The organism is Streptomyces sp. NPDC005302 (genome assembly GCF_040607345.1).
Taxonomy (GTDB): domain Bacteria; phylum Actinomycetota; class Actinomycetes; order Streptomycetales; family Streptomycetaceae; genus Streptomyces.
In genome coordinates, this window is the sequence record NZ_JBEXGN010000034.1 from 1 (window position 1) to 57,671 (window position 57,671).

General features: G+C 71.7%; 45 protein-coding genes (1 of these 45 running past the window's edge). 17 read left to right on the forward strand and 28 right to left on the reverse strand.

What is annotated here, in order from left to right; translation table 11 throughout:
* Positions 1-403 precede the first annotated feature (403 nt).
* Complete coding sequence (locus tag ABZT74_RS32530) at positions 404-1,411, reverse strand: stage II sporulation protein M (protein WP_356172135.1); 1,008 nt, start codon at positions 1,409-1,411, stop codon at positions 404-406.
* A 130-nt stretch (positions 1,412-1,541) separates the two neighbouring features.
* Between ABZT74_RS32530 and ABZT74_RS32535 the strand changes: the two genes are divergently transcribed.
* Entirely contained in the window at positions 1,542-2,663 is a 1,122-nt protein-coding gene (locus ABZT74_RS32535; RefSeq protein ID WP_356440824.1) for an RDD family protein, read from the forward strand.
* Positions 2,664-2,755: 92 nt separating this feature from the next.
* Here the strand turns inward: ABZT74_RS32535 and ABZT74_RS32540 are convergent, their stop codons facing one another.
* Both ABZT74_RS32540 and ahcY read right to left on the reverse strand, forming a co-directional pair.
* Entirely contained in the window at positions 2,756-3,406 is a 651-nt protein-coding gene (locus ABZT74_RS32540) for a hypothetical protein (RefSeq protein WP_356440827.1), read from the reverse strand.
* A gap of 100 nt (positions 3,407-3,506) precedes the next feature.
* The gene (gene ahcY / locus ABZT74_RS32545; protein WP_356172141.1) at positions 3,507-4,964 is read right to left on the reverse strand and encodes an adenosylhomocysteinase; all 1,458 of its coding nucleotides are present in this window, start codon (positions 4,962-4,964) and stop codon (positions 3,507-3,509) included.
* Between the two features lie 461 nt (positions 4,965-5,425).
* Between ahcY and ABZT74_RS32550 the strand changes: the two genes are divergently transcribed.
* Entirely contained in the window at positions 5,426-7,525 is a 2,100-nt protein-coding gene (locus ABZT74_RS32550) for a fructose-specific PTS transporter subunit EIIC (RefSeq protein WP_356440830.1), read from the forward strand.
* Between the two features lie 101 nt (positions 7,526-7,626).
* Here ABZT74_RS32550 and ABZT74_RS32555 read toward each other — a convergent pair whose 3' ends face one another.
* The 7 genes from ABZT74_RS32555 to ABZT74_RS32585 form a co-directional block, all read right to left on the reverse strand.
* Positions 7,627-8,607 (reverse strand): cation diffusion facilitator family transporter, encoded by a 981-nt coding sequence (locus ABZT74_RS32555; protein WP_356172147.1) that lies wholly within the window; start codon positions 8,605-8,607, stop codon positions 7,627-7,629.
* A gap of 142 nt (positions 8,608-8,749) precedes the next feature.
* On the reverse strand, positions 8,750-9,901 hold the full coding sequence (gene manA, locus ABZT74_RS32560; protein ID WP_356172150.1) for a mannose-6-phosphate isomerase, class I: 1,152 nt from the start codon (positions 9,899-9,901) through the stop codon (positions 8,750-8,752).
* Between the two features lie 204 nt (positions 9,902-10,105).
* Positions 10,106-11,233, reverse strand: coding sequence for an SIS domain-containing protein (locus ABZT74_RS32565; RefSeq protein ID WP_356172152.1), 1,128 nt, complete (start codon positions 11,231-11,233; stop codon positions 10,106-10,108).
* Between the two features lie 294 nt (positions 11,234-11,527).
* On the reverse strand, positions 11,528-11,698 hold the full coding sequence (locus ABZT74_RS32570; RefSeq protein WP_078943765.1) for a Trm112 family protein: 171 nt from the start codon (positions 11,696-11,698) through the stop codon (positions 11,528-11,530).
* Between the two features lie 190 nt (positions 11,699-11,888).
* A complete protein-coding gene (locus ABZT74_RS32575) occupies positions 11,889-13,256 on the reverse strand; it encodes a phosphomannomutase/phosphoglucomutase (protein WP_356172155.1) in 1,368 nt (455 codons plus the stop codon).
* A 159-nt stretch (positions 13,257-13,415) separates the two neighbouring features.
* Positions 13,416-15,032 carry an L-lactate permease gene (locus ABZT74_RS32580; protein WP_356172158.1) on the reverse strand — a complete coding sequence of 539 codons (1,617 nt, stop codon included), beginning with the start codon at positions 15,030-15,032 and terminating at the stop codon, positions 13,416-13,418.
* A 277-nt stretch (positions 15,033-15,309) separates the two neighbouring features.
* Entirely contained in the window at positions 15,310-15,789 is a 480-nt protein-coding gene (locus ABZT74_RS32585) for a DUF3499 domain-containing protein (protein ID WP_356172401.1), read from the reverse strand.
* A 261-nt stretch (positions 15,790-16,050) separates the two neighbouring features.
* Here ABZT74_RS32585 and ABZT74_RS32590 point away from each other — a divergent pair, with 261 nt between their 5' ends.
* Positions 16,051-16,500, forward strand: coding sequence for a metallopeptidase family protein (locus ABZT74_RS32590; protein WP_356440871.1), 450 nt, complete (start codon positions 16,051-16,053; stop codon positions 16,498-16,500).
* 94 nt (positions 16,501-16,594) lie between these two features.
* Here ABZT74_RS32590 and ABZT74_RS32595 read toward each other — a convergent pair whose 3' ends face one another.
* The 3 genes from ABZT74_RS32595 to ABZT74_RS32605 all read right to left on the reverse strand — a co-directional run bounded on the left by ABZT74_RS32595 (position 16,595) and on the right by ABZT74_RS32605 (position 22,310).
* Positions 16,595-18,085 carry a DUF5719 family protein gene (locus ABZT74_RS32595; protein ID WP_356440833.1) on the reverse strand — a complete coding sequence of 497 codons (1,491 nt, stop codon included), beginning with the start codon at positions 18,083-18,085 and terminating at the stop codon, positions 16,595-16,597.
* Positions 18,082-21,771: a glycosyltransferase gene (locus ABZT74_RS32600; RefSeq protein ID WP_356440836.1), complete on the reverse strand. Its 3,690-nt coding sequence runs from the start codon at positions 21,769-21,771 to the stop codon at positions 18,082-18,084. Before ABZT74_RS32600 ends, ABZT74_RS32595 begins: the two co-directional genes overlap by 4 nt.
* Before the next feature lie 275 nt (positions 21,772-22,046).
* Positions 22,047-22,310, reverse strand: coding sequence for a WhiB family transcriptional regulator (locus ABZT74_RS32605; protein WP_010986447.1), 264 nt, complete (start codon positions 22,308-22,310; stop codon positions 22,047-22,049).
* Between the two features lie 732 nt (positions 22,311-23,042).
* Here ABZT74_RS32605 and ABZT74_RS32610 point away from each other — a divergent pair.
* The 4 genes from ABZT74_RS32610 to ABZT74_RS32625 all read left to right on the forward strand — a co-directional run bounded on the left by ABZT74_RS32610 (position 23,043) and on the right by ABZT74_RS32625 (position 27,037).
* Positions 23,043-23,567 carry a cysteine dioxygenase family protein gene (locus tag ABZT74_RS32610; RefSeq protein WP_355872176.1) on the forward strand — a complete coding sequence of 175 codons (525 nt, stop codon included), beginning with the start codon at positions 23,043-23,045 and terminating at the stop codon, positions 23,565-23,567.
* Positions 23,568-23,609: 42 nt separating this feature from the next.
* Positions 23,610-24,593, forward strand: a complete 984-nt coding sequence (gene cofD / locus ABZT74_RS32615; RefSeq protein WP_356172165.1) for a 2-phospho-L-lactate transferase — start codon at positions 23,610-23,612, stop codon at positions 24,591-24,593.
* A gap of 5 nt (positions 24,594-24,598) precedes the next feature.
* Positions 24,599-25,942 (forward strand): coenzyme F420-0:L-glutamate ligase, encoded by a 1,344-nt coding sequence (locus ABZT74_RS32620; protein WP_356172407.1) that lies wholly within the window; start codon positions 24,599-24,601, stop codon positions 25,940-25,942.
* Positions 25,943-26,035: 93 nt separating this feature from the next.
* The gene (locus tag ABZT74_RS32625) at positions 26,036-27,037 is read left to right on the forward strand and encodes a DNA-3-methyladenine glycosylase 2 family protein (RefSeq protein WP_355872181.1); all 1,002 of its coding nucleotides are present in this window, start codon (positions 26,036-26,038) and stop codon (positions 27,035-27,037) included.
* Between the two features lie 98 nt (positions 27,038-27,135).
* Here ABZT74_RS32625 and ABZT74_RS32630 read toward each other — a convergent pair whose 3' ends face one another.
* Both ABZT74_RS32630 and ABZT74_RS32635 read right to left on the reverse strand, forming a co-directional pair.
* Positions 27,136-28,218, reverse strand: coding sequence for an NDP-sugar synthase (locus ABZT74_RS32630; protein WP_356172168.1), 1,083 nt, complete (start codon positions 28,216-28,218; stop codon positions 27,136-27,138).
* A 187-nt stretch (positions 28,219-28,405) separates the two neighbouring features.
* On the reverse strand, positions 28,406-29,815 hold the full coding sequence (locus tag ABZT74_RS32635) for a peptidoglycan recognition protein (RefSeq protein ID WP_356440840.1): 1,410 nt from the start codon (positions 29,813-29,815) through the stop codon (positions 28,406-28,408).
* A gap of 128 nt (positions 29,816-29,943) precedes the next feature.
* On the opposite strand from ABZT74_RS32635, the gene ABZT74_RS32640 reads away from it, so the two are divergent.
* The 4 genes from ABZT74_RS32640 to ABZT74_RS32655 all read left to right on the forward strand — a co-directional run bounded on the left by ABZT74_RS32640 (position 29,944) and on the right by ABZT74_RS32655 (position 35,970).
* A complete protein-coding gene (locus ABZT74_RS32640; protein WP_356440843.1) occupies positions 29,944-30,699 on the forward strand; it encodes a TIGR03089 family protein in 756 nt (251 codons plus the stop codon).
* Positions 30,700-30,838: 139 nt separating this feature from the next.
* Positions 30,839-32,113 carry an LCP family protein gene (locus ABZT74_RS32645; RefSeq protein ID WP_356440846.1) on the forward strand — a complete coding sequence of 425 codons (1,275 nt, stop codon included), beginning with the start codon at positions 30,839-30,841 and terminating at the stop codon, positions 32,111-32,113.
* A 246-nt stretch (positions 32,114-32,359) separates the two neighbouring features.
* A complete protein-coding gene (locus ABZT74_RS32650) occupies positions 32,360-34,111 on the forward strand; it encodes an LCP family protein (protein ID WP_356440849.1) in 1,752 nt (583 codons plus the stop codon).
* A 125-nt stretch (positions 34,112-34,236) separates the two neighbouring features.
* On the forward strand, positions 34,237-35,970 hold the full coding sequence (locus ABZT74_RS32655) for an LCP family protein (protein ID WP_356440852.1): 1,734 nt from the start codon (positions 34,237-34,239) through the stop codon (positions 35,968-35,970).
* 90 nt (positions 35,971-36,060) lie between these two features.
* Here the strand turns inward: ABZT74_RS32655 and ABZT74_RS32660 are convergent, their stop codons facing one another.
* Positions 36,061-37,125, reverse strand: coding sequence for a glycosyltransferase family 2 protein (locus ABZT74_RS32660; protein WP_355872199.1), 1,065 nt, complete (start codon positions 37,123-37,125; stop codon positions 36,061-36,063).
* 315 nt (positions 37,126-37,440) lie between these two features.
* Between ABZT74_RS32660 and ABZT74_RS32665 the strand changes: the two genes are divergently transcribed.
* Entirely contained in the window at positions 37,441-38,808 is a 1,368-nt protein-coding gene (locus tag ABZT74_RS32665; RefSeq protein WP_356440855.1) for an LCP family protein, read from the forward strand.
* 26 nt (positions 38,809-38,834) lie between these two features.
* On the opposite strand, the gene ABZT74_RS32670 is transcribed toward ABZT74_RS32665, so the two are convergent.
* Positions 38,835-39,389, reverse strand: a complete 555-nt coding sequence (locus ABZT74_RS32670) for an acyl-CoA thioesterase (RefSeq protein ID WP_355872204.1) — start codon at positions 39,387-39,389, stop codon at positions 38,835-38,837.
* 119 nt (positions 39,390-39,508) lie between these two features.
* Here ABZT74_RS32670 and ABZT74_RS32675 point away from each other — a divergent pair, with 119 nt between their 5' ends.
* Entirely contained in the window at positions 39,509-40,807 is a 1,299-nt protein-coding gene (locus ABZT74_RS32675) for an LCP family protein (protein ID WP_355872206.1), read from the forward strand.
* A 98-nt stretch (positions 40,808-40,905) separates the two neighbouring features.
* Here the strand turns inward: ABZT74_RS32675 and ABZT74_RS32680 are convergent, their stop codons facing one another.
* Complete coding sequence (locus ABZT74_RS32680) at positions 40,906-42,078, reverse strand: acyl-CoA dehydrogenase family protein (RefSeq protein ID WP_355872209.1); 1,173 nt, start codon at positions 42,076-42,078, stop codon at positions 40,906-40,908.
* Between the two features lie 189 nt (positions 42,079-42,267).
* Between ABZT74_RS32680 and ABZT74_RS32685 the strand changes: the two genes are divergently transcribed.
* Positions 42,268-43,611, forward strand: a complete 1,344-nt coding sequence (locus ABZT74_RS32685) for a UDP-glucose/GDP-mannose dehydrogenase family protein (RefSeq protein ID WP_356172185.1) — start codon at positions 42,268-42,270, stop codon at positions 43,609-43,611.
* A gap of 127 nt (positions 43,612-43,738) precedes the next feature.
* Here the strand turns inward: ABZT74_RS32685 and ABZT74_RS32690 are convergent, their stop codons facing one another.
* Positions 43,739-44,296: a CGNR zinc finger domain-containing protein gene (locus ABZT74_RS32690; RefSeq protein ID WP_356440859.1), complete on the reverse strand. Its 558-nt coding sequence runs from the start codon at positions 44,294-44,296 to the stop codon at positions 43,739-43,741.
* A gap of 119 nt (positions 44,297-44,415) precedes the next feature.
* Between ABZT74_RS32690 and ABZT74_RS32695 the strand changes: the two genes are divergently transcribed.
* Complete coding sequence (locus ABZT74_RS32695) at positions 44,416-44,775, forward strand: VOC family protein (RefSeq protein WP_356440862.1); 360 nt, start codon at positions 44,416-44,418, stop codon at positions 44,773-44,775.
* A gap of 67 nt (positions 44,776-44,842) precedes the next feature.
* Here the strand turns inward: ABZT74_RS32695 and ABZT74_RS32700 are convergent, their stop codons facing one another.
* The 4 genes from ABZT74_RS32700 to ABZT74_RS32715 form a co-directional block, all read right to left on the reverse strand.
* Complete coding sequence (locus ABZT74_RS32700; RefSeq protein ID WP_356172191.1) at positions 44,843-45,997, reverse strand: dipeptidase; 1,155 nt, start codon at positions 45,995-45,997, stop codon at positions 44,843-44,845.
* Positions 45,998-46,786: 789 nt separating this feature from the next.
* Positions 46,787-47,965: a dipeptidase gene (locus ABZT74_RS32705; RefSeq protein WP_356440873.1), complete on the reverse strand. Its 1,179-nt coding sequence runs from the start codon at positions 47,963-47,965 to the stop codon at positions 46,787-46,789.
* Between the two features lie 41 nt (positions 47,966-48,006).
* The gene (purE, locus tag ABZT74_RS32710; protein ID WP_355872220.1) at positions 48,007-48,531 is read right to left on the reverse strand and encodes a 5-(carboxyamino)imidazole ribonucleotide mutase; all 525 of its coding nucleotides are present in this window, start codon (positions 48,529-48,531) and stop codon (positions 48,007-48,009) included.
* The gene (locus ABZT74_RS32715) at positions 48,528-49,667 is read right to left on the reverse strand and encodes a 5-(carboxyamino)imidazole ribonucleotide synthase (protein ID WP_355872508.1); all 1,140 of its coding nucleotides are present in this window, start codon (positions 49,665-49,667) and stop codon (positions 48,528-48,530) included. The genes purE and ABZT74_RS32715 overlap by 4 nt, the downstream gene beginning before the upstream one ends.
* 217 nt (positions 49,668-49,884) lie before the next feature.
* Here ABZT74_RS32715 and ABZT74_RS32720 point away from each other — a divergent pair, with 217 nt between their 5' ends.
* Positions 49,885-50,424, forward strand: coding sequence for a GtrA family protein (locus tag ABZT74_RS32720; RefSeq protein ID WP_355872222.1), 540 nt, complete (start codon positions 49,885-49,887; stop codon positions 50,422-50,424).
* A 45-nt stretch (positions 50,425-50,469) separates the two neighbouring features.
* Here ABZT74_RS32720 and ABZT74_RS32725 read toward each other — a convergent pair whose 3' ends face one another.
* Complete coding sequence (locus ABZT74_RS32725; RefSeq protein ID WP_355872224.1) at positions 50,470-51,753, reverse strand: ATP-binding protein; 1,284 nt, start codon at positions 51,751-51,753, stop codon at positions 50,470-50,472.
* A 200-nt stretch (positions 51,754-51,953) separates the two neighbouring features.
* Positions 51,954-52,631, reverse strand: a complete 678-nt coding sequence (locus ABZT74_RS32730; RefSeq protein ID WP_018566970.1) for a response regulator transcription factor — start codon at positions 52,629-52,631, stop codon at positions 51,954-51,956.
* Positions 52,632-53,153: 522 nt separating this feature from the next.
* On the opposite strand from ABZT74_RS32730, the gene ABZT74_RS32735 reads away from it, so the two are divergent.
* On the forward strand, positions 53,154-54,650 hold the full coding sequence (locus ABZT74_RS32735; protein ID WP_356172194.1) for an oligopeptide:H+ symporter: 1,497 nt from the start codon (positions 53,154-53,156) through the stop codon (positions 54,648-54,650).
* A gap of 145 nt (positions 54,651-54,795) precedes the next feature.
* On the opposite strand, the gene ABZT74_RS32740 is transcribed toward ABZT74_RS32735, so the two are convergent.
* From ABZT74_RS32740 to ABZT74_RS32750, 3 genes are all read right to left on the reverse strand, one after another.
* On the reverse strand, positions 54,796-56,085 hold the full coding sequence (locus tag ABZT74_RS32740; protein ID WP_356440876.1) for a hypothetical protein: 1,290 nt from the start codon (positions 56,083-56,085) through the stop codon (positions 54,796-54,798).
* 62 nt (positions 56,086-56,147) lie between these two features.
* A complete protein-coding gene (locus ABZT74_RS32745) occupies positions 56,148-57,275 on the reverse strand; it encodes a hypothetical protein (protein ID WP_356440879.1) in 1,128 nt (375 codons plus the stop codon).
* A gap of 5 nt (positions 57,276-57,280) precedes the next feature.
* A protein-coding gene (locus ABZT74_RS32750; protein WP_356440865.1) for a hypothetical protein crosses the window boundary here: on the reverse strand, positions 57,281-57,671 show its 3' portion. 596 nt of this gene lie beyond the right edge of the window; the window shows 391 of its 987 coding nt (coding positions 597-987); the start codon falls outside the window, past its right edge; the stop codon is at positions 57,281-57,283.

Consider the following 57,671-nt stretch of genomic DNA (forward strand, 5'->3'; position numbering starts at 1 on the left):
GTTTCCGACTCTATCAGACCGTTTCCGTATCCGATTTCCTCGGCGCTTTCCAGGTTTTCGCTTTCGCGTTTCCCTTTCCGGCGAGTCCGACTCTACCAGATCCTTTCGGACCCGATTTCCTCGGTGCTTTCAAGTTCCGCGCTTTCGCGCTTTCCTTTTCAGCGACTCCGACTTTATCAGAAGGTTTGGGCCTGACTTACCGGCGACCATTTCTGAATCATCAGGAGGGGGGCTTCTTCGAATCGACGTGTCGACTACTTGGAGAAGCTCGCAGACTCTAACCGTTGCCGCCGGACGTGTCCAGTTCTAGGCAACTGTTCTAATCTACCTCCCCGAACAACCCGTGTCAACGGGTCCCTTGGGGCGAAGAGGAGACTAGCAGCTCAGCGGAGGCGTCCGCACATCAGGCGGCCACGGGGAGAGTGGCGCTGCGCTCGGAGGCTTCGACGTCACCGGTGTTGCCCGAGCGGACCGCACGGCCGCCGAGCACGTAGACGTACAGGAGGAAGGCCAGTTCGGCCGCGATCCCGATACCGATGCGCGCCCAGGTGGGGAGGCCGGAGGGCGTGACGAAGCCTTCGATGGCACCCGAGATGAAGAGGACCAGCGCCAGGCCGACGGCCATTCCGAGGGCGGCGCGCCCTTCTTCCGCGAGCGCCGTGCGTCGGGAGCGCGGGCCCGGGTCGATGACCGTCCAGCCCAGTCGCAGGCCGGTGCCCGCGGCGACGAAGACGGCCGTCAGTTCCAGCAGGCCGTGCGGAAGGATCAGGCCCAGAAAGGTGTCCAGGCGGCCGGCCGATGACATCAGGCCGATGCCGACACCCACGTTGAGCATGTTCTGGAAGAGGATCCAGAGCACCGGGAGGCCCAGGAAGATCCCGAGGACCAGGCACATGGCCGCGGCCTGGGCGTTGTTCGTCCAGACCTGGGCCGCGAAGGACGCGGCCGGGTGACTGGAGTAGTAGGTCTCGTACTCGCCGCCGGGGCGGGTGAGGTCGCGGAGCTGGCTGGGCGCGGCGATCGAGGCCTGGACCTCCGGGTGCGCGGCGATCCACCAGCCCAGGAGGGCCGCTATCGCCGTGGACAGGAGGGCCGTGGGCACCCACCAGTGGCGGGAACGGTAGACCGCGGCCGGGAAACCACGGGTCAGGAAGCCGGTGACATCGCGCCAGGAGGCTCGGCGCGTGCCGGTCACGGCGCTGCGCGCGCGTGCCACGAGTTGGCTGAGCCGGCCGGTGAGCTGCGGGTCGGGGGCGCTGGACTGGATCAGCGAGAGATGGGTGGCCGTTCGCTGGTACAGGGTGACGAGTTCGTCGGCCTCGGCTCCGTCGAGGCGGCGCTGACGGCGCAGGAGGGCGTCGAGTCTGTCCCACTCGGCTCGGTGGGCGGAGACGAAGACGTCGAGGTCCATCGGTTTGACTGCTCCTCGGCTGCTCGTCGGCGGCTCTTGGTCGATGTCAGCTTGTCTTACTGCGGCGCGATGTGCGCTCAGCTTGGCAGACTGGCGGTTCTCGGGGCAGGTCAGGGGAAGGGCGGCACGTGTGAGTGAGCTAGTGACGGGCGAGGCGGTGGCGCTGGAGCTGCGCCCCGCGAAACTGCCGAGCCGGGCGCTGGCCGTCGTGCTCGACCTCGCCGCGGCGGTGGTGGTCTACCTCGTCGTGACGATCGGGCTCGTCGCGGCGACCGCCGCGTTGGACGACGCGGCGCAGGTCGCCCTGTCGATCGCGAGTTTCCTTCTGGTCCTGGTCGGCGTGCCCATCGCGGTGGAGACGCTCAGCCATGGCCGGTCGCTGGGGAAGCTGGCGTGCGGGCTGCGGGTGGTGCGGGACGACGGCGGGCCGATCCGGTTCCGGCACGCGCTGGTGCGCGGAGCGGTGGGAGTCGTCGAGATCCTCATGACGTTCGGCATCGTCGCGTGCATCGCCTCTCTGGTGTCGGAGCGCGGCCGGCGGCTCGGTGACGTGTTCGCCGGCACTCTCGTGGTGCGTGAGCGGATTCCCGTGGGGCGTATGCCGCGTGTGCCTCCGCCGCCGCCCTGGCTCGCGGGACGGTTCGCCGAGCTCGATCTGTCCGCGGTGCCGGACGGGCTGTGGCTGGCCATCCGCCAGTATCTGACGCGGATGGGGCAGTTGGATCCGCGGGTGGGCGGTGCGATGGCGGAACGGCTCGCGATGGATCTCGCCACGCGTACGGGAACGCCGCCGCCGCAGGGTGTGCCCGCGGGTGCGTATCTGGCGGCCGTGGTGCAGGAGCGGCAGGCCCGTGAGGCCCGTCGGGTGTTCGGAGGCGGTCCCGCCGTCGGAATGCCTCAGCCCTTTCCTGGCGCACATCCCTTCCCGCAGGGTCCTGGCGGCCACCCCCAGCCGGCGGGGCACGGCGGATACAACCCGCCCCCCACGAACACCGGCTACGCCCCGCCCCCTGCTTCTGCCGGCTATCCCCCACAGGGAGGTCACGGCGGCTACGCCCCTCTGTCGCTGGGGAGTGGTGAAGGTCCCGGTCGGCACGCTTCCGACGGGTATCCCGTTGTGGCGCAGGCTCCTGCCGGTTCACAGCCCGATCCGGCCCGGGCAGGTCAGGATCGTGCGGAGGGCCCGGGGCAGCCGGCGCGTGAGCCCGGGCAGGGCGAGCGGCCGGGGACCGGCTTCGCCCCGCCCGGCTGAGCGTTCTCGCCGGCCGACGGCTCCGGTTCCTCATGGGCGGATCCCGCCGTCCACGCCGGGCATCGTCACCGCCGCCTCGTCGTGAGGTGCGCTCAGCTGAACGCCGACGGCGGTGACTCGAGGTCCTCCAGCTCGATGCCGGGAGCCGCGAGCACGACGTCCCCGGCGATGTGGACGGCGTGCTGCTCCCCCGTGTCCAGGGCAGTGACCTGGTATTCGTCCACGGTCAGGGGACCGTTGTCAGTGCTGTGTGTTTCGCTTGCGATCAAGGCCCAGGACTGGTCGAGGGTGCGCGGGGCGAGTACCAGGCCGGTGAAGGAGACGAGGCGTACGCGGGTTGCCGCGGTGACGGCGGAAGGGGTGAGGCGCAGGAGGCGGGCGGTGGCGACGAGGAACGCGGGAGAGGTGCCGGTGAAGGCGTGGGCGGCCACGTTTCCTTCGGTCGCCTCGATGCCGGCGGGATCGGTGCGGACCCAGGTGACGCCGTCGATGGCGGCGCCGCGCACCTGCCAGTTCGCGGAGTGGAGTTCGAGGCGGATGGGGCGGCCGAGTTCGTCGATGGCGAGGTCGACGGAGCCGGTGACGGTGTTTTCCAGGGGGCGGCCGTCGGGGCCCGTCGTGGAGGGGGCGGTGAGTTGGGCGACGTAGCGCCAGCCGGAGGGGCCGGGCGCGCAGTGGAAGTGCTCTTCACCCAGGGGGGTGTGATCGTGCGGATCATGGAGCGAATAACGGCCGCGGGGCATGGGCGTTCAGGTCCTCATCGGGGACAGGCCCCCGCCGGGAGGGCGAGGGCCTGCTGACATCCGGACGCCGAGCGGTGGTACCGCTGCTCGGCGGGTGTGCTCAGTAGCGGTAGTGGTCCGACTTGTACGGGCCCTCGACCTCGACACCGATGTACGAGGCCTGCTCGGGGCGGAGCGTCGTGAGCTTCACGCCGAGCGCGTCGAGGTGGAGACGGGCGACCTTCTCGTCGAGGTGCTTGGGCAGCACGTAGACGTCGGTCGGGTACTCCTCGGGCTTGGTGAACAGCTCGATCTGGGCCAGGGTCTGGTCCGCGAACGAGTTCGACATCACGAAGGACGGGTGTCCGGTCGCGTTGCCCAGGTTCAGCAGGCGGCCCTCGGACAGCAGGATGATGACCTTGCCGTCGGGGAACTTCCAGGTGTGGACCTGCGGCTTGACCTCGTCCTTGACGATGCCGGGGATCTTGGCGAGGCCGGCCATGTCGATCTCGTTGTCGAAGTGGCCGATGTTGCCGACGATCGCCTGGTGCTTCATCTTGGCCATGTCCGCGGCCATGATGATGTCCTTGTTGCCCGTCGTGGTGACGAAGATGTCCGCCTTGTCGACGACCTCGTCGAGGGTCGTGACCTGGTAGCCGTCCATCGCCGCCTGCAGGGCGCAGATCGGGTCGATCTCGGTGATGATCACGCGGGCACCCTGACCGCGCAGGGACTCCGCGCAGCCCTTGCCCACGTCGCCGTAGCCGCAGATGACGGCGGTCTTGCCGCCGATGAGGGTGTCGGTGGCGCGGTTGATGCCGTCGATCAGGGAGTGGCGGCAGCCGTACTTGTTGTCGAACTTCGACTTGGTGACGGCGTCGTTCACGTTGATCGCCGGGAACAGCAGGGTGCCGTCACGGTGCATCTCGTACAGGCGGTGGACGCCGGTGGTGGTCTCCTCGGTCACGCCGCGGATCTCCGAGGCGAGCTGGGTCCACTTCTGCGAACCCTCGCTGATGGTGCGGTTGAGGAGTTCGAGGACGACGCGGTGCTCCTCGTTCTCGGCGGTGTCGGCCGAGGGGACCTTGCCGTCCTTCTCGTACTTCACGCCGTTGTGGACGAGGAGGGTGGCGTCACCGCCGTCGTCCAGGATCATGTTCGGGCCGCCGGTTGGGGTGTTCGGCCAGGTCAGCGCCTGCTCCGTGCACCACCAGTACTCCTCCAGGGTCTCGCCCTTCCAGGCGAAGACCGGGACACCCTGGGGGTTGTCCGGCGTGCCGTTCGGGCCGACCGCGATGGCGGCGGCCGCGTGGTCCTGGGTGGAGAAGATGTTGCAGGAGGCCCAGCGGACCTCGGCGCCCAGGGCGACGAGGGTCTCGATGAGGACGGCGGTCTGCACCGTCATGTGCAGGGATCCGGTGACGCGGGCGCCGGCCAGGGGCTGCGCCGCGGCGTACTCACTGCGGATCGACATCAGGCCGGGCATCTCGTGCTCGGCGAGGGTGATCTCCTTGCGGCCGAAGTCGGCCAGTGAGAGATCGGCGACCTTGAAGTCCTGTCGGCTGTCGACAGTCGTCATGACGAGCTGCTCCTCGGATTCGGGGCGAGTTGGGCTGTTCTGCGCGGCGGTGGACACATACGCATGCCCGGGAGGGGCACGGACGTGCCCCGGCAGGACACAGGAGTGCCCGGTGCGCGCAGCGCAGTCCGTCGGAGGCCCTCTCTCCCTCGGCCGGTCCGCGGTGGGACCGCCCGACCGCCATCAGCAGCGACGTCTGGCTCAGTCACCCAAGCTACACCGGTGAGCCCGCCCGCCCCCAGTCCGCCTCCGGAAGGGACGCTGTCGAGGGGCGGCGGCCGAGGTGTCCTGCCGGTGCCCCGGGAAGGGCTACAGCGGCCCGATTCGCGGGCGCCAGCCTGCGGATTCGGTGATGTTCGGCGTCTTCGATCGTGGGCAGGGGTGTCGCCAGTGCTCGGCGGGCGTCCGAAAGGCCCGCGTGACCTAGGCGTCCAGGACGCCGTAGGCGTTAGGAGATCGACGTGACCAGTCCGGCCGGCCCTCCCCCCACGGGCGACGACGGTGACGAGCGGCAGCGGTTGAAGCTGCTGGCGGTGACCGCGTGCCCGACCGGCATCGCCCACACGTACATGGCGGCGGAGAAGCTCTCGCAGGCCGCGGAGCGCCTCGGGATCGACATGAAAGTGGAGACACAAGGATCCATCGGTGCCGAGAACGTCCTCGATGACAACGATGTCAGAACCGCTGACGGGATCATCGTCGCGGCGGACAAGGACGTGGACCTCAGCAGGTTCGCGGGCAAACGGGTGATCACCGTCGGGGTGGCGGAAGGGGTCCACCACCCCGAGCGGCTGATCGAGCAGGTTCAGTCGGCGCCCGTGCACACCTCGGACGGTCCTTCGCCGACGTCCGGGACGGGCAGCGGCGGCGGCAAGGAGCGGAGCCTGCCGTACAAGGCGCTGATGAACGGGGTCAGCTACATGATCCCGTTCGTCGTGGTCGGCGGGCTGCTCATCGCGATATCCCTCTCGCTCGGCGGACACACCGACCCCTCCGGCGGTCTGGTCATCCCGAAGGACTCCTTCTGGATGGACGTCAACAACATCGGTGTCATCGGCTTCACGCTGATGGTGCCGATCCTGTCCGGCTACATCGCCTACGCGATCGGCGACCGGCCCGCGCTCGTGCCCGGCATGATCGGCGGGTGGATCGCCAACACCGGCGCGCTGTACGACTCCAAGTCGGGCGCCGGGTTCATCGGAGCGATCGTGACCGGGTTCCTCGCCGGCTATCTGGTCCTGTGGATCAAGAAGGTCAAGGTCCCGAAGTTCGCCCAGCCGATCATGCCGATCATCGTGATCCCCATCGTCGCGACGACGGCACTCGGCCTCTTCTTCGTCTACGTCATCGGGAAGCCGATCTCGTGGGTCTTCGAGCACCTGACCAGCTGGCTCAGCGGGATGACCGGGACCAGCGCGGTGCTGCTCGGCGCGATCCTGGGCCTGATGATCGCGTTCGACATGGGCGGCCCGGTCAACAAGACGGCCTTCCTCTTCGGCTCCGGTCTCATCGCGACCGGCAACCAGACCGTCATGGGCATGTGCGCCGCCGCGATTCCCGTGATGCCGCTCGGCCAGGGCGTGGCCACCCTGATCCGCAAGCGCCTCTACACCGAGCAGGAGCGGGAGACGGGACTGGCCTCGCTCTTCATGGGCTGCTTCGGCATCTCCGAGGGCGCCATCCCGTTCGCCGCGGCGCGGCCCGCGCAGGTCATTCCGGCGAACATGCTCGGCGGTGCCGTGGCCGGTGCGGTCGCCGGACTCGCCGGTGTCGGTGACGCGGTCCCGCACGGCGGGCCGATCGTGGCGGTGCTGGGCGCCGTGGGCGGCGTACCGATGTTCTTCGTGGCCGTCGTCGTCGGTACGGCGGTGACCGCGCTGACGACCGTCACGCTGATCGACATCAGTGAGCGCCGGCGGCGCGGCGAGGTGCTGATTCCCTCGGCGCGGACGCCCGAGCCCGCGCTCGCCGGTGCGGTCGCCGCCGGCGGGACCGGCGCGGGTCCGGGACCGGGGCTCGCCGGATCGTCGAAGGGCGGCGACTCGGCTGCCGTGTCCGCCCCTCACGGCTCTGGGACGGCGGCCACCGCTGTCGCCGACGAGCCCGAAGTCCTCTCCGGGTATCTCACCGAGGAGACCGTCCGCGTCCGGCTCGCGGCCGAGGACAAGGAGTCCGCGATCCGTGAGATGGCCGGACTGCTCGCCGCCACCGGCAAGGTCCGTGACGTGGATGAGCTGGTGCGCACGGCACTTCGCCGGGAGGAGCAGGGCACCACGGGCCTCGGCGAGGAGATAGCGATCCCGCACGCCAAGACGGACGCGGTGAGCGCCCCGGTCGTCGGGTTCGCGCGCTCCGACGCGGGCATCGAGTGGGGTGCGCCGGACGGGACCAGGGCCCGGCTGGTGTTCATGATCTCCGTACCGGAGGCCGCCGCGGGCGACGAGCACCTGCGGATTCTGGCGTTGTTGTCGCGCAAGCTGATGGACCCCGCGTTCCGGGATCGGCTGACGGACGCGGCGGACGAGCGGGCGGTTGTCGGGGTGCTGGCGGAGATCGAGTAGCGCGCACCGAGCGGTCGGCGGCACGCGCTGCGGTCGGCCGCTGTACGGCGTCGGGGCCCGCCCGGGATCTCAGGCGGGCCCCGGCGTCGTAGGACGGGAGGTCAGTGGTCGGACGGCGCCTGGGCCGGTCCGCCGGGGGTGGCGTCGCGGTCGGCGCCCTTGGTGGCCTCCGCCTCGCTGTAGATGTCCGGCTCCAGGTAGATCACCCGGGCGATCGGGACGGCGTCGCGGATGCGGGCCTCGGCGGCGTTGATCGCGGAGGCGACCTCGGTGGCCGTGTCGTCGTGCCGGACGGCGATCTTCGCGGCGACGAGGAGTTCCTCGGGGCCGAGGTGGAGCGTGCGCATGTGGATGATGCGGGTGACCGTGTCGCCGTCGACCATCGCGGCCTCGATCTTCGCGGTGTTCTCCGGGCCCGCCGACTCACCGAGCAGCAGTGACTTGGTCTCGGCGGCGAGGACCAGGGCGATCAGGATGAGCAGGACACCGATGCAGACCGTGCCGACGCCGTCCCAGGTGCCGTCGTCGGTGAGCAGGGCGAGGCCGACGCCGCACAGGGCGAGGACCAGACCGATGAGCGCGCCGAAGTCCTCCAGGAGGACGACCGGCAGCTCGGGGGCCTTGGAGCGGCGGATGAACTGCGACCAGGAGTGCGTGCCGCGGATCTGGTTGGACTCCTTGATGGCCGTCCGGAAGGAGAAGCCCTCGGCGATGATCGCGAAGACGAGGACACCCACCGGCCAGTACCAGTGCTCGATCGCGTGCGGGTGCTTGATCTTCTCGTAGCCCTCGTAGACGGCGAACATGCCGCCGACCGAGAACAGGACGATGGAGACGAGGAAGGCGTAGATGTAGCGCTCGCGGCCGTAGCCGAACGGGTGCTCCGGGGTCGCCTCGCGCTGGGCCTTCTTGCCGCCGATCAGGAGCAGCGCCTGGTTCCCCGAGTCGGCGAGCGAGTGGACGCCCTCGGCGAGCATCGAGGAGGAGCCGCTGAACGCGAACGCCACGAACTTCGCTGCCGCGATCGCGAGGTTGGCACCGAGTGCCGCCACGATCGCCTTGGTGCCGCCTGAAGCGCTCATCTGCTCCTGCTGTCCCTTCGTACGCCGTCCGGACCCCGTTCGTACCCTCGTACCCCGGTCCGGGCTTTACCCGCCCTTTGCGGTGGGTCATTCTTGCAGCCCGGACCGGCCACGGGCGTCCCAGGTCCGGGCTGTCGTCCCGTCAGGCCACCACTGTCGCACGGAAGATCGTGCCGGACCCGGACACTTCGGCCTTTTCGTCGGCCGGTACGAACACCGAGCGGCCGGGCGTGAGATCGATGCCGTCGGCGCGGACGGAGCCCGCCGTGCACAGCAGGATCTGCGGGGTGTCGCGGGTGAGGTCGCGGGGGGCGGCGCCCTCGGCGAGGGCGTAGCGGGAGAGGCGGAACTCGTCGATGGGGGTGGCGTAGAGCTCCTCTCCGTCGGAGGACGCCTCGGGGCGCAGGATGCCGGGATCGCTCGCCTCGAAGCGGACCACGCGCAGGAGTTCGGGGACGTCGACGTGCTTGGGGGTCAGACCGCAGCGCAGGACGTTGTCGCTGTTGGCCATGATCTCGACGCCCAGGCCGTTCAGGTACGCGTGCGGGATGCCGGCGCCGAGGAACAGGGCCTCGCCGGGCTGGAGCCGGACGTGGTTGAGGAGCATCGCGGCGATGACCCCGGGGTCGCCCGGGTAGTGGTGGGCGAGGTCGGCGTACGGGGCGTGGTCGCCGCCGAGGCGGGCGCAGGCGGCCGTGGTCTCGGTGACCGTGTGGGCCATGTCGTCGGGGTCGGCGCTGAGGACGGCCGTGAGGACCTCGCGCAGGGCGGCCTCCTCGGGGTGCGCGCGCAGCAGGTCGACGTACGGCTTGAGGGCGTCGACGTCGAGGGCGGCGAGGAAGTCGGCTGCCGCCTCGGGGGCGCGGAAGCCGCACAGTCCGTCGAACTCGGTGAGAGCGCAGATCAGTTCGGGCTTGTGGTTGGCGTCCTTGTAGTTGCGGTGCGGGGCGTCGATCGGGACACCGCGGCTCTCCTCGTCCTCGTAGCCCTCGCGGGCCTGTTCGAGGTCGGGGTGGACCTGGAGGGAGAGGGGGGCGCCGGCGGCGAGGAGCTTGAGGAGGAACGGCAGGCGGGGGCCGAACTTGGCGACGGCGGCGCGGCCGAGTTCCCTCTCGGGGTCCTCGTCGACGACCTCGTCGAGCGGACCGCGCTCGGTGCGCGAGGGCGCGCCCGGGTGCGCGCCCATCCACATCTCCGCCTGCGGCTCACCGGTCGGCTCCACGCCGAGCAGGTGCGGGATGGCGGTGGTGGAGCCCCAGGCGTAGGGGCGGACGGTGTTGTCGAGGCGGTCCATCGGTGTCTTCTTCTCCATACGTGCGCTGCGCGGCCCGCTCCGTGCGGTGGGCCGGTGGGGAGGCGTGGCGTCGGGTTCCGGTCGTGGGCCCCGGCGTCCGGGGGCACCGGTCGCGGGTCCCGCCCCGGGTCCTGTCGTCACTCCGCGTCGTTCGCCCGGAGAACGCGCGGGCGCCGCCGGGGGAAGGTGACGGCAGGTTCCAGGTCAGGCCCCCGAGGCGAGCGCCAGGTAAACGGCGGCGAAATCCGTGGTGGCGATCAGCTCGGCGAGGGTCTCCAGTTCGCCGCCCTCCTCGGGTTCGAGCTCGCTGATCGCGGTGTCGTGGGTGAGGGCGAGTTCGCGGGCGGCGGGGGCGGCGCTGATCCCGCCGATGGGGCGGTCGCGGAGCAGCACCACGCGCGCGTGCAGCGCCTGTGCCTCCTCGACACGGTCGCGGAAGAAGTCGTCGGGGTCCGCGCCCGCGGCGAGGGCTCCCGCGAGGAGCACGCTGTGCGCGGTGAGGGCCTCGGGGAGTTCGGCGGTCAGCGCGGGGCGGCCCGCGAGTTCGGCGAGCGCGGCGGTGAAGCGGCGGCCCGCCGGTCCGGCGGAGGTGCCTTCCGTCCAGATCACCGGGAGGGCCTCGGCCAGTTCGACGGCGAGGGTCTTGGCCGGGTTGCTGTAGGCGGCGATCGTGGGGCCGCAGCGTTCGGCGACGTGGTCGAGGCGGTCGGCGACCTTCTGCAGGGCTTCCGGCGGGGCGGAGACGAGCCCGGTGCGGTCGAGGAGCACGAGCAGCGGGGTGAGCAGCGCCCACAGGACGCCGGGCGCGGAGGCCGCGAACGGCTCCTCCGGTTCGTACGGGGCGGTGGCCATCGGGATGAAGAGGCCGTGGATGCCCGCCACCCAGCCGGAGAGGGGGGAGCCGGCGGGGGCCACGGCGGCGACGGTGCTGCCGCGCCGGTAGGCCTGCTCGATGAGGAGGTCCAGGCCGGGTTCGCTGCCGTCGGGTGTGGCGATCAGCAGGAGGTCGACGGGGCCGGCCCAGCCGGGCAGTTCCCAGCGCAGGGCGCCCGCGGCGGGTGCGACGCCCTGGGGGGTGAGCCGCGTGACGGGGCAGCTCGCTCCGACGAGGGTGCCGAGGAACTCGGCGACGCCGGTGGCGGCCATGCCGGGTCCGGCGATCATGACGGCGCGCGGCCGGCCGTCCGGCTTCAGCTCGGAGATCCCGGCCTCGGCGGCGTGCCGGACCGCGGTGCGCACCCGGGCTCCCGCCTCGGCCGCGCCGCGGAGCAGGGCCCGCCGGTCGGCCCGGGCGAGTGCGTCGGGGTCGTCGAGCAGCGATTCGTCGAGCATGGGGTCGGGAGCCTCCGATCGCCGGGGCGGCGTCTGCGCCGGCCGCCGGTGTCGCGTGCACGGGGTCGCTCGCGCGAGGTGCCGAGCGGCGCTGGGTCGGACCGGGGACCGGCCGGGTGCTGCGGCGTCGGTCGCCGTGCGGGACGGGGGCGTCGCCGGTGTCCCGCGCGGACGACGACGGCGCTGTCGCTTGTCGTCGCTTGTTGTCGGGCTGGTGTCGTTGCCGCGCCGTCGGCCCGCCCGTGCGGACGGGGACGGCGCCGCGGGGGCCTCCCGTGCGGGCGGCCGTGCCGGTCAGGCGGGGCGGCGGGCCTCGTCGACCAGGAGGACGGGGATGCCGTCGCGGACCGGATAGGCGAGGCCGCAGTCCGCTCCCGTGCAGATCAGCTCGGTCTCCTGCTCCTTGAGCGGGGCGTGGCAGGCCGGGCAGGCGAGGATCTCCAGGAGGCCGGCTTCGAGCGGCATGGGGTGTCCTTCCGAAACAGTGGATGCGGCCTGGTCAGGGTACCGCTGCGGGGAGCCCGGCGCGGGGGCGCGGGGGCCTGTTCGTCGGGCGCGCGGCCCGCACCGGCCAGGGCCTGTCCGGCACTTCCCGCATGTACGCGCCTGGTGTGCGCGAGGCCCGGCGCGCCCGCGGCGCGCCGGGCGGGACGCCTCAGCCCCGGATGATGGCCAGCACCTCGTCGCGGACCTTCGTCATCGTCGTCTCGTCGCGGGCCTCGGCGTTGAGGCGGAGGAGGGGTTCGGTGTTGGAGGGGCGGACGTTGAACCAGGCGTCCTCGGTGGTGACGGTCAGGCCGTCGAGTTCGTCGATGGTGACGCCCTCGCGGCCCTCGTAGGCGGCGCGGACGGCGGCGAGGCGGGCGGCCTGGTCGTCGACGGTGGAGTTGATCTCGCCGGAGCCGGAGTAGCGGTCGTACTCCGCGACGAGGCCGGAGAGCGGACCGTCCTGTCCGCCGAGCGCGGCGAGGACGTGGAGGGCGGCCAGCATGCCCGTGTCGGCGTTCCAGAAGTCGCGGAAGTAGTAGTGGGCGGAGTGTTCGCCGCCGAAGATCGCGCCGGACGTGGCCATCTCGGCCTTGATGAAGGAGTGGCCGACGCGGGTGCGGACCGGGGTGCCGCCGTGCTCGCGGACGACCTCGGGGACCGACCAGGAGGTGATGAGGTTGTGGATGACGGTGCCGCCGCCGTGCTTGGCGAGTTCGCGGGCGGCCACCAGCGCGGTGATCGCGGACGGGGAGACCGGCTCGCCCCGCTCGTCCACGACGAAGCAGCGGTCGGCGTCGCCGTCGAAGGCGATGCCGAGGTCGGCGCCCTCCTCGCGGACACGCTTCTGGAGGTCCACGATGTTCGCCGGGTCGAGCGGGTTGGCCTCGTGGTTGGGGAAGGTGCCGTCCAGCTCGAAGTACATCGGGACGAGGTCCAGCGGCAGCCCGGCGAAGACGGTCGGGACGGTGTGTCCGCCCATGCCGTTGCCCGCGTCGACGACGACCTTCAGGGGGCGGATGGAGGTCAGGTCGACGAGCGAGCGGAGGTAGGCCGCGTAGTCCTCCAACGTGTCGCGGCTCGTGATCGTGCCGGGCGTCGCGTCCGAGGCCGGGGCGCCGGAGCCGGAGTCGAGCCAGGACTCGGCGAGCCGGCGGATCTCGGACAGACCGGTGTCCTGGCCGACGGGGGCCGCGCCCGCCCGGCACATCTTGATGCCGTTGTAGCGGGCGGGGTTGTGCGAGGCGGTGAACATGGCGCCGGGGAGGGTGAACGCGCCCGACGCGTAGTAGAGCTGGTCCGTCGAGCAGAGGCCGATCTCGGTGACGTCGACACCGCGGGCGGCGGCTCCACGAGCGAAGGCCCGGGACAGTCCGGGCGAGGAGGGCCGCATGTCGTGCCCGATCACGATGGCGTCGGCTCCCGTCACCTGGACGAAGGCGGCACCGAACAGTTCGGCCAGCGGCTCGTCCCACTGGTCCGGGACCACCCCGCGCACGTCGTACGCCTTCACGAGCTGCGACAGATCAGCAGTCACGGGCCAACCCTCCAGAAGTCCACTTCGGTCGGCCCAAACTACCCTTCCGCGCCGGCGAGGTGCCGTACCGAGCCCCGGTGGAGCACCACCGCGACCTGCGGAACCGTCCCTTCTCGGCCGGGAGGGGCGCTTCCGCCCCGGGACGGGTCCGCGAGCGGCTCACGGAAGCATCCAGGACAGCACCGGCGAACTCTGTCCGACCACGATCAGACACATCACCAGCAGGAGTCCGAGGCTCCAGGGCAGGACCTTGCGGAGCAGGTCGCCCTCCCGGCCCGCGAGTCCGACCGCCGCGCAGGCGATCGTGAGGTTCTGCGGCGAGATCATCTTGCCGAGGACACCGCCCGAACTGTTGGCGGCCGCCAGGAGTTCGGGCGACAGACCCGACTCCTTCGCGGCGCTCACCTGGAGCGCGCCGAAGAGGGCGTTCGCCGAGGTGTCGGAGCCGGAGACGGCCACGCCGAACCAGCCCAGGACGGGGGACAGGAAGGCGAGCCCGGCCCCGGCGGCCGCCACGAACTGGCCGATGGTGGCGGCCTGCCCGGAGAGGTTCATGACGTAGGCGAGCGCCAGCACGGACGTCACCGTGAGGATCGCGAACCTCAACTCGTGGACGGTCGCGAGCCATTCCCGTACCGCCACGCGTGCGTGCACCCCGAGCACGACGGCGGTGCACACCCCCGCGATCAGGACGAGCGTGCCGCCGGTCGCCACGATCGGCCAGGTGAAGACGTTCCCGCCCACCGGCTTGCCGCCCGGGCCGACTACGTCCAGGAAGGGCCAGTCGAACGTCCGGGTCGCCCCCGCCAGCCAGTCCTTCACGACCGGGATCTGCGCGACCGAGAAGATCACGACGATCAGGGCGTACGGGGCGTAGGCGCGCAGGACTTCGCGGCGCGGGTCCCGTTCGTCGAGGTCCTCGCTGCGGGTGCCGGTCAGGACCGAGGCCCGTACGGACTCGGTGGCGGGCACGCGCGCGCGGGGCACGGCGACCAGGGCGGCGGCACCGGCCAAGGCGGCGGCGATGTCGGCGAGTTGCGCGGAGAGGTAGTTCGAGACGGCGAACTGGGCGGCGGCGAAGGCGACTCCGCACACCAGGGCGGGCACCCAGGTCTCCCGGAGTCCGCGCCTGCCGTCGACCAGCCCGACCAGCACCAGGGGCACGACCAGCGCGAGCAGCGGGGTCTGGCGGCCCACCACGGAGGCGACCGAGTCCAGTGGCAGGCCGGTGACTTGGGCGAGGGTCACGACCGGTGTGCCCATCGCGCCGAAGGCGACCGGGGCGGTGTTGGCGACGAGGGCGACGACCGCCGCGCGGACGGGGTCGAAGCCGAGGGCGACCAGCATCACCGAGCAGATCGCGACGGGTGCGCCGAAGCCGGCGAGGGCTTCGAGGAGCGCGCCGAAGCAGAACGCGACGACGAGCGCCTGGATGCGCGGATCGTCCGAGAGCCGTCCGAAGGAGCGGCGCAGGATGTCGAAGTGCCGGGTGCGGACGGTCATCCGGTACACCCACAGGGCGTTGACGACGATCCACAGGATGGGGAAGAGGCCGAACACGGCTCCCTGGGCGGCGCTGGAGAGCGTCTGGCCGACCGGCATGCCGTAGGCGAGCCAGGCGACGAGTGCGGCCGCCAGGAGGCCGGTCAGGCCCGCCAGGTGGGCCTTCACGCGGACGCCGCCGAGCAGGACCAGCACGACGACGAGGGGCAGGGCGGCCACGAGGGCGGACAGGCCGAGCGAGTCGGCGACGGGTTCCAGCTCCTGGACGTACACGGGTGCCTCCCCGGGATTCCGTGATGCGAAAGCGGTTTCTCACGGCAGACGGAATCGTCGTGTCCGCGACAACTTCACGTCAATGGGTGTGCGTCGCTCGGTGGAATCGGGGAGAGGCGGGCAGGGCACCCGGAACGGTGCCCGCCGCCCTGCCGGGTCGGTGGGCGGGGTGGGGACGGGGACGGGGGCGGGAAAACGTCAGCACTCTGAGCGCGGGGGCCGTGCAGGGCTTCCGGGGCGGCCGCGAGAGGCGGACCGGTGAGCCCCGGAGGGACGCTCAGTTGTCCGGCGAACGGAGGACCCGCAGGTGGCCGCGGCGTGCGACCTCCATCGGGTCGGCCGAGCGGGCGCTGCCGCCTCCGGCTTCGGCCGTACGCCGCTGCGGGCGGGCCGCCTCGCGCACCGCGTTCGCCAGCGCCTCCAGGTCGTCACCGCTCGGACGGGCGGGACCCGAGGAGTCGGCGAGCCGCACGACCTCCCAGCCACGCGGCGCGGTCAGGCGCTCGGAGTGCTCGGCACACAGGTCGTAGCAGTGGGGTTCGGCGTAGGTGGCGAGCGGGCCGAGGACCGCGGTCGAGTCGGCGTAGACGTACGTCAGCGTCGCGACGGCGGGCCGGCCGCAAGCGGTGCGCGAACAGCGACGTACAGGGCTCACGACGTTGGACGGTACCGCACTCTTGAGCGGGCCGCGACGACTCTCCCCCAGGTCACCCCACCGTGTCGTCCTGTGAGACCGCTTACACCACTTTTCGATCATCACCCCCTGACCTGGGGGGACATCACCGCCGACGGCACCGAACAGGCCTGTGTCCGGTCACCACTTGGCACAAATCATGTCAATTGCCATGTCAGAGACGGTCCTGGAGAGATACGGAATCGAGCCCGACCTTGGCCGGAATGGTCATCGGGCGACATCCGGAACAGAAGCCGGACCACCGGGCGTCGGCCGGGCGGGCGGTGATCCGGCGCAGCGTGGGGCCGGGCGGCCGGGCCGGGCGGGGACTACTCTTCGTCAGTGATGGACAACCCCGTACCGCCCCGCGCCGCACCAGCCGGTCCCCGCCGACGTGACCGCCATGGCCGAGGCATGCGCGGCCCCGTGGCACCGCCCCAGGTGCCGCTCGCGGCGAGCCGCGCCGAAGTGTTCGCGGACCTGGTGCAGGACTCCGTGGAGCGGCTGGAGCGACACTGGCCGCAGCTCGCCGACATCGACTTCATGGTCCTCGAAGTGCCCCGCCTGGAGGGCCCGGGCGACGAGTGGAGCGACGAGGCGGTGCCCCTGGGCGGCACGGTCGCCGCGCGCGAGGGCCGTCCGGCGCGCGTGGTGGTCTACCGCCGGCCGGTCGAGATCCGCACGAAGGGGCGCGACGAGCGCGCGGCCCTGGTGCACGAGATCGTCGTCGAACAGGTCGCGGAGCTGCTGGGGCTGACGCCGGAGACGGTCGATCCGCGGTACGGCGAGGACTGAGCGCGGGGCGGGACCGTCCCTGACCGCGTCACCCGACCGCGTCACCGCCCGGGATAACCCGCACGGATCACCCGCACGGGGTCACCCGCACGCCTCACTTGCCTAGCAGCACCGAGAGATCCTGGTCCGCCTCCGGCACCGAGACCGTGCCCCGGTCGTCCGGGAGGTTCTGGACGGTGAACGCGGGGACGCCGTCCTGCGTCGCGGCCAGCATCCGGGAGGCGTAGACCGGGCCTCCGGAGACCGGCTCGACGGTCAGGGCGTACGTGCCCTTGAGGCCGCTCGGGACCGGTGCCGCGACGTTCTGCGTGGTGCCGCCCTTGATGGTGAACGTCTTCGACACCGCCGTGCCGCCGCCGCTGCCCGCGGACGCGGTGACCTTGACCGTGGCCCCCTTGCCCGGCGCGGTGACCGCGAGGGTGGAGCCCTTGGCGCTGTTGTCGGCCGCCGTCGCGCGCGTGCCGACGGGGGCGGTGGCCGGGATGAACCCGGTCTCCTGACTGTCGCCCTTGCCGCGCACCACCCGCAGGGCGGCGACGACCGGGACGGAGGCATCGCTCGGTGTGAGCACCAGCGAGCCGGCCTCGCCGCGGGTGACGTCCCCGAGGTCGACGGCGGAGGTCATGCCGGCCTTCACGTGCAGCGTCTCGTGGCCCGCCGGGGTGATCAGGCCCGAGGGCGAGGCGAGGCGGACCTTCAGGTCGGCGTCCGTGTCACCGGGCGCGAAGGCGACCAGGCGCACGGAGGTGGCGTCCTTGGGGATGCCCGGCAGGACGAGACTGCCGGCGGGGTCGGCGGAGGCGGCCAGCCAGTCGCCGCCGATCTTGTCGTCCAGCGCCTGCACGGCGGCACCGACACGGCCGCTGCGGACCGTCACGTGCACCGTGAGGTTGGTCTCCGGGTCGCCGGTCAGCGTGTTCAGCAGGATCGGCTCGCTCGCGTGCGGCTGGACCGTGATCCCGTCGGCCACCGTGGACTTGAGGGTGCCGTCCTTGCCGTACAGGTCGATGTCGACGACGGCCGCCGAGTCGTCCGGGTTGGTCAGGTGCACGTAGTCGGTGCGGTCCTCGGCCGTGCTGGCGCCCGGGAACCAGAACTCGGTGTCCGGAGCGGTGCAGTTGGTGCCGAGCAGGCCGCGTCCGGTGCCCACGGCGACGTCGGTGGTCTCCTGGACGGTCCAGCCGGGCGCGAACTTGCCCTCCGCGGTGCCGACGAGTGCGGGTGCCTGGGAGCCCGAGGCGTCACCGGTCGCGGGCTTGCCCGGCTCCTTGACCTGCACCACGGGCTTGGACGCCTTGCCGCCGCTCTTCTTGCCGCCGTCCGACTCCTCGGTGGCCGCCGTCAGTTCGGCCTTGCCGCTGCCGCCCGCGCCTTCCGCGACGGGGGTGAACGACGTGTACGCGGTGTCGGCGATGTCGGAGGTGCTCGGCTGCGGGCAGAGCAGGCTGGTGCGCTCCACGGGCAGCCGCGCGGCCGCCCGTGCCGTGCCGTCCCCGGAGGCGTCCGGCGCCTGCAGGGTGGCGAATCCGGTGACGGCGGCGAGCGCGGTCGCGCCGGCGATCAGGGAAAGGGTGGTGCGGTTCACTGCTGGCTCCCGTCGGGGCGCTCACTGTCGGTGCCGTGCGGCGGGGGCTGCGTGGGGTCGTACGCCGGGTCGTAGCCCTGCTCGCCGTAGCCCTGACCGTGGGTGTCGTACGGGCGGCCGTTCGCGTCGTAGCCCTGGCCGTACGCCGGGTCGTAGGGCGTCGTGCCGCCGTAGGCGTACGGGTCGTACTGGCCGCCCTGGTAGGGGTCCGCCTGGTACGGCTGCTGGTAGCCGCCGGTCGTGTACTCCCCGGTGCCGTCGTACTGCTCGGCGCCGTAGGTGCCGTACTCGGCGCCCGCGTAGCTCGGGGTGTCCCACTCGCCGTACGTCTGCTGGTGCGGGACGGCACCGGCCGGGACCTGCTCGTCCACGGCGGACACGCCGTCGAGGTCCTCGTCGGAACCCTCGGCCTCCGCCTCCGCCTGGGCGCGCAGACGGCGGGCGCGGCGGCCGTCTCCCGTCGCGTCCTGGTCGGGCACGGCCCGCTCCTCGGGCAGGTCGTCGTCGACGTCCCGGCGGCGGCCCGGCAGGGCGAGCACGACGAGGACGAGGGCGAGCGCGCCCTGGGCCCACAGCCAGGCGGTGTGGGTCAGCGGGGCGTCGAAGGTGACGTCCAGCCGGCCTCCGCCCGAGGGCAGTTCGAAGCCCTGCGCCCAGCCGTCGACCGTGGTGCGGGTGAGGGGCTTGCCGTCCAGGGTCGCCGTCCAGCCCGGGTCGGCGCTGTCGGCGAGCCGCAGGACGCGGCCGTCGGCGCCGGTCGGAACGGTGGTGTGCACCTCGACCGCTCCGGCGGCGATGGACTGCGGTTCACCGGAGGCGGGGACGATCGCGGCGCGCGAGACCTGACGGTTGACGCGCCACAGGGCGCTGCCGTCCTGCTGGCTGAGCCGGGTCAGGCCGGGGGTGGCGTCCAGGACGCGGCTCACCTCGCGGGGCGCGCCCTTGCGGACCAGGACGTACCGCACGGCGAAGCCGCCGAGTTCGTCGGCCTGGTCGGCGCCGGAGCCCGCGACGAGGTTGGCGACGACCTTGTCGAGCTTCTTGTTCTCGCCGCCCGCCGAGGCGAGTTCGGCGTCGCCGAGGCGGGCGCCGGAGCCGCGGACGAGCGTGTAGCCGACCTGGGCGGCGGAGCGGCTGTCGAGGACGAGGGTGCGGGCCTGGTCGCGGGTGCCGCTCTCCTCCGCGACGAACGCGGGCACCTGCACCGGGTCGCGGCGCTCCACGGGTCCGTCGGCGCCGCCGATGATCCATCCGGCGGCGATGAGCAGCGGGCCCGCGGCGCAGGCGAAGGCGATGAGCGCGGCGACCGGCTGACGCCAGCCGAAGCTCTGCTCGGCCACCCGCGCGCGGGCTCCGTCGGCTCCGACGGCCGCGGCGGAGAGCAGCGCGAGGCCGTAGACGAGAGTGGCGGGGCCGGCCCAGGTGGAGTTGTTGGACAGGACCGCGAGGACGAGCGCCACCAGGGCGACGATCCAGGCCGTTCTGATCCCCGCCTGGCGTTCGGTGCGCAGCAGGGCCGCGAGGGCGGCGAGCACGACACCGAAGAGCATCAGGCCGCTGACCGTGCCCGGGCCGCCGGGGCTCGCGCCGAGCAGGTCGAGCGCGGTGGCCGCGCTCGCTCCGTACTCCAGGCCGGCTTCCTTGAAGAAGCCGAACGGCAGCAGCGTGAGCGACCAGGGGGCGAGGACCAGCAGCGGGGTGCCGAGCTGGGCGAGGAATCGCGTCCCGTAGGCGGGCAGTTCCCTGCGGCGCACGGCGAGGAGCGCGAGGCCGAGCAGCAGCGCGATGGGCCAGACGATCGGCGTGAACGCCGTGGTGAAGGTCAGCAGCAGGGCGTAGGCCCAGGTGGCGCGCCAGCTGCCGCGCGCTCCCGAGGAGTGCGCGAGACCGCTTGCCGCGACGCCCGCGCGCGCGAGGAGCGGCAGCAGGATCGCGAGGACGGCCGTGCCGATGCGGCCGCCGGCCAGCGCGCCGGTGGCGGCGGGCAGGAAGGCGTAGGCGACGGAGGCCCAGGCGCGCAGCAGGCGCGACTCGACCAGCGGGCGCGAGGCGAAGTAGGCGGCGAAGCCGGCCAGCGGCACGGAGGCCACCAGGAGCACGGTGACCGCGAGTCCGGTGGAACCGAGCAGGACGGTGGCCAGCATCGCGACGAGCGCCAGGTAGGGCGGGGCGGCCTGGGTGTCGCCCGCGCCGACCGGATGCCAGCCGTCGAGATAGCGCGACCAGAGCTCGGAGGCGTCGGACGGTACGGGCAGCAGTGCGCCGCCCGCGAGTGCTCCGCCGCCGAGCAGGGCGCGGCAGGCGAGGAGCGAGACGAACAGGAGGACGAGGAAGACCATCGGGCCGGGGTTGCGCGCGATGCGCTTGAGCCGGGCGAACTGCTCGATCTCCAGGAAGTCGCCGTCGTCGCCGCCGGGTCCGGACTCGACGGCGCCGCCGTGCCGGCCGGCGCCCGTGGTCAGCTCGGCGTCGGAGCGGCCCACCAGATTGCCGGCGACCTGCTCGACGGTGGCCCGCACGGTCGCGCCGGGCGGCGGGAACAGCGCGCGCAGTTCGCCCTTGTCCACCTGGGGGCGGCCGCGCCTGCGCCGGCCCGCGATGATCCGCTCTGGGCGCAGCAGGGTGCCGAGCAGGCCGCGGATCTCGTCGACGGCCTGGCCGGGGACCTTGCCCACGAGATAGGCGACGGTGCGCAGCAGCGTGCCGAGGACGAGGCGGACCAGGATCCAGGGGAGCTGTGCGGTGCGGGCGTTGACGAGGAGGGTGTAGGCGGCGCCCGCCTTGTCGACCTTGTGCGGGGACGCGGAGGTGCGGCCCACGCAGTCGACGGTGCGGCGCTCGCGGGAGGATGCCTCGGCGTGCCGTACGACCGCCTCCGGGGCGACGAGGACGCGGTGGCCGGCGGCCTGCGCGCGCCAGCACAGGTCGACGTCGTCGCGCATCAGGGGCAGGCGGCGGTCGAAGCCGCCGAGCTCCTCGAAGACGTCGCGCCGGACGAGCATGCCGGCGGTGGAGACGGAGAGCACCGGGTGGACGTGGTCGTGCTGTCCCTGGTCCTGCTCGCGGCGGTCGAGACCGGTCCAGCGGCGGCCGGAGTTGGCGATGGTGACGCCGACCTCGAGGAGCTGGCGGCGGTCGTACCAGCCGCGGAGCTTGGGGCCGACGACGGCGACCTCATGGCCCAGTTCGCGTTCGTTCTCCACGACGCGCAGCAGGTGGGCGAGGGCGTCGGGCTCCGGGGCGCTGTCGTCGTGCAGCAGCCAGAGCCACTGCTCGGGCTCGCCGTGCGGAAGGTCCGGCAGGTCGTAGGCGTCGTCGCGCCAGCTGCGCGTGACGGGGTCCCAGCCGCTCGGCCGCTTCAGGTAGGGCAGGTCGTCCGGGGTCAGCAGACCGGCGGTGCGGGTCGCCTCCTCGACGGCCTGGCCGAATCCCGTGCGGCGGGCGAGGTGCAGGACGTGGTCGGCTCCGAGGGCGTCGGTGAGCAGCTGGGCGGAGTCGTCCGCGCTGCCGGTGTCGGCCGCCACCGCGTTCTGCACGGGGCGTTCCTGGCCGAGCAGCCCGGCGAGCGCCTCGGGGAGCCAGCGGGCGCCGTCGTGGGAGACGAGCACCGCGGTCACCACGTGGCGCGGGAACTCAGGGGCGGCAGCTGCGTCGTGACGGGCTGCCGAATGGCTGTGCACGGACATCGAGGTACGGGCCCCGGTTCGATGGACTGCGGTGGACGTCTGTGTCCGGCGGGGACAGCGGGACGTCTCGGACGAGGGCCCACACTAACGGCTGGGCAGGACGACGGCCCGCCGCCTGTGGATAACCCACGTGCGACGGGCCGTTCGTTACGTGAGCGTGTGTGCCGATTGGTCGGCGGCTCCCACGCGTGCGTACGGCTGTTTTCCGTACGCTTTTCCGTGCGACTGCTTTCGGACAGCGTCCTTCTTCGTGCGAGCGCCCCTCGGGCGGTCGTTCAGATGGCGGCCTTCTTGAGACGACGCCGCTCCCGCTCCGACAGACCGCCCCAGATGCCGAACCGCTCGTCGTTGGCGAGCGCGTATTCGAGGCACTCGGAGCGGACTTCACAGGCGAGGCAGACCTTCTTGGCCTCGCGGGTGGAGCCGCCCTTCTCGGGGAAGAAGGACTCGGGGTCGGTCTGGGCGCACAGCGCGCGCTCCTGCCAGCCGAGTTCCTCGTCCGCGTCGTCGACCAGCAGTTGCTGCACCAGCTCGGTCATGTGCGCCCCTCGTCTGTCTTTCGCGTCCCCGTGATGCTGCCGTCACCGATTTCGGCTGAACGACACGAGTGAAATTACAAGTGTGCCGATCCGGGCCAGTCAAGCCGAGATCTGCTATTGGGCCCCTTATTCACTCTGCGGAACCAAGGCTATGCGGAAAGTGTTCAAATCGGCATAAACCCTGACAGCCCAAGGGGTCCGGCCGGACGTCCACTCCCGTTACGGGGGAAGACGGCCAGGAGTTCGATCTCGTTCCGACGCGGACCTCGAAGCGAACCTGATCACATAGGGATCACGGGCTCGCGCTGAGGTTTGTGCGCCCGGTTGTGCGCCATGTGTCCGGAGACCCTGGTGAACAAACCTTTCGCCTGCCAGATGAACCGGATGAGGTGAAACATCCCCCACATATCGGACATGAAGTTGACAGTAAGGGTGTGAAGCGGTGACCTTATGGGCATGCTCGCGAACTTGGCATCCACCTCGACCCGCACCGCCGGGTCCCACGGTGCTGCCCACGTCCGCTGTAGCTGTTGTTGCTGTTCCAGCTGTTGAGCCCTACCGCGCTCCGGCTGCCTCGCCGCCACTGAGGCGAACCCCCGCCCCCTCCGGGCGACCGCCCGCACCAGGGCACTCCCCTCCCGCCCCTCATCCGGGCGTGAACCCCCGCTCGCGACCCGGGCGGAAACGGCCAGCGACACCCCAGCACTCTCCTGCCGAGGAACCACCGCACCCATGAACAGCGACAGCGACCTCCAGATCGCCGGCGACATCCTCGAAGTACCGCACCTGCTCCAGCCGCCGCGCGAACACCCCGTCACCGTGGCCGACTTCGTCGGCATGGCACGCTCCATCGCCGCCGACCGCTCCCAGTGGGAGCACCTCGTCGAGTACGACGCCGCCTCACGCTGGTACCACCGGCTGCGCACCGGACCCGGCTACGAGGTCTGGCTGCTGTCCTGGGTGCCCGGCCAGGGCAGCGGGCTGCACGACCACGGCGGCTCCTCCGGCGTACTGACCGTCCTCGACGGCGCGCTGACCGAGCGCACGGAGCGCGGCACACGCGCCCTGGGCTCCGGCGCGCAGCGGGTGTTCGCGCCCGGCTACGCCCACGAGGTCGTCAACGACTCGCTCGAAGGGGCCGTCAGCCTGCACGTCTACTACCCGGGCCTCACCGAGATGCCGATGCACGCGGCGCGCTGCGCGGTCGCCGCGAGCGTGGCGCCGGACGACGCCCCCGCCGGGGCCGAGGTCGCGTGACCGGCTGACACGTTGTCGGCGCCGCCTGCAAGACTGAACCCCATGCGCATTGTGGTTCTGGCAGGCGGTATCGGTGGTGCACGGTTCCTGCGTGGTCTCCAGCGGGCCGTCCCGGACGCGGACATCACGGTCATCGGCAACACCGGCGACGACATCCACCTCTTCGGGCTGAAGGTCTGCCCGGACCTCGACACGGTGATGTACACGCTCGGCGGCGGCATCAACGAGGAGCAGGGCTGGGGCCGTGCCGACGAGACCTTCCATCTGAAGGAGGAGCTCGCGGCGTACGGGGTCGGACCGGAGTGGTTCGGGCTCGGCGACCGCGACTTCGCGACGCACATCGTGCGGACGCAGATGCTCGGCGCGGGTTATCCGCTCAGCGCCGTCACCGAGGCGCTCTGCGACCGGTGGAAGCCCGGCGTGCGGCTCATCCCCATGTCGGACGACCGCGTCGAGACGCACGTCGCCGTCACGCTGCCCGACGGCGACCCGGCCGGCGGCGCCGGCGAGCGCAAGGTGATCCACTTCCAGGAGTACTGGGTGCGGCTGCGGGCCTCCGTGCCGGCCGAGGCGATCGTGCCGGTGGGTGCCGAGCAGGCCAAGCCGGCCCCCGGGGTCCTCGAAGCCATCGCCGAGGCCGACGTCATCCTCTTCCCGCCGTCCAACCCGGTCGTCTCCGTCGGCACCATCCTCGCCGTACCCGGCATCCGCGAGGCGATCGCCGAGGCGGGCGTGCCCGTCGTCGGCCTCTCCCCCATCGTCGGCGACGCCCCCGTGCGCGGCATGGCCGACAAGGTGCTCGCCGCTGTCGGCGTCGAGTCCACGGCCGCCGCGGTCGCCGAGCACTACGGCTCGGGACTCCTCGACGGCTGGCTCGTCGACACCGTGGACGCCTCCGTGGTGGAGCGCGTCGAGAGCGCCGGCATCCGCTGCCGGGCCATCCCGCTGATGATGACCGACCTCGACGCGACCGCGCGGATGGCCCGCGAGGCACTCGCCCTGGCGGAGGAGGTACGGACTCCGTGAACACCGTGGACACGCCGGGACCCTCAGGACCGGGAGAGCCGGCGGAGCACACCGCGCCGGGCTACCGGGTCTGGGCGCCGGCCGGACTGCCCGAGGTACGCCCGGGCGACGACCTCGCGAAGCTCATCGCGGCCACCGGGCCCGGCCTGGCCGACGGGGACGTGCTCCTCGTCACCTCCAAGATCGTCTCCAAGGCGGAGGGCCGGATCGTCGAGGCCGCCGACCGCGAGGCCGCCATCGACGCCGAGACCGTCCGGGTCGTGGCCCGCCGCGGCGCGCTGCGCATCGTCGAGAACCGTCAGGGACTCGTGATGGCCGCCGCCGGGGTCGACGCCTCCAACACCCCCGCCGGGACCGTGCTGTTGCTGCCCGAGGACCCCGACGCGTCCGCGCGGACGATCCGCGACGGGCTGCGGGACACCCTCGGGGTCGACGTCGGCGTCGTCGTCACCGACACCTTCGGGCGTCCCTGGCGCACCGGGCTCACCGATGTCGCCATCGGCGCGGCCGGCGTCCAGGTGCTGGACGACCTGCGCGGCGGCACCGACGCGCACGGCAATCCGCTCAGCGCGACCGTCGTCGCCACGGCCGACGAACTCGCCGCCGCCGGTGACCTCGTCAAGGGCAAGGCCTCCGGGCTGCCCGTCGCCGTCGTGCGCGGGCTCGCCCACCTGGTCACCGACGACGACGGCGAGGGGGCGCGGGCCGTCGTCCGGGGCGCCCACGACGACATGTTCCGGCTCGGCACCTCGGAGGCCGTACGCGAAGCGGTCACCCAGCGGCGTACGGTCCGGGCCTTCACGGACGAGCCCGTCGACCCCGGTGCCGTGCGCCGGGCGGTCGCCGCCGCCGTGACCGCCCCCGCGCCGCACCACACCACCCCCTGGCGGTTCGTGCTGCTGGAGTCGCGGGAGTCGCGGACCCGGCTGCTCGACGCCATGCGGGACGCGTGGACCGCCGACCTGCGGGCCGACGGCAGGAGCGAGGAGTCCGTCGCCAAGCGGGTCCGCCGCGGCGACGTGCTGCGCAAGGCGCCGTTCCTCGTGGTGCCCTGCCTGGTCATGGACGGCTCCCACACGTACGGGGACGCCCGGCGGGACGGCGCCGAGCGCGAGATGTTCGTGGTCGCCACCGGCGCGGGCGTGCAGAACTTCCTGGTCGCCCTGGCCGGCGAACGGCTCGGCTCCGCCTGGGTGTCGTCGACGATGTTCTGCCGAGACGTCGTCCGCGAGGCGCTGGACCTCCCGGCGAACTGGGACCCGATGGGCGCGGTGGCCGTGGGCCACGCGGCCGAGGCGCCCCGGGACCGCCCGGCGCGCGACGCGGAGGCGTTCATCGCGGTGCGGTGAGCCGTCCCGAGCGTGGTCCGGCGAACAGTGCGGTTCCGGCCACGCGAGCGCCTACCCTCGTAGGGCACCCCGAGTACCCCGAGGACCTCATTCGTGGCTGGACGTTTCGCTCCCCGGCCGACGCGTACGACCGTGCGCGGCGGGCATGTCGTGGTGCCCGGCGGGGTGCCACGGCAGGCCGCCGAGCCCGCCCGCGTCCGCGACTGGACCCCTGAGGGGCCGCTCGACCTCGGGCTGGTGCTCGGGCCGCTGCGCCGCGGCCCCGGCGATCCGACGTTCCGTACGACGCCCGACGGCTCGGTGTGGCGGGTCTGCCGCACTCCCGCCGGGCCCGGCACCCTGCGCGTCACGCCGGGCGGCGGGACGGCCCGGGGCGAGGCCTGGGGACCGGGCGCCGACTGGCTGCTCGACCGGCTCCCCGAGCTGCTCGGCGCGGCCGACGACCCCGACGCCTTCGAACCCCGGCACCGCCTCCTCGCGGTCACCCGGCACCGGCGCCCGGGGCTGCGGCTGGTGCGCACCGGGCTCGTGATGGAGTCGCTGATCCCGTCCGTCCTGGAACAGAAGGTCACCACCGACGAGGCGTACCGGGCGTGGCGCCTGCTCGTCCGGAAGTTCGGCGAGCCCGCGCCGGGTCCCGCGCCCGAGCACATGTACGTCATGCCGGCGCCCCGGACCTGGGCGCTGATCCCGTCGTGGGAGTGGCACCGCGCCGGTGTCGACGACAAACGCGCGTCCACCGTCCTGCGGGCCGTACGGGTCGCTCCCCGGCTGGAGGAGGCCGTGCGGCTCGATCCCGAGCGGGCGCGGGAGCGGCTGGAGCTGGTGTCCGGGATCGGGCCCTGGACCTCCGCGGAGGTCGTGCAGCGCAGCCACGGCGCGGCCGACTGCGTGACCGTGGGGGATCTTCATCTGCCGGGGATCGTGGGGTACGCGCTCGCCGGGGACCGGGACGCGGACGACGCGGTGATGCTGGAGCTGCTGGAGCCGTATGCCGGGCAGCGGCATCGGGCCGCGCGGCTGATCCTGCTGTCGGGCCGGGCGCCGGCGCGGCGCGTACCGAAGATGCCCCGGGGTGACATCGGGAAGCTCTAGGCGGGGCACCGGAGGGCTGAAAGACAGCGAGCGCCGGAGGGGTGGAGTCGCCCCTCCGGCTGCGCGCGCTTCCTTCTTGCCGGTCCTACCGGCTGGTCCTACTGGTCCGACGAGAAGCGCAGTGCTCCCGCGGGGATGTGGGCGTCGCACCAGATGCGGACCCCGTCGCGGAGTTCGTTGTCGGCGCCGACGGTCGCGCCGTCGCCGATGACCGCCCCCGTGAGGATCGTGCGCTCGCCGATGCGGGCACCGAGACCGACGAGGGAGTCGGTGACGACCGCGCCGGGTTCGACGACGGCTCCGGCGAGGATCGTGCTGCCGGAGATCCGCGCGCCCTCGCCGATCCGGGCGCCCTCGCAGACGACCGTGCCGCCGGTGAGCTTGGCGTCGGGGGCGACCGTCGCCGTCGGCAGGATCAGGCGGTCGCCGCAGCGGCCGGGGACCGCCGGGGAGGGAGCACGGCCGAGGACGAGGTCGGCGGAGCCGCGGACGAAGGCCTGCGGGGTGCCCAGGTCCAGCCAGTACGTGGAGTCCACCATGCCCTGGAGGTGGGCGCCGGTGGCCAGCAGCTCCGGGAACGTCTCGCGCTCGACGGAGACCGGCCGGCCCTCGGGGATGGTGTCGATGACCGAGCGGCGGAAGACGTACGCCCCCGCGTTGATCTGGTCGGTGACGATCTCCTCGGGGGTCTGCGGCTTCTCGAGGAACGCGGTGACGCGGCCGGTGGAGTCCGTGGGGACGAGCCCGAACGCGCGCGGGTCCTGGACGCGGGTGAGGTGCAGCGAGACGTCCGCGCCCGTCGTCTCGTGGGTCGACACGAGGGCCGGGATGTCCAGTCCGGTGAGGATGTCGCCGTTGAAGATCAGGACGGGTTCGTCGGGGCCCGAGCGGAGCCGGGACGCCACGTTGCGGATGGCACCGCCGGTGCCGAGCGGCTCCTCCTCGGTGACGTACTCGAGATGGAGGCCCAGCGAGGAGCCGTCGCCGAAGTACGGCTCGAAGACCTCGGCGAGGTAGGACGTCGCCAGCACGATGTGCTCGACGCCCGCCGCGCGGGCCCGCGCGAGCTGGTGCGTGAGGAAGGGGACTCCGGCCGCCGGCACCATCGGCTTGGGCGTGTGCACCGTGAGAGGGCGCAGCCGGGTGCCTCTGCCGCCGACCAGGAGGATCGCTTCTGTCACCTGTCGTCTCTGCTTCCTGCCGGGACCGGCCGAACTGTGTTCCGGCCGGCCAGTGTATGCAGACTGTTCGATCGCGCCTTCGATGGATGTGCGGTCTCCGTCGAGGGACCCGTCTCGTGACGTCAGGTGATCCCCGCCCGGCCCCGGCCGGCCGGGCGGTGCCGGCGCTGCCGGTTCCGGGCCCTGCCTACCGGCCCTGGTAGCGGGCCGCCGTCTTGCGTGCCGAGCCGAGCTTGCCGTAGAGCAGCCGTCCCGGGCACTCCGTGGCGAACCCGTCCCGATGGCCGGAGATCACATTCAGTCGTACGTTCTTTCCCTTTCGGTAGAGATTGCCACCGCCCGACTTCAGGTATGTCTTGCCACGCGGATTGCCACCGTAGAGGCCCAGTTTCCAGGCCGTCAGACGGGCGATGGCCTTGAGCGAGGCGTCGGTCGGCTTCGTGTTCTGGAAGGTGCCGAGAACGGCGATCCCCATGCTGTTCGTGTTGAAGCCGAGGGTGTGGGCGCCCAGGACCGCCTTCGCGACGCCCCCGGCCCGGCCTTCGTAGATGTTTCCGCACTTGTCGACGAGGAAGTTGTAGCCGATGTCACGCCAGCCGCTGCTCACCACGTGGTAGCGGTAGATACTGCGGATGACCGAAGGCACCTGGGAGCAGCTGTAGTTGTTGCCCGACGCCGTGTGGTGCACGAAGGCCGCCTTGACCTTCTTCGTGTAGACGAAGCCGCGCTCCCGCAGGTTCTCGTTGGCACCCCAGCCCTTGCGGGTGATGATGCGCGGGCGGGCGCCGATGTACGGCTTCACCCGCTGTGCGCGGGAGTCCGCGGACAGGTACTGGCGCTCCGTCTCCTCCTGGCTGAGCGGGCCGATCTCGGTGTCGTCGGCAGCCGGGGCCTCGTTCGAATCGGCCGAGTCGTACGAGTCATCCGAGTCGTCCGAGTCGTCCGAGTCGTCCGCGCGTACGCTCCCGGCGCGCGCGGCGCCCGGCGCGCCCGCTGCCCGGTCGCCCGTGCGGCCGGCCGCGCGCCCCGGGGGTCCGCCGGGGTCGATCAGTTCGAGGTGCAGGCCCTTGGGGAGCGGCGTGCCCGGGGCCGTGCCCGCGCGTTCCTCGCCCTCGGGACTCTCCCGGGGTGCCTTGTCCGCGTCGACGCGGACCTCGACGCCGTCCGAGGCGCCGACCCACAGCGGGGCGGTGGCGCCCCGCACGCGCCGTGACGCGCCCTCGGCGGTGTCGGGGTCGGCGCCGTGCTCGTGGTTGTGGGTGTCGACCTCCTGCCAGCCCGACCAGTGGCCGGTGCCGGCCCCCCGGGTGCGGACCTGGACACGACCGCGCAGCTCACTGCCCGGATCGTCCCAGATGACGCCGACCAGGGAGAAGGGCCGGGCGTCGCGGCGGCCGAGGCCCTGTTCGGGCGCGGCGGCACCGAGGGCGCGGTCGCCGGAGAGGGGGACGAGGGGCAGGGACTGGGTGCTGCCGGGGACGGAGGTCTCGGACGTCACCGCCGACGGCCCGGCCTGTGCCGGCGCGGGCAGGGCGAGCGGAAGGGCGAGAGCGGCCGCGCAGGTGACGCCGACCGAGGAAGCAAGGAATCCACGCATGCCCCTGATCTTGGACATAGTCATACATATCTGTCCATCGCGGAATTGACGGTCCGTCGGACGCGTTCCGCCGAACCGGTGGCTCGCGCCGTCCGTGCCGCGTGGCGTCCCCGCGTACGCTTGCGCGCGTGAACGCCACCGACCGCACCCCCGCCGACCTGCTGCGATCCGCGCTCTCCACGGATCCGGCGCGCCCCCTGGTGACCTTCTACGACGACGCGACGGGTGAACGCGTCGAATTGTCCGTGGCCACCTTCGCCAATTGGGTGGCCAAGACGGCCAACCTGCTGCAGGGCGAGCTGTCCGCCGAACCCGGTGAGCGCGTCGCCCTGCTGCTGCCCGCCCACTGGCAGACCGCCGTGTGGCTGCTCGCCTGTTCGTCGGTCGGTGTCGTCGCGGACATCGGGGGCGACCCGGCCACCGCGGACCACGTCGTCGCCGGACCGGGCCGGTTCGAGGACGGGCTCGCCTGCTCCGGCGAGCGGATCGCCCTGTCCCTCGCTCCGCTCGGCCGCCGCTTCCCGACCCCGCCCGCCGGGTACGCCGACTACGCGGTGGAGGTGCCGAGCCAGGGCGACCGGTTCGCGCCGTACCCGCCGGTCGATCCCGAGGAGCCGGCGCTGATCGTCGCCGGGGCCACCTTCACCGGCGCGGAGGTCGTCGAGCAGGCCCGCTCCGAGGCTCCCGGGCTGGATCTGACGGGACCCGGCTCGCGGATCCTGTCGGCGCTCCCGTACGAGACCTGGGAGGGCCTGTCCGCGGGCCTCTACGCACCGCTCGCCACCGGCGGATCGGTGGTGCTGTGCCGCCACCTGGACCAGCTCGGGGACGACCGCCTCGCGCAGCGGATCGAGAGCGAGCGGGTGACCGCGACGGCCCGCTAGCGGGCGCCCCTACGGCCCCGTACCCCCGGGGGTCGTAGCCCGTTCGGCCCATCACCGGCCCCCCTCGCCGGCCACCTCGGGACATGGTCGTAGGAGCAGCAGACACGCTCGTACACCAGGAGGGGTGGTGGATTCCGACGTGACCGACTCCGAAGGCACTCCCTCCGGACGTCCGGAGGGGCCGGTGCAGGGCGCGTCGCCCACCGGGGCCGGGGTGGTCCGCCGGCGCAGGCGCTGGCTGCGCTACACCGCGATCGGCGTGGCGGTGGTGGTGCTCAGCGCGGCGGCGGCCGGCTGGGTCGCCTACGAGAAGCTGAACGGGAACATCACGGCGGACGACGACGCCGCGGCCGAACTCGCCCGGTACGAGAAGGAACGGCCCACCGCGCTGGTGCACGACGCGCAGAACATCCTCATGATCGGGTCGGACTCGCGCTCGGGCGCCGGGAACAAGAAGTACGGCCGCGACTCCGGGACCGAGCGGTCCGACACCACGATCCTGCTGCACCTCGCGGCGGACCGGCGCACCGCCACCGCCATGTCCCTGCCCCGCGACCTGATGGTGGACGTGCCGGGCTGCCGGCGTCCTGACGGCACCCGCACCGAGCCCATGTTCGCGATGTTCAACTACGCGTTCCAGGTGGGTGGTTCGGCCTGCACGATCCGGACCGTCGAGAAGCTCACGAACATCCGCGTCGACCATCACATGGTGGTGGACTTCCACGGCTTCAAGGACATGGTCGACGCGGTGGACGGTGTCGAGGTGTGCCTGAAGAAGCCCATCGACGACAAGGCGGCGAAGCTGAGGCTGCCCGCGGGCAAGGTCGTCCTCGACGGCGAGCAGGCGCTGGGCTACGTGCGCGCCCGCAAGACCATCGGCGACGGCAGCGACACCGACCGCATGGACCGCCAGCAGCGGTTCCTCGGCGCGCTCGTCAACAAGGTGCGCAGCAACGACGTCCTGCTGAACCCGGCGAAGCTGTATCCGGTCCTGGACGCGGCCACCTCCTCGCTCACCACCGACCCGGGCCTCGCGAGCCTGCGCGGTCTGTACGACCTGGTGCGCGGCATGCGGAACATCCCGACGGGGGACGTGCAGTTCCTGACGGTGCCGCGGACGGCGTACGCGCTGAACGCCAACCGGGACCAGCTCGTGGAGCCCGAGGCGACCCAGCTCTTCGAGCGGCTGCGCGCGGACGAGCCCGTGACGGTCACGAAGGAGTCCGCCGAGAAGGCCGCCGAGGGCCCGTCCGCGCATTCCGCAACTCCGTACGAGAACTCCCCCCTTCGTCACCAGGCGCGGTCGAACAGCGACGGTGGGTCGATGCTGTTGCGGCCGGTCGCCTCTACAGGAACGCCTGATCCGGCGCCGACTTTCCGGGGTAACACCGCGGCCGAGGACGCCTGCGGGTAAAGGGGGCGCCAAGGTGGGGAACAGCTGAGCTAAGAAGTCTCTGAGAAATAGGGCGGATTGCCCGGTTGTAGGGACGCTGAATTTGTCACGGTCGTGGCTCGCCGCCGAACTGGGCGGATAGTGTGAGCGACCCGGTGCACCCGGCCACGAGGTTTGTCCTTGCGGTTCGCGCACCGCTGACCGAGACCCGAGCGCCTTTTGAGGGGGAAAGGCGCCGCGTGGCCCCGACGGAGGATTCAGACAACCGTGGACGCGCAAGGCCGTGGGCGGGCGGACAATATCGATCCCGCAGACCAGTGGGTGCTCAACCCGAACACCGGCGAATACGAACTGCGACTGACCCCTTCCGGAGCGCAGTCGGGAGTGCCGCGTCCGCGCAGGGGCAACCCCCCTCCGCAGGCGCGCACCCGGACCGAACCGGGCAGGGACCGCGCGGCGCCGGGGCGGGAACGTGAGGCGCCGGGCACCGACGTGCCCGGGCCGCGACGACGCCGTGCCGAACCGCCCGAGCCCCAGCCGGGGCGGCGACGGGGGCGCACCAAGCCGAAGAAGAAGTCGAAGGCGAAGAAGATCGTGCTGTGGACCGGCGGCACGATGGCCTTCGTGCTGATCGCCGCGTCGGGCGCCGCGTACGCCTACCTCAAGCACCTCGAGGGCAACGTCCAGGCGACGGACATCGGCGACTCCGGCAAGGACGGCTTCAGCAAGGACGAGGCCTTCAACATCCTCATCATCGGCACCGACAAGCGGACCGGTAAGGGCAACGAGGGCTACGGCGACAAGAACAGCGTCGGGCACGCGGACACGAACATCCTGTTGCACGTCTCCAAGGACCGGACGAACGCGACCGCGATGAGCATCCCGCGCGACCTCATCGTCGACGTCCCCCAGTGCAAGACGAAGCTGGACGACGGCACCGAGAAGGTCATCAACCCGTCGCGGAACGTCCGCTTCAACACGAGCCTCGGGCAGGAGGACCGCAACCCCGGCTGCACGATGGACACGGTCAAGGCCGTCACCGGCATCTCGGTCGACCACTTCGCGATGGTCGACTTCAACGCCGTGAAGACCCTCACCAGCGCGGTGGGCGGGGTGGAGGTCTGCCTCGCCAAGAACGTCGACGACCCCGACTCGCACCTCAAGCTCTCGGCCGGCAAGCACACCATCGAGGGTGAGCAGGCCCTCGCGTTCGTGCGCACCCGGCACAGCTTCGGCAACCAGGGCGACCTCGACCGCATCAAGGTGCAGCAGCAGTTCATGGCCTCCCTGATGCGCAAGATGAGCTCCGGCGACACCCTCTCCAATCCCAAGAAGCTGATCGACCTGGCCGAGGCTGCCACCAAGGCTCTCACCGTGGACACCGGCATCGCCAAGGTCAGCACGCTCAAGGACATGGCACTGGAGCTGAAGAAGGTGCCGCCGAAGAACATCACGTTCACGACGGTGCCGGTGATCGACAATCCGGCCGACGGCGTGATCCACAAGACCGTGATCGTCAACCCGACGACGTCCCAGCCGGTCTTCGACGCCATCAAGAACGACGTCTCCTTCACCGCCGTGAAGCAGAAGGAGAAGAAGGAGAAGGCCGAGGTCGCCGCCCGTCTCAAGGGCTCCCGCTCGTCCGCCTCCGACGTCCGCGTCGACATCTACAACGGCGGCGCCGAGGCCGGCTCCGCACAGGAAACTCTTAACTGGCTGCAGAACACTGAGGGCGTGCTCAAGTCCAGCCAGCTCGGAAACGCCGACGAAACACTCGACAAGACGAGCCTGGAGTACTCTCCCGACCAGGCCGACCAGGCACGCAAGCTGGCGGACCTCATGGGGCTGCCCGCTTCGGCGATGAAGCCGGGCAAGAGCGAGAAGAACGCTCAGGGGCTGCCGGCGATCGTGCTGACCCTGGGCAAGGACTTCAAGGGCGCCGGGGTGCCGCTGACGGCCTCCACGAAGGCGCCTGACGTGGACAAGTCCACGGCGGACAAGACGGTGTGCGCCAAGTGATGACCTAACGGGTCCGAGAAGCGTCCTACAGGGCGTGAGAGACCGGCCGGCCGGACGTCTTACGCGTCCGGCCGGACGCACGACGGATCCGTTTGTCAGGCGCAGGGGTGGGAGGGGCTGGGGAGATGGCGCAGAGCAGTGTGCGTGGGGAGGGTGCACGACCACGTGTCCGGCGGGCCGGCGAACCGGGCTGGGACGAGAACCTGTACGAGGAGGGCGGCGAGCCCGTTCGTACGGCCGGCACCGAGCACGGGCCGGCCGCGGGTGACACGTCCGGGCGGGGCGCCGACGACACGTCGGCCGCACCGCGGAAGCAGGACCGCGACGGCGGGGGCCGGGGCGGACGGCGGCACGGAGGCGGCGGACGCCCCCGGCGCAGACGCCGAATACTCCGCTGGTCGGCGATGGTCCTGGCGCTGCTGATACTCGGCACCGCCGGCGCGGGCTATCTCTACTACCGGCATCTGAACGGGAACATCAAGAAGGACGACCTGAACATCGGCAACGACAAGAACCGGGCACCCGCGCCCAAGCCGAACGCCGCGGGCCAGACTCCGCTGAACATCCTTCTGATCGGTTCCGACGGCCGTAACTCCAAAGAGGACCAGAAGCTCGGCGGCGCGAAGGACACGTTCAACTCGGCGCCGCGCGCCGACGTCCAGATGCTGCTGCACCTGTCGGCGGACCGCACCAACATGTCGGTCGTGAGCATGCCGCGCGACACGCTGCTGCAGATCCCCGAGTGCACCGACCCCCACACCAAGAAGACGTACGCCGCGAGCACTTCACTCACCATGACGAACGACTCGCTGGGCCGCGGGGGCCCCGGGTGCACGGTCGCCACGTGGGAGAAGCTGACCGACATCCACATCGACCACTTCATCATGGTCGACTTCGCGGGTGTGGTGTCGATGGCCGACGCCATCGGCGGCGTCCCCGTGTGCGTGGACGCCAACATCTACTCGCACACCTCCAACGGCCACGGCTCCGGCCTGAAGCTGGAGAAGGGCACGACGTCCGTCCAGGGCAAGCAGGCACTGGAGTGGCTGCGCACGCGCTACGGCTTCGAGGACGGCAGCGACATAGGCCGCACCAAGGCGCAGCACCAGTACATGAACTCGATGGTGCGCCAGCTGCGGGAGAACGCCACGCTGAGCAACCCGGGCAAGCTGAAGGACCTCGCCGAGACCGCCACCGACGCGCTGACCGTCGACGACGGCCTGGGCACGGTGACCAAGCTCTACGACCTCAGCAAAGAGCTGAAGAAGGTCCCGACGGACCGCATCAACATGACCACGATGCCGTGGGTGTACTCCTCCGACGGCAACCGGGTGCTTCCCAAGCCGACCGACGCCGACAAGGTCTGGCGGCTGCTGCGCGAGGACATCGCGCTCGACGGCGACGGGAAGAAGAAGGCCAAGGAGCGGACGTCGAAGGACCCGGCCGCGGCGGACGACCAGATCGCCGTCCAGGTCCGGAACGGCACCCGTACCGACACGCTGGCGCCGGTCGCCGGACGGGCGAGCACGGTGACCGCGGTGCTCACGGGCAAGGGCTTCACGCGGGCCACCGCGGACCAGACGACGGCGACCGCCGAGGACACCACGCTGATCCGCTACCCGAGTGCCGACCTGGAAGGTGACGCCCTGCGCGTCGCCAAGGCCCTCGGCGTCCCGTCGACGGCGGTGGAGAAGTCCGCGGACGTCTCCGGGGTCACGCTCGTCGTCGGAGCGGACTGGCGGGACGGTACGAAGTACAAGGCACCGGAGGACGACGACGCGACGCCGTCCTCGGCCAAGCTCGACAAGGGCTCGGACACCGGCGCCTGTATGCACGTCGACCCGAACTACAGCTGGTAGCGGGAGCGCGGCGGGCTCCGGTCCTGGGCCCGCGCGACGCAGTCGGGCCCCTCTCGTCTCGAGAGGGGCCCGACGCGCGTGCGGGACGGTTCAGCTGGAGCTGGTGGACGGCTCCGCCGAGGGCTCGGCCGGACCGCTGAGCACCGCCGGACGCCGGGACGCGATGACCTTGCGGGCCAGCGCCTTCGGGCTGGTGAGGAAGCCCCAGCCCCACGACATGTGCATCGTCGCCAGGGCGACGGGGATCTGGAGGCGGGCCTTCACCGGCAGTCCCTTGCCCGCGGGCAGCGAACCGAGCGCGATGGCCGCGAGGTAGCCGGCCGGGACGACGAAGCCCCACGGGGTCAGCACCGCTCCGACGACCACGCCCGCGGCGATCGCGCACACCGCGGTCGGCGGGGCGAGGTAGCGCAGGTTGATGGAGCCCTCGTGGTACCGGGCGACGACGTGCCGCCAGCGGCCGTAGTCCTTGTACTGCTTGGCCAGCGCCTTCACGCTCGGCCGCGGCCGGTACGACACCCGCAGCTCGGGCGAGAACCAGATGAGGCCGCCCGCCTCCCGGATCCGGAAGTTCAGCTCCCAGTCCTGGGCGCGGATGAACTCCTCGTTGTACCCGCCCTGTTGTTCCAGCGCCTCGCGCCGGAACACCCCGAGGTACACGGTCTCGGCCGGAGCGGCGTCGCCGCCCGTGTGGAAGGCGGCGTTACCGACACCGATCTTCGACGTCATGGCCGCGGCGACGGCGTGCTCCCAGTCGTTCTCACCCTCGGCGTGCATGACGCCGCCGACGTTCTGCGCGCCGGTCTCCTCCAGGAGCCGTACGGCGGTGGCGATGTAGTTCGGGGAGAGGATGCCGTGGCCGTCGACACGGACGACGACGGGATGCCGGGACGCCTTGATCGCGGCGTTGAGCGCCGCGGGCGTGCGCCCGGTCGGGTTCGGCACGGTGTGGACCCGCGGGTCCTCGCGGACGAGTTCGGCCGCGATCTCGTCCGTCCGGTCCGTTGAGGGACCGATGGCGATCACGACCTCCATCTCGCCGTCGTACCGCTGCGCCAGGATCGCTTGGACGGCCCCGCGCAGATGCCGCTCCTCGTTGAGGACGGGCATGATCACAGAAACGGCGGGAGACCGCACGTCAGACTTCTCGCTCATCGGACGTCACGTTACCGCGAACGGGGGACACGGTCGCGCGCCGCCCGGTCTAAGGACCGGGCCGCAGATCGTATGGACCTACCGTTCACACGGATCCCCACGCCCAGCGGTACGCGGCGTCGCGCAGCCTCGCGGAACGCGTCCCTCCCCTGTCCAGCCTCGCGGAGGTGTCCCCCCTTGCCCACGCCGCCCCGCTCCCCCGCACGCCCTCAGCGCCCCTCGCAGCCGTCTCCCGCACGCCGACCGGCCGTCCGGTCCGACGGCCGCCCCGCGCGCCCCCTGCGCCCCGTACGGCGCAAGAAGCCACGCTGGGCCATGCGGGCGGTGACGACCGTCTCCGTGGTGGTCCTCGCCTCGGCGGGCATCGGGCACGCGGTGGTGACCAGCCTGGACGCGGACATCGCCCGGGTCGACCCGTTCAAGGACATGAAGAACCGGCCCGAGGCCGGGAACGGCATGAACGTGCTCCTCGTCGGCACCGACGGCCGGGACAGGATCACCGAGGCGGAGCGGCGGAAGTACCGGCTCGGCGGGGCGCCCTGCCACTGCACCGACACGATCATGATGGTGCACATCTCGGAGGACCGGGAGCGCGCCAGCGTCGTCAGCCTGCCGCGCGACTCGTACGCCGAGACGCCCGCGCACACCGACGCCGTCACCGGCAAGCGGCACGAACCGCACCCCATCAAGCTGAACGCGGCGTACGCGGAGGGCGGCCCCACCCTGACCGTGCGGACCGTCGAGAACATGACCCACGTGAAGATCGACCACTATCTGGAGGTCGACTTCACCAGCTTCATGAAGACGGTGGACGTCCTCGGCGGGGTGAAGGTCTGCACCGTGCAGCCCCTGAAGGACAGCTACACCGGTCTCGACCTGGCGCCCGGCTCGCACGTGCTGGGCGGCGGCCAGGCCCTGCAGTTCGTCCGGTCCCGGCACGCGGACGGCTCCTCCGACCTCGGCCGGATGCAGCGCCAGCAGCGCTTCCTCGCGGCGCTCGTCGACCGGGCCACCTCCTCCGGGGTGCTGCTGAACCCGATGAAGTTCCGCGACGTGACGCGGGCCGTGCTGGGCTCGGTGCGCGCCGACAAGGGCTTCGGGACCGACGAGCTGCTGGACCTCGGGCGGGCGATGCGGAACTTCTCGCCGTCCTCGTCGGAGTTCACGACCGTGCCGATCGGACAGATGGGGTACGTCGTCAAGGGCATCGGTTCGACCCTGAAGTGGGACCCGGCGAAGTCGGCCAAGCTCTTCCAGGCGCTGCGCGAGGACAAGCCGCTCACGGAGCACAAGGCCGCGCCCCGGCAGCAGGCCGTCCGGGTCGACGTGGCCCCGCAGCAGATCCGCGTCCAGGTGGAGAACGGGACCGCCGCCTCGGGGCTCGGCAACCAGGTCGACAGCGCGCTGGCCGCCACCGGATTCCGTACGACGCACCAGCCCGTCAGCGCCCAGGACCGGACCGTGCGGCGCACCGTCGTCGCGTACGACCCGCGCTGGGACCGCTCCGCGAAGTCGCTCGCGACGGCGCTGTCCGGCTCGGAACTGCGCGCGGTCCCGGGACAGGGCCCGTTGCTGAAGGTGATCGCCGGCTCGGACTTCGAGAAGGTCACGCGGGTCCGCGCGGACGACCCGGGCCAGGGCGAGTTCGGCGCGGTGACGGGCGACGAGGTGGTCTGCCCGTAGCGCCGGGCGCCCACGGGCCCATGGGCCTACGGGGTCTCGTCGAGGCCCTCCGCCGCGCGCTTCTCGCGCAGTTCCATGATCGCGCGGCGGCGGGCCAGGCGGTGGGTGCGGCGGATCTGGGCCTCCTGGCAGCGGCGCTCGTCGCGCTCGGTCTCGGGGAGGACCTGAGGGACCCGGCGGGGCTTGCCGTCGGCGTCGACGGCGGCGAAGACCAGATAGGCCGAGCCGACCTGCTGGGCGGGCGTCGACTCGTTCCAGCGCTCGGCGAGGACCCGGACACCGACCTCCATCGAGGTCCTTCCGGTCCAGTTGACCTGCGCCTTCACATGCACGAGGTCGCCCACGCGGACCGGTTCGAGGAAGGCCATCTCGTCCATCGAGGCGGTGACGGCGGGACCGCCGGAGTGCCGCCCGGCCACCGCGCCCGCCGCGTCGTCGACGAGCTTCATGATCACGCCACCGTGCACCGTGCCCAGCAGGTTGGTGTCGTTGTGGGTCATGATGTGGCTCAGGGTGGTCCGGGACGCGGAGGTCGGCTTGCCCGGAATATCGGATTCCGGACTGGTGGCCAGGTCTGTCATGACGCCCACCTTATGCCGGGGGCACAGACGGTCGTTTTGCATCAGCTCTGCAACAGGCGTGACCCAGATCTCCCGGCTCTCTTGTAAGACACATGGTGCAGCCCTGCACACTGGTCGGCATGAACGATTGGCCCGACGACAGCCGCGGCAACGGCGGCAACCGCTACGGACGCGGCAGCGCAGGCTCGCAGCCTGAGGGTGCCCGCGTCATGCGCCAGGTCCGCCGTGGACCGTCGGCACCCGCTCCGGGCCCGGACGCCCCGCCGTACGGCGGCGGAGTGCCCCGGCAGCCGTCGTACGTCGACGGGCAGGGCTACGACGACGGCTACGACAACGGGTACGACTCCGGCTACAACACGGGGCACGTGTACGGCGCCCCGGGCGGCCCCGGTGGTCCGCAGGGTCCCGGCGGTGGCGGCCCCGGCCGTCCGCGTCAGGCACCGAACTGGCGGCGCCGGATCAAGTGGACCGCGATCACGCTGGTGACCCTGCTGGTCGTGGTCTCCGTCGGCACGTACTTCTGGGCGGACTCCAAGCTGCACCGTGACGTGGATCTCTCCAAGGTCATCGACCGGCCGGAGTCCGGCGAGGGCACGAACTACCTGATCGTCGGTTCCGACAGCCGCGCCGGGATGTCCGCGGAGGACAAGAAGAAGCTGCACACGGGCTCGGCCGAGGGCAAGCGCACCGACTCGATGATGATCCTGCACACCGGGAGCAACGGGTCGACGCTGGTCTCGCTGCCGCGTGACTCCGACGTCGAGATCCCCACGTTCAAGGGCTCCGACTCCGGCAAGACGTACCAGGGCACCGGCCGGCACGTGAAGCTGAACGCCGCCTACGCCGAGGACGGTCCCGAACTCCTCGTGCGCACGGTCGAGTTCAACACCGGCCTGCGCATCGACCACTACGTGGAGATCGGCTTCGGCGGCTTCGCGAGCATCGTCGACGCGGTCGGCGGTGTCGAGATGAACCTCGACAAGGGCTTCAAGGACAAGTACTCGGGCGCCGACTTCAAGGCGGGCAAGCAGACGCTGAACGGCGAGCAGGCCCTGGCGTTCGTCCGGACCCGGCACGCCTTCGCCGCCTCCGACCTGGAGCGCACGAAGAACCAGCAGAAGTTCCTGGCCGCCCTGGCCCACCAGGTGGCGACCCCGTCGACGGTGCTCAACCCGTTCAAGCTCTACCCGACCATGGGCGCCGGCCTGGACAGCCTCGTCGTCGACAAGGACATGAGCCTGTGGGACCTGGCCGACATGTTCTGGGCCATGAAGGGCGTCACCGGCGGCGACGGCAAGTCGATGAACATGCCGATCTCCGGCTCCACGGGCGGCAACCTCGTCTGGGACAGGACGAAGATGAAGGAGCTGGTGAGCCAGCTGAAGAACGACGAGAAGGTGACGGTCACGGGCAACTGAGCCCAGGCCGGACCGGCTGACGACGAAAGGTGGGAGGCACACACCCCTCGGGGGTGTGTGCCTCCCACCTTTCGTCGTGCCGGCCGGCAGGCCGCGTACTACGGCAGGTTGCGCGCCATCACGATGCGCTGGACCTGGTTCGTGCCTTCGTAGATCTGCGTGATCTTCGCGTCGCGCATCATGCGCTCGACCGGGTAGTCACGGGTGTAGCCGTAGCCGCCGAGGAGCTGCACGGCGTCCGTGGTGACCTCCATGGCGACGTCCGAGGCGAAGCACTTGGCGGCGGCGCCCTGGAAGGTGAGGCCCTTCTCTCCGCTGCCGCCGGTGACGCGCTCCGACGTGGCGGCGGCCGCGTACGTCAGCTGCCGGGCGGCCTCGATCTTCATGGCCATGTCGGCGAGCATGAACTGGATGCCCTGGAAGTCGGCGATCGGCTTGCCGAACTGCTTGCGCTCCTTGACGTAGCCCTTGGCGTAGTCGAGGGCGCCCTGGGCGATGCCGAGGGCCTGGGCCGCGATGGTGATGCGGGTGTGGTCCAGCGTCTTCATGGCGGTCGCGAAGCCGGTGCCCTCCTCGCCGATCATGCGGTCGGCCGGGATGCGCACGTTGTCGAGGTAGACCTCGCGGGTCGGGCTGCCCTTGATGCCGAGCTTGCGCTCCGGGGCGCCGAAGGAGACGCCCTCGTCGGACTTCTCGACCACGAAGGCGGAGATGCCCTTGGAACGCTTCGTCGGGTCGGTGACGGCCATCACCGTGTAGTACTCGGAGACGCCCGCGTTGGTGATCCAGCGCTTGACGCCGTTGAGGACCCAGAAGTCGCCGTCGCGCACGGCCTTGGTCTTCATGCCGGCCGCGTCCGAACCGGCGTCCGGCTCGGAGAGGGCGTAGGAGAACATTCCGTCGCCCTTGGCGAGCGGGCCCAGGTACTTCTTCTTCAGGTCCTCGGAGCCGGAGAGGATCACCGGCAGCGAGCCCAGCTTGTTCACGGCCGGGATCAGCGAGGAGGACGCGCAGACGCGGGCCACCTCCTCGATCACGATGACCGTCGCGAGGGCGTCGGCGCCCGCGCCGCCGTACTCCTCGGGGACGTGCACCGCGTGCAGGTCGTTGGAGACGAGGGCGTCCAGCGCCTCCTGCGGGAAGCGGGCCTCCTCGTCCACGGCCGCGGCGAACGGCGCGATCTTCGCCTCGGCCAGCGAACGGATCGCGTCCCGGAGCATGTCGTGCTCCTCGGACGGGCGGTACAGGTCGAAATCAGCCGATCCGGCCAAGGTCTCTCACGCTCCAAGGAATGCTGTGACTGCGACGCTAACTACTGTTAAGTAACCCAAATTTTAGAGGTCCGCCCACGCGACGGATACGTGAGCTTGGCGACAAGGGGGAAACTGCCCGTGAAAGCCCTCCCCCAAGCCCCGACTATGCTCGGGCGCGCACCGACGCCGCACACCCCAGGAGCACCCATGGCCCTCAAGATCACCGTGATCGGCACCGGCTACCTCGGCGCCACGCACGCCGCGGCCATGGCCGAACTCGGCTTCGAGGTGCTGGGGCTCGACGTGGTGCCGGAGAAGATCGAGATGCTCCAGCGGGGCGAGGTCCCGATGTACGAGCCCGGTCTGGAGGAACTGCTGCGCAAGCACGTGGCCGGGATCGAGGGTTCCACGGGCCGCCTCCGCTTCACCATGGACTTCGCCGAGGCCGGAGCGTTCGGTGACATCCACTTCGTCTGCGTGAACACCCCGCAGAAGCACGGCGAGTACGCCTGCGACATGTCGTACGTCGACTCCGCCTTCGAGTCGCTCGCGCCGCACCTGCACGGCCCCGCGCTCGTCGTCGGCAAGTCCACCGTGCCGGTGGGCTCGGCGGCGCGGCTGGCGGAGCGGCTCGTGGAGCTGGCGCCGGCCGGGGAGGACGCGGAGCTGGCCTGGAACCCCGAGTTCCTGCGCGAGGGCTTCGCGGTGAACGACACCCTGCACCCCGACCGGATCGTGGTGGGTGTGCGCAGCGAGCGGGCCGAGAAGCTGCTGCGCGAGGTCTATGTCACGCCGGTCACCGAGGGGTCGCCGTTCGTCGTGACCGACTTCCCGACCGCCGAGCTGGTGAAGACGTCCGCGAACTCCTTCCTCGCCACGAAGATCTCCTTCATCAACGCGATGGCCGAGGTGTGCGAGGCCGCCGACGGTGACGTGGCCAAGCTGGCCGAGGCCATAGGGCACGACGAGCGGATCGGGAAGAAGTTCCTGCGGGCCGGGATCGGCTTCGGCGGCGGCTGTCTGCCCAAGGACATCCGCGCGTTCATGGCGCGCGCCGGTGAGCTGGGCGCAGACCAGGCGCTGACGTTCCTGCGCGAGGTCGACACCATCAACATGCGGCGCCGCGGCCAGATGGTGGAGATGGCGCGTGAGGCGCTCGGCGGCGGCTCGTTCCTCGGCAAGCGGGTCGCCGTGCTCGGCGCGACCTTCAAGCCGGACTCGGACGACGTGCGCGACTCCCCGGCGCTGAACGTGGCCGGGCAGATCCATCTCCAGGGCGGCCAGGTCACCGTCTACGACCCGAAGGGCATGGCCAACGCGCTCCGTCTCTTCCCGACGCTCGGTTACGCCGACACCGCGGTGCAGGCCGTGCGGGGCGCCGATGTGGTCCTGCATCTGACGGAGTGGCGCGAGTTCCGCGAGCTGGACCCGGCGGTGCTGGGTGAGGCGGTCACGTCCCGGGTGCTGTTGGACGGGCGGAACGCGCTGGACCCCGAGGTGTGGCGCCGGGCCGGCTGGACGTACCGGGCGATGGGGCGGCCCACCGCCTGACGGATGCCGGGACGACGCCGGTCCGGCCGAGGCTCAGTCGGCCGGACCGGCGTCCGTTGCATTCTGCACCACTTCGCCGTGCGGTGGACGGTGGTCGTCCGACTCCCCTCCGGGCCCTGCCCGGGGGCTACTTGGCGCGGTAGCGGCGCATCTTGGCGCGCGCCCCGCACACCGACATCGAGCACCAGCGGCCGCGCCCGGCCGGCGAGCGGTCGTAGTAGGCCCAGTGGCAGTCCGGCGCCTCGCAGGCCTTCAGCCGCGGCCAGGTGCCCTCGACGAGCGACTCGGCGACCGCCACGGCGATCCGGGAGGGCAGCGGCACCCGGGCGGCCGGAGCATCAAAGGAGCCCGGGGAATCCGGGCCGACGAGGGGGCCGGGGCTCCCGGCGGGGACCAGACGCGCGCCGCCGTCGTCCTCGTCCACGCTCACCCGCAGCGGGGCCCGGGCGAGGAGTTCTCCGAGCGGGGAGACCACGGCGTGCGCCGGGTGTCCCGCGTGGGCCAGGCACACCGCCCGCAGCGACTCGCGCAGTTCGCGTGCGCCGGGGACCTCGTCCGGCGTGAGACCGAGGCGGGCCAGGCCCTCGGCCGTGTCCAGGGAGTCGGCACCCGATGCGAGGTCCAGGGTGTTCACCAGGGACTGGACCAGGGCGAGGCCCCCGGGTGCGGGCGCTCGGTCGTTCATGCTTGCGACGTTACCTCCTGTGCGGGAGTATGAGGTAACCGTTACCTCTTGAGGTGATGTACCAGTAACCGGCATGCCAGTATCCGACAGCAACCGACAGCACTCCCCCGGAGGAAGTCATGGCTCTCGCCACGCTCGACGTCGTCGTCCTGGACTGTCCCGACCCGCGCGCGCTCGCCGATTTCTACGCCGAGGTGCTCGGCGGCACGGTCCGCAACGAGGGCGCCTGGGTCGACCTCGACCTGCCCGGTGGCCGCAAGCTGGCGTTCCAGGCCGCGCCCGCGTACGTGCCGCCGCGGTGGCCCGGACCCGACGGCGCGCAGCAGTTCCATCTGGATCTGGCCGTCGCGGACCTGGACGTCGCGGAGAAGGGCGTCCTGGCGCTCGGCGCGCGGCCGCTCGACGCCGAGGACCGGTCCCGCTCGTTCCGTGTGTACGCGGACCCCGCCGGCCACCCGTTCTGCCTCTGCGCCTGCTGAGCACGGCGCCCACGCCCCGGGACCCGCGGCGCGGCCCTACGGGCTTCCGCTCGTTCGCAGGCCCCGGTCAGCCGTCCAGGTCGCCGATCCTCGCGCAGGACGGCGCGCGCCGCTGCTGCGCGGCCCGGGCCGTGAACTCCGCGCTGCGCAGCACGCGTTGGACGTTGCCCCAGGTGAGCAGGGCGAGGTCGGACGAGGACCAGCCGCGGGAGATCAGCTCCGCGACGAGATGCGGGTAGCAGGACGCGTCGGCGAGATCCTGGGGGTGGGCCGCGCCCGAGTCGTAGGTGCCCGAGAGGCCGACGCAGTCCGCGCCCGCGAGCGCGCGGACGTGGTCGAGGTGGTCGGCGACGTCCCGTACGGAGGGCCCGGTCTGCTCGGCGGTGAGCGGGACGAGGCACAGGCCCTTGGCGGCACCCAGTTCGGTGAGGACCTCGTCGGGGAGGTTCGACGGGTGGGGGCGCAGGGCGCGGGCGGCGGAGCGGGTGAACAGGACCGGGGCCTTGGAGACGGCGAGGACGCGGCCGACGGTGGCGTCCGAGGTGCCGGAGAGGTCGGCGAGCACGCCGAGCCGGTTCATCTCGCGCAGCACCTCCTCACCGAAGCGGGTGAGGCCCGCCTCGCTGGCCCAGGAGACGCCCGTGAGCGTGAGGATGCGCAGGCCGAGGGTGTGCAGGGCGCGCAGGATGCCCAGGGAGTCGCCGAGCGCCGCGGCTCCGGCAGGGCCGAGGACGACGGCGATGCGGCCGCAGTTGCGGGCGTCGGCGATCTCGGCGGCGCCGCGTGCCGTCCGCAGTCCCTCGGGGTGTGCGTGGACCACCGTCTTGACCAGGTCGAGCTGCTCCATGGTGGCGCCGACGGCGCGGTCCCCGGCGAGGCCCTCCGGCAGGTGCAGCGACCAGAACAGGGCGCCGACGTGCCCCTCGCGCAGCCGGGGCAGGTCGGTGTCCACGGCGCTCTCGCCCAGTTCCAGATCGAACCAGGGCAGGTGGCGCAGCGCCCAGGGCAGGCCGCTGTAGCCGTCGGCGACGGGGTTGCCGGCCAGGAACGCGCGGGCACGCGCGACGGGGTCCGCGCCGGGTTCGTTCTCCGGGCCGGCGGGGCCGGCCTCGGCGAGGGAACGGGCCGCGCCGGTCAGCGGCTCGGACGGGGGCCAGGCAGCGGGCGGGTCGAGCTCTCCCACCTCGACGGCGGTGGCCAGTTCGTCCTGCAGGTCTGCCATGACAGGCTCCGGTGGGGTGGACGGCGGTGATCGCACTACCGCCACCGTGGCACGGAGCCCGGAGGGCTTCCTGGTGGGTGGGGCGTTCGGGGGTACGTGTACGCCCCACGAGTGCGGCGTCGCCGGCCTCGACGGCCGGTGGGTGCCCGGGGAACGGGGAACGAGGAACGGGGCCCGGGGAACGGGGAACGGGGAACGGGCACCGGGCACCGGGCACCGGGACACCGGGACACCGGGTAACGAGGCCCGCGCTCTGCTCTCCGCCCTCGTGCGCCCGGCGAACGGTGAGCCTCCTGCCCGGCCGGTAGCCGGCTGCGGCGGCCCGGGGGCGGCCCACATCTGCCCGGCCGGTAGCCGACAGCGGCGGCCCGGGCGGCGGCCCGCATCCGGCCCCGGTAGGCACCGCACGTGCCGGCCGCTCCGCACCGCCTCACCGGCGAGTCGCGACCTCGCCCCCCCGGCAGCCCGTGCCCGGTCCCCCGCACGCCGAAGGCGCCCGGCCGGAGAGCACGGGCGCCTTCGGAGGGGGGCACCGGGGCACCGGGCAACGAGGCCCGCGCTCTGCTCTCCGCCCTCGTGCGCCCGGCGAACGGTGAGCCTCCTGCCCGGCCGGTAGCCGGCTGCGGCGGCCCGCATCTTGCCCCGGTCGGCACGGCACGTGCCGGCCGCTCCACACAGCCGCACCCACGCAGGTTCGTGACCTCGCCCCCCGGCAGCCCGTGCCCGGTCCCCCGCATGCCGAAGGCGCCCGGCCGGAGGGCACGGGCGCCTTCGGAGGGGCTGGAGGCGTCAGCCGTCCAGTTGCTCCAGGGTCGCGTTCGACGGAGCGCGCGTGGCCTGCAGGTCGCGGGCCACGTCCTCCGCCGCGCCCAGCACGCGTACGGAGTTCTGCCAGGTCAGCTTGGCGACGTCGGGGGCCGACCAGCCACGGTCGAGCAGCTCGGCGATCAGGTTCGGGTAGCCGGAGACGTCGTCCAGGCCGTCCGGGGTGAACGCCGTGCCGTCGTAGTCGCCGCCGATGCCGAGGTGGTCGATGCCGGCGACCTCGCGCATGTGGTCGAGGTGGTCGGCGACCGTGGACACCGTGGCGACGGGGCGCGGGTTGGCCTCCTCGAAGACGCGGTGGACCTTCATGCCCTCGGCGGTGGTGTCGAGGTGGTGCAGGCCGTGCGCGCGCATGTTCTCGTCGGCGGCGGCCGTCCAGTCGACGGCGGCCTGGAGGACGAACTTCGGCACGAACGTCACCATCGCCACGCCCCCGTTGGCGGCGAGCCGCGCCAGCACGGCGTCGGGGATGTTGCGCGGGTGGTCGCAGACCGAGCGGGCCGAGGAGTGGGAGAAGATCACCGGCGCGACGGAGGTGTCGAGCGTGTCGCGCATGGTGGTCGCGGCCACGTGCGAGAGGTCCACGAGCATGCCCTCGCGGTTCATCTCGCGGACGACCTCACGGCCGAAGGCGGACAGGCCGCCCACGGCGGGCACGTCCGTCGCGGAGTCGGCCCACGCGATGTTGTCGTTGTGGGTGAGGGTCATGTAGCGGACGCCGAGCGCGGACAACTGGCGCAGGACGGCGAGGGAGTTGTCGATCGAGTGACCGCCCTCCGCGCCCATGAGGGAGGCGATACGGCCCTCGGCGCGGGCCGCCTCCATGTCGGCGGCGGTCAGCGCGGCCCGCAGGTCGGCCGGGTGACGGTCGATCAGCTGCCGTACGCAGTCGATCTGTTCGAGTGTCGCGGTGACCGCGCCGGGCAGGTCCGAGCGGACGTACACCGACCAGTACTGCGCGCCGACGCCGCCGGCGCGCAGCCGGGCCAGGTCCGTGTGCAGGTGGGCGCTCTGGTCGGTGGCGATGTCGCGCGCGCCGAGGTCGTAGCGGACCTGCTCGCGCAGCGCCCAGGGGAGGTCGTTGTGCCCGTCGACGACGGGGAACTCGTCGAGCAGGGCGCGGGCCCGGTCGAGGGAGGGGATCGAGGAGCCGGCGGGGCGGGAGGTCTCGGAGGACATGCGCGTCACTTCCCGAAGCCGAAGCCGCCGGTGCTGCCTTCGGCCTTGGCGCGCAGCCGCTTGCCCTTCTCGGTGGCCTGGTCGTTCAGCTCCTGCTGGAACTCCCGCATCCGGCCGAGGAGTTCCTCGTCGTGGGTGGCGAGGATCCGGGCGGCCAGCAGACCCGCGTTGCGGGCGCCGCCGACGGAGACGGTCGCGACGGGCACTCCGGCCGGCATCTGCACGATGGAGAGCAGCGAGTCCATGCCGTCGAGGTACTTGAGCGGTACGGGCACACCGATGACGGGCAGCGGGGTGACGGACGCCAGCATGCCCGGCAGGTGGGCCGCGCCGCCGGCGCCGGCGATGATCGCCTTGAGTCCGCGCTCGGCGGCCTGCTCGCCGTACGCGATCATCTCGCGCGGCATGCGGTGCGCGGAGACGACGTCCACCTCGTAGGGGATCTCGAACTCGTCGAGGGCCTGGGCCGCGGCCTCCATGACGGGCCAGTCGGAGTCCGAACCCATGACGATGCCTACTACGGGGCTCATTCGGTGATCGTGCCTCTCAGGTAGCCGGCTGCGTGCCGGGCGCGATCGAGGACGTCGTCCAGGTCGTCGCCATAGGTGTTGACGTGGCCGACCTTGCGTCCGGGCTTCACGTCCTTGCCGTACATGTGGATCTTGAGCTGGGGGTCGCGGGCCATGCAGTGCAGGTACGCGGAGTACATGTCCGGGTAGTCGCCACCGAGGACGTTCGCCATGACGGTCCACTTCGCGCGCGGGCGCGGGTCGCCGAGCGGGAGGTCGAGGACGGCGCGCACGTGGTTGGCGAACTGGGAGGTGATCGCGCCGTCCTGGGTCCAGTGGCCCGAGTTGTGCGGGCGCATGGCCAGTTCGTTGACGAGGATGCGTCCGTCGTGGGTCTCGAACAGCTCGACGGCCAGGTGCCCGACGACGCCGAGCTCCTTGGCGATGCGCAGGGCCAGCTCCTCCGCCTGGAGGGCCAGCTCCTCGGCGATGCCGGGTGCCGGGGCGATGACCGTGTCGCAGACGCCGTCGACCTGCTGGGACTCGACGACGGGGTAGGCGACGGCCTGTCCGTGCGGCGAGCGGACGACGTTGGCCGCCAGTTCGCGGACGAAGTCGACCTTCTCCTCGGCGAGGACCGGGACGCCCGCGCGGAAGGGTTCGGCGGCGTCCTCCGGGGAGCGGACGAACCAGACGCCCTTTCCGTCGTAGCCGCCGCGGACGGTCTTCAGGATGACCGGGAAACCGTCGCCCGCGGCGCCTTCGGGCAGGCCCTCCGCCGCGAACGCGACGACGTCCGCCACGTCGGTCACGATGCGGTGCCGCGGGCAGGGCACGCCGATCGCGTCGAGCCTCGCGCGCATCACGCCCTTGTCCTGGGCGTGCACGAGCGCGTCGGGTCCGGGGCGGACGGGGATGCCGTCCGCCTCCAGGGCCCGCAGGTGCTCGGTGGGAACCTGCTCGTGATCGAAGGTGATCACGTCACAGCCCCGCGCGAAGTCGCGCAGCGTGTCGAGGTCGCGATAGTCGCCGATGACGACGTCGCCGACGACCTGCGCCGCGGAATCCTGTGGAGTGTCACTGAGGAGCTTGAATTTGATGCCGAGCGGGATGCCCGCCTCGTGTGTCATACGAGCGAGCTGGCCGCCGCCGACCATGCCGACTACCGGGAACGTCACGCTCCAAGAGTATCGGCCACGCCACGCTGGCTGGTTTCGGCACCGGTACGCCCGATTTTCCGTGCTGGTGACCGGGTCTTTTCTTACCTGTGAAGTCATGCGGGGGCACTGCGCGGGGGCGCTGGTTAGCATGGCCGGGTTGACGTATTCCATCGCTTGATCGACGACGTACCCACCTACGGGGGCTGGCGACACCATGGACAGTGCTTCCTCGGGGCCTCAGGCGGGGCCCCGCAGCGCGGTTCGACGCCGCTTCGACCTGCTCCTCCGGGAGGTCGCCAAGTTCGGCGCGGTGGGTGGAACCGGGCTCCTCGTCAACCTGCTCGTGTTCAACCTGGTGCGCCACACCACGGATCTTCAGGTCGTGCGCGCCAGTGTCATCGCGACGGTCGTCTCCATCGTCTTCAACTACGTCGGCTTCCGCTACTTCACGTACCGGGACCGTGACAAGGGCGGCCGCACCAAGGAGCTGACGCTGTTCCTGCTGTTCAGCGCGGTGGGACTGGTCATCGAGAACGGCGTGCTCTACGCCGCGACGTACGGCTTCGGCTGGGACAGCCCGCTCCAGAGCAACATCTTCAAGTTCCTCGGCATCGGCGTCGCGACGCTGTTCCGCTTCTGGTCCTACCGCACCTGGGTGTTCCGGTCGCTTCCGGCCCGCGAGGCCGTGGCCAGTGCCGAATCGTTCCTGGACGAGGAGCCGGAGCCCCGGCGGGCCCGGGCACGGGCGAACTGACCCCGGCGGGCCCCGTCCACTCCCCCGCTCCCCCGGCTCCCCTGCCTACCTGACCGTCCGCTCCTCGTCGTCCTCGCCGATCAGCGGACCTCGTTTCAGCGGGGTCCGGGACAGGAACAGGCCGAAGACCGGGGGCTGGGCCTGGAGCATCTCCAGACGGCCGCCGTCGGCCTCCGCGAGGTCGCGGGCGACGGCCAGACCGATGCCGGTGGAGTTGCGGCCGCTGATGGTGCGCTCGAAGATGCGGGCGCCGAGGTCGGTGGGGACGCCCGGTCCCTCGTCGGTGACCTCGATGACGGCCTGGTTGCCGATGACCCGGGTCCGCAGCGCGACCGTGCCGCCGCCGTGCATGAGGCTGTTCTCGATCAGCGCCGCGAGCACCTGGGCGACCGCGCCCGGCGTGCCCACCGCCTGGAGGTGGCGCTTGCCGGAGCTGACGATCGCGCGGCCCGCGCTGCGGTAGGCGGGGCGCCACTCCTCCAGCTGCTGCTTGATGACCTCGTCGAGGTCGAAGGTGACCGCGGAGCCGGTGCGCGGGTCGCGGGCGTTGGTGAGCAGCCGCTCGACCACGTCCGTGAGGCGTTCCACCTGCGTCAGCGCGATCGTCGCCTCCTCCTTCACCGTGTCCGGGTCGTCGGTGAGGGTGATCTCCTCCAGGCGCATCGACAGCGCCGTCAGAGGTGTGCGCAGCTGGTGGGAGGCGTCGGCGGCGAGCCGGCGCTCGGCGGTGAGCATGCGGGCGATGCGCTCGGCGCTGCCGTCCAGGACGTCGGCGACGCGGTCCAGCTCGGGAACGCCGTAGCGCTTGTGGCGCGGGCGCGGGTCACCGGAACCCAGCCGCTCCGCCGTCTCGGCGAGGTCGGTGAGCGGGGAGGCGAGACGGTTCGCCTGGCGCACGGCGAGCAGGACGGCGGCGATGATGGCCAGCAGGGCGACGGCGCCGATGATCAGCAGGGTGCGGCCGACCTCTCGGGTCACCGAGGAGCGGGGCTCCTGGACGGTGACCGACTCGCCCTCCTCGCCCTTGGCGGTGTAGTGGATGACGTCGCCGGTGGGCTCGTCGCCGACCTCGATGGGTTCGCGGCCGGGGATCCTGATCACGGCGTAGCGCTGGTCGGTGACCTGGTTGCGGAACGTGTCGCTGGAGATGTTCTCGTCGCCGAGGATGCGGCTGTCCACGATGCTGGCCAGCCGCAGCGCCTCGGAGTCCACGCGTTCCTGGGCGCTGTTGCTGATCGTGCGGGTCTCGACGATGACGAGGGAGACGCCGAACACGGCGATCACGACGAGCACGACGGCGAGGGTGGACTGGATGAGACGGCGACGCACGGGGCCCTCCGGGCAGGTGGCGGTACGTGGACCAGTGTGCACGGTCGCCGGGCCGCCGTCTCGGGGCGCCGGGCCGGGGTGCGGGGTTTGCGTCGCCGCCCTTCGGCTTCCCGCACGGCTCCGCGGCAGGGACCCGTCCGCGGCGCGGTGCGCGGAACGCCTCGGGGGCCGGACGGTCGTCCGGCCCCCGGGGTGAGGCCTCAGCTCTTCTCGAAGCGGAAGCCGACTCCTCGTACCGTCGCGATGTAGCGGGGGTTCGCCGCGTCGTCGCCGAGCTTCTTGCGCAGCCAGGAGATGTGCATGTCGAGCGTCTTGGTCGAGGACCACCAGGTGGTGTCCCAGACCTCGCGCATCAGCTGGTCGCGGGTGACGACCCGGCCGGCGTCGCGCACCAGCACCCGCAGCAGGTCGAACTCCTTGGCGGTGAGCTGGAGTTCCTCGTCGCCCATCCAGGCGCGGTGCGACTCGACGTCGATCCGCACGCCGTGGGTGGCGGGCGGCTGCTGGGGCTCGGCCGCGCCGCGCCGCAGCAGCGCCCGGACGCGGGCCAGCAGTTCGGCGAGCCGGAAGGGCTTGGTGACGTAGTCGTCGGCGCCCGCGTCGAGGCCGACGACGGTGTCCACCTCGTCGGCGCGTGCGGTGAGGATGAGGATGGGCACGGTGTGCCCCTCCGCGCGGAGCCGGCGGGCGACTTCCAGGCCGTCCATGCCGGGCAGCCCGAGGTCCAGGACGACCAGGTCGACGCCGCCCTGCATTCCGGCGTCGAGCGCGGTGGGTCCGTCTTCGCGGACTTCGACCTCGTAACCCTCCCGGCGCAGGGCACGGGCCAGCGGCTCCGAGATGGACGCGTCGTCCTCGGCGAGCAGTACACGGGTCATGGGGTGATGGTAGTCCGCCGCGGACGAGGCTCGGGCAGCGATCGGCCTCCGTGATTCACACCCGCCGTCCGGGTGTTTCTTACCTGCGGGTGTGGGATGCCATCCTGAGGAACACCTTCGAATGGCTCTCGACGGTTCCATGATCGCCTGTGATCCATCTCTCAAGTCCTTCCATATGGTGCATTGCCATGTCGTATGGTGACCGGACGCCTGTAGCACCACATGGGGACCTTTGGCGCGTGCTTGATGCTGAAGGTCTCTTTTGTGTGCGGGCTGGTGTTCGCCAGCCTCGAAAGGAATGACCTGTGGCCGGGCCCGGGACGCACTGATGCGCACCGGGCGTGGATCCCGGTGGTCGCCGTCCACCGCTTCGCAATCCGGAGCGGACTCCCCGTGGGCGTGGGGGCGGACGCCGTAACCGCCGGTGCCGGCCGCCCCCCACTGGGCGCGCGACTCCTCCAGCCAACGACTCCGGTCCGGCCGGGGGACCCCCACAGCGCGTCCCGACAGCAAGGAACAACCATGGCGTCCAGCCTGACGAAGGCCTCGGTGAACCCGGGTACCCCCGGTTCCGGGAAGACCTTCTTCGGCCACCCCCGCGGACTGGCCACTCTCTTCATGACCGAGATGTGGGAGCGGTTCTCCTACTACGGCATGAAGGCACTGCTCCCGCTGTACCTGGTGGCACCGGGCGGCCTGCACATGAACGCGGCCACCGCGACCGCGATCTACTCGGTGTACCTGTCGCTGGTGTACCTGCTCGCCCTGCCCGGCGGCTGGTTCGCCGACCGGGTGCTCGGCCCCCGCAAGACGGTCGCCGTCGCGGGTCTGATCATCATGCTCGGCCACCTCACCCTGGCCCTGCCGACCTCCGGGACCTTCTTCGCCGGTCTCGGACTCGTCGCCATAGGTTCCGGTCTGCTGAAGGCCAACATCTCGACGATGGTCGGCCACCTCTACGAGGGTCCGGACGACCCGCGCCGTGACGGTGGCTTCACCCTCTTCTACATCGGCATCAACCTGGGCGCGTTCATAGCGCCGCTGATCATCGGCACCGTCGGTGAGAACGTGAACTGGCACCTGGGCTTCGCCATCGCCGCGCTCGGCATGGCCGTGGGTCTGGCGCAGTACCTGCTCGGCGGCCGTCACCTGAGCCCGCGCTCGCAGGAGGTCCCCACGCCCCTGTCCGCGCAGGAGAAGACCGCGACGCTGCGCAAGTCCGCGCTCTGGGCCGCCGTGGCCGTCGTCTTCTACGCGATCGTCGGCTTCTCGGGCCACTACACGCTCAACTGGCTGCTGGTCCCGATCACGCTCGCCGGCCTGATCATCCCGGTCATGGTCATCGGGCGTATCAGGCGGGACAAGTCGCTGGACCGCGCCGACCAGTCGAAGATGTCCGCGTACGTCTGGTTCTTCATCGCCGCGGCCGTCTTCTGGATGATCTACGACCAGGGCGGGTCGACGATGTCGATCTTCGCCGACTCGTCGGCCGAGAACACCATCTTCGGCTGGGAGTTCCCGGTCTCCTGGTACCAGTCCGTCAACCCGGTCATGATCATGGCGCTCGCCCCGGTCTTCGCCTGGCTGTGGCTGGCGCTGAACCGGCGCGGCAAGGAGCCGAGCACGGCCACCAAGTTCGCCTCCGGCCTGATCCTGGTCGGCGCGTCGTTCTTCCTCTTCCTGGCCCCGCTGACGATCGCCGAGGGCGGTCACAAGGCGGCCGCCATGTGGCTGGTGGCCATCTACTTCGTCCAGACCGTCGGTGAGCTGACGCTCTCTCCGGTCGGCCTCTCGGTCACCACCAAGATGGCTCCGGCGAAGTACGCCTCCCAGATGATGGGTGTCTGGTTCCTGGCCGTCACCGCGGGTGACGCCACGACCGGCCTGCTCTCCATCGCCAACGTCGACCTCAACAAGACGGGCATCGTGGCCCTGGAGGCCACGCTCGCCGTGGTCGCCGGTATCGCGGTGTGGATGTACCGCAAGAAGGTCAAGCAGCTGATGGGCGACGTCCGCTGACGTAGGCCGCACTGAGCCGAAGGGCCGCCGCACCCCAGGGTGCGGCGGCCCTTCGGCGTTTCGGGACAGCGGCCGCCTTCCCGCCGCTCGGCCCCGCGGGCACCGCGTAGGTCGCAGGACCCGGTTCACGGTGCCCGACGGACGGTCACCTGGTCCTGCGGTGGGGCATGAAGGTGAAGACCGCGCCGCCCAGCAGGATCACCGTGCCCGCGACCAGGCCGAGCGCCGTGAGGGCGCCGTGGCTGTCGGAGCCGGTCTCGGCGAGGCCGCCGGACGCCGAGCCCGCAGAACCCGAGCCGGACGACGAGGACCCGCCGCCCGACGCGCCGCCCGCCTGCTCGGAGGTGTCCAGGGTGAGCGAGACCTCGGACTCGGCCGGGGTGCACGTCGTCGTCGTACCGAGGGCCATCACCGTCAGGACGCCCGGGGACAGCGTCGAGCTGCCGGTCGCGCCCGGCTTGTACGTGCCCTTCAGGTCCGGGACCTCGATCGGGTCGCCCGACTTGATCGGCGCGGAGTTGGCCGGGCCCTCGACATGGACGGTCCCCTTGTCGGCGCCGCCGAGGACGACCTCCATCGAGGGCTTCACGGAGTCGGCGGGGATGTCGGCCGGGCTGTCCATCACGGACTTCCCGAACTTGACGGTCAGGCCGTAACTCCCGCCGCTCCTCGTGGCGTTGATCTGCACGGGCGAGGTGGCGTCCTTGTCCCCGATGGGTGTCTTGCACGCGTAGGCGACGGAGACCTCCTTGCCGGTGAAGTCGCTCTGCCCACCGCCTCCGCTGGAGCCGCCGCTGTCGCCGCCGGTCGTTCCCCCGGTCCCGCTGCCGGTCGGCGACGGGGTGGCCGAGCCGGTCGGTCCGCCGGTGGGGGTCGGCGTCGGCGTCGACGTGGAGCCTCCCGTCCCGCCGCCCGTCCCACCGCCGGCGGCCGTCACCTTGATGGTCGCGGAGGAGCCCACCGCCTCCTTGGGCGAACACTTGGTGTCGGTGGAGATCGGCTTGTTGACGTTGATGTTGTACGCGTCCGGGGTCAGCGTGACGTCACCCGCCGCGGTCAGCTTGAGCCTGCCCGTCATGTCGGACAGCTTCATGTCGCTGTTCTTGGGGATCGCGGGATTCTGGCGCGGCCCGTCCATGGCGATGCTCGCGGTCTGCGCGCCGCCCGCCTTGAGGGTGCCGGAGGGCTTCACCGTGTCCTTGTCGAGGTCGAGGACGTCCGGGTTCTTCGACGCGGCCTGGGCGAACTTCCAGGTGATGGTGACCTCGTCACCCACCTTCGCCTCGGCGGGCGCGGTGATCTCCACCTTCGTGGTGCCCTGCACGGCGGGCAGCCCGGAGATCGCGGGCGGAATGCACTCCGTCTTGTACGACACCTCGGCGGCCTGCGCCGGTACGGCGGCCACGCCCAGCAGGATGCCCGCACCGCCGAGCATCAGCGCGACTCCGGCCGCGCCCGATCTGCGTCCGGTGTCCGGTACCACTCTCCGTAGCGTCCTCACGTATGTCCCTCTCTCGTCTGTGTCGTCGGACCGTTCTCGTGCGGTGCGGAGAGCCGGCCGTTCGTCGCGGTGCCCGGATCGCTGTCCGGGGTGAACCACGGCAGGGCGGCCGGAGCCGGCGAGGCGTCCGAGACGTTCGCCGGAGTCTGTGGGTGTGCGGCGGAGGCGGGGGCAGGCCGGGGCAGGCGCTGCGTGAGGCCGGTCAGGCGCAGGCCCCGGTGCCCGCCCGCACGTCCGGTCGACCGGTGCGGGCGCACCCGGTCCACCACGGCCATGCCGACGCGGAACACCGCGGCCGGGACGACCACGCAGAGCAGGATCCAGAAGACGGTCACACCCCAGGGGCGGCCCACGCCCCACGGCTGCTCGGCGAGCACCTTCCCGCCGTACTCGAGCGAGACCGTGTAGTCACCGTGCGCACCGGCCGCCAGCTCGAACGGGAGCTTGATCTGCGCCTTCCGGCCCGGCGCGACGGTGCCGCGCCACTCCTGCTCCTCCCACTGCGGGGCGAACACGCCGTGGGAGGTGCCGACCTGGAAGACCGGGTTCTTCACGGGGGCGGTACCGACGTTGCCGACCGTGAAGACGAGGGTGCGCGCGGGCGGCGAGCCGAACCAGGTCAGCAGGCCGCTCGACCCGTCGAGGCGGGTGTCCGTGAGCACCGAGAGCCGGGCCCCGCTCTCCTCCTTGGGCAGTGGTTCGACCGAGTGCCCGGCCACCATGAAGATGGCGTCCGCCTCCGCCTTGGCGCCGGTGACGGTGGCGACGTGGACCACGCAGGGGCACGGCTTGGGCGGTTCGGCGACCGGCAGCTTTTTGCTGAAGGCACCCTTGGCGTCGGTGGTGACGGCCCGGCCGTCGGCGTTGGCGCAGGAGTTGGTGCCGCCGATCACGCCGCGCGAGGGCACCGACCGGCCGCAGATGAGCATCATCAGCAGGGTCTTGGGCCGCCACCCGCTGCCGCTCACGGTGACCGAACCGCCCGCCCCCGCCTGGGACCGGGACAGCTTCACGGCCGGCCCCGCGTCGGCGGACGCCGGGCCCGCCGAGGCCGTCGCCGCCAACGGGACCAGGAGAAGGGCCAGAACGGCGCCCAGCGCCGCCATCCGCATCTTGCCACCCAGGACACTCACGCCACCGCTCCCGTCAACTCGACCTCTGGGCCGGGCTGTTCGACCGCCGCCCCGCTCTCCCGGCTCCGGCGTCGGTGACGCCACGGGCCCGGCCGCTCGGGACGCCTCCGCCGTCGCAGGGCGAAGAAGGCGACCACCGCCGCCAGGACGGCCCCCGCTCCGGCCGGCGCCCACCACGGCACGAACCGGGCCGACGCGGTCGCCGTGCCGCGTGCCCCGCCCGCCGCGGTCACCGTCAGCCGCACCTCGACCGCGTCGAGGACCGGCGGGCCGGTCCAGGGTTCGTGGAGCGTGACGCGGCGTCCGGGGAGGAGGTCGACGGGCAGGGTGCGCGGGGCACGGTCCAGCACATCGCCGAGGACGCCGTCCGCGTGCACGGCGAGACGC

What these genes read in the sequence shown, in the direction of transcription:
- ABZT74_RS32530 (WP_356172135.1), bottom strand. Translation starts at nt 1,411, where the DNA reads ATGGACCTCGACGTCTTCGTCTCCGCCCACCGAGCCGAGTGGGACAGA.
- ABZT74_RS32540 (WP_356440827.1), bottom strand. Translation starts at nt 3,406, where the DNA reads ATGCCCCGCGGCCGTTATTCGCTCCATGATCCGCACGATCACACCCCC.
- ahcY (WP_356172141.1), bottom strand. Translation starts at nt 4,964, where the DNA reads ATGACGACTGTCGACAGCCGACAGGACTTCAAGGTCGCCGATCTCTCA.
- ABZT74_RS32555 (WP_356172147.1), bottom strand. Translation starts at nt 8,607, where the DNA reads ATGAGCGCTTCAGGCGGCACCAAGGCGATCGTGGCGGCACTCGGTGCC.
- manA (WP_356172150.1), bottom strand. Translation starts at nt 9,901, where the DNA reads ATGGACCGCCTCGACAACACCGTCCGCCCCTACGCCTGGGGCTCCACC.
- ABZT74_RS32565 (WP_356172152.1), bottom strand. Translation starts at nt 11,233, where the DNA reads ATGCTCGACGAATCGCTGCTCGACGACCCCGACGCACTCGCCCGGGCC.
- ABZT74_RS32570 (WP_078943765.1), bottom strand. Translation starts at nt 11,698, where the DNA reads ATGCCGCTCGAAGCCGGCCTCCTGGAGATCCTCGCCTGCCCGGCCTGC.
- ABZT74_RS32585 (WP_356172401.1), bottom strand. Translation starts at nt 15,789, where the DNA reads ATGATCGAAAAGTGGTGTAAGCGGTCTCACAGGACGACACGGTGGGGT.
- ABZT74_RS32590 (WP_356440871.1), top strand. Translation starts at nt 16,051, where the DNA reads ATGGACAACCCCGTACCGCCCCGCGCCGCACCAGCCGGTCCCCGCCGA.
- ABZT74_RS32600 (WP_356440836.1), bottom strand. Translation starts at nt 21,771, where the DNA reads ATGTCCGTGCACAGCCATTCGGCAGCCCGTCACGACGCAGCTGCCGCC.
- ABZT74_RS32605 (WP_010986447.1), bottom strand. Translation starts at nt 22,310, where the DNA reads ATGACCGAGCTGGTGCAGCAACTGCTGGTCGACGACGCGGACGAGGAA.
- ABZT74_RS32610 (WP_355872176.1), top strand. Translation starts at nt 23,043, where the DNA reads ATGAACAGCGACAGCGACCTCCAGATCGCCGGCGACATCCTCGAAGTA.
- cofD (WP_356172165.1), top strand. Translation starts at nt 23,610, where the DNA reads ATGCGCATTGTGGTTCTGGCAGGCGGTATCGGTGGTGCACGGTTCCTG.
- ABZT74_RS32635 (WP_356440840.1), bottom strand. Translation starts at nt 29,815, where the DNA reads ATGCGTGGATTCCTTGCTTCCTCGGTCGGCGTCACCTGCGCGGCCGCT.
- ABZT74_RS32655 (WP_356440852.1), top strand. Translation starts at nt 34,237, where the DNA reads ATGGCGCAGAGCAGTGTGCGTGGGGAGGGTGCACGACCACGTGTCCGG.
- ABZT74_RS32660 (WP_355872199.1), bottom strand. Translation starts at nt 37,125, where the DNA reads ATGAGCGAGAAGTCTGACGTGCGGTCTCCCGCCGTTTCTGTGATCATG.
- ABZT74_RS32665 (WP_356440855.1), top strand. Translation starts at nt 37,441, where the DNA reads ATGCGGGCGGTGACGACCGTCTCCGTGGTGGTCCTCGCCTCGGCGGGC.
- ABZT74_RS32670 (WP_355872204.1), bottom strand. Translation starts at nt 39,389, where the DNA reads ATGACAGACCTGGCCACCAGTCCGGAATCCGATATTCCGGGCAAGCCG.
- ABZT74_RS32675 (WP_355872206.1), top strand. Translation starts at nt 39,509, where the DNA reads ATGAACGATTGGCCCGACGACAGCCGCGGCAACGGCGGCAACCGCTAC.
- ABZT74_RS32685 (WP_356172185.1), top strand. Translation starts at nt 42,268, where the DNA reads ATGGCCCTCAAGATCACCGTGATCGGCACCGGCTACCTCGGCGCCACG.
- ABZT74_RS32690 (WP_356440859.1), bottom strand. Translation starts at nt 44,296, where the DNA reads ATGAACGACCGAGCGCCCGCACCCGGGGGCCTCGCCCTGGTCCAGTCC.
- ABZT74_RS32695 (WP_356440862.1), top strand. Translation starts at nt 44,416, where the DNA reads ATGGCTCTCGCCACGCTCGACGTCGTCGTCCTGGACTGTCCCGACCCG.
- ABZT74_RS32700 (WP_356172191.1), bottom strand. Translation starts at nt 45,997, where the DNA reads ATGGCAGACCTGCAGGACGAACTGGCCACCGCCGTCGAGGTGGGAGAG.
- purE (WP_355872220.1), bottom strand. Translation starts at nt 48,531, where the DNA reads ATGAGCCCCGTAGTAGGCATCGTCATGGGTTCGGACTCCGACTGGCCC.
- ABZT74_RS32715 (WP_355872508.1), bottom strand. Translation starts at nt 49,667, where the DNA reads ATGGTCGGCGGCGGCCAGCTCGCTCGTATGACACACGAGGCGGGCATC.
- ABZT74_RS32720 (WP_355872222.1), top strand. Translation starts at nt 49,885, where the DNA reads ATGGACAGTGCTTCCTCGGGGCCTCAGGCGGGGCCCCGCAGCGCGGTT.
- ABZT74_RS32730 (WP_018566970.1), bottom strand. Translation starts at nt 52,631, where the DNA reads ATGACCCGTGTACTGCTCGCCGAGGACGACGCGTCCATCTCGGAGCCG.
- ABZT74_RS32735 (WP_356172194.1), top strand. Translation starts at nt 53,154, where the DNA reads ATGGCGTCCAGCCTGACGAAGGCCTCGGTGAACCCGGGTACCCCCGGT.
- ABZT74_RS32740 (WP_356440876.1), bottom strand. Translation starts at nt 56,085, where the DNA reads ATGCTCGGCGGTGCGGGCATCCTGCTGGGCGTGGCCGCCGTACCGGCG.